The sequence below is a fragment of the Zhongshania aliphaticivorans genome (assembly GCF_902705855.1).
GTDB classification, from domain to species: Bacteria; Pseudomonadota; Gammaproteobacteria; order Pseudomonadales; family Spongiibacteraceae; genus Spongiibacter; species Spongiibacter aliphaticivorans_B.
Genome location: NZ_CACSIJ010000011.1, coordinates 461,372 through 519,042, shown reverse-complemented (window position 1 = coordinate 519,042; position 57,671 = coordinate 461,372). Strand labels below are relative to the sequence as shown.

Genomic DNA, 57,671 nt, shown 5'->3' with positions numbered 1-57,671 from the left:
AGTGCTGCCGCGCGACGCAAGAATCTGCACCACGCCTTTGCCTTTTTGGCGAATGCCGACATCAAAGGCAAGCACCTCGCGGTCATCGACGATGTTGTTACAACAACCGCGACAGCCAATACCATGGCCGCTATACTGGCGCGCAATGGCGCTACACGCATCGATATCTGGTGTCTGGCACGCACACCATAAAGCCACATCACTACTGGAGGAGTGTTCAATGCATAATGTCTACGCCTCCTCAATACAGCGAGTAATAGCGTGAGTCAAAATGACTGGCTCGCTATAGTCTTGACCCTCAAGTTAGCTGGTCTAACTACTGTCATTTTATTAGTTATCGGCACCCCCCTCGCGTGGTGGTTAGCCAATACCCGTGTTCGCTTCAAGCCCATCTTAGAGGCGATCATCGCCCTGCCATTGGTGCTGCCGCCAACGGTTCTTGGCTTTTATCTACTTATCGCCTTTGCGCCAAACTCAGCCGTCGCCCAGTTCTGGCAATATTTAACTGGCGACACTTTAGCCTTTAGTTTCAGTGCACTGGTCATCGCCTCGGTGCTTTATTCACTACCCTTTGTGGTACAGCCCTTACAAAGTGGCTTTCAGCAGCTCTCTAAACCACTAATCGAAACCGCCGCCAGTCTTGGTGCCGGCCCTGCCGACCGTTTTTTTAGCGTTATTTTGCCGCTATGCCGCAGCAATTTTTTAGTCGCCAGCACCCTCGGCTTTGCCCACACCGTCGGTGAATTTGGTGTGGTTTTAATGATTGGCGGCAATATTCCAGGGCAAACTCAGGTACTTTCTATCGCCCTTTATGAGCGCGTAGAATCGCTGCAATACGACACCGCTCACTGGTTGGCCGGTGGTCTTATTGCCTTTTCTTTGCTGGTACTCAGCTTTGTATACCTAGTCAATGGCTATCGCGGGCTCACTTCGCTGCCAAATAATAGCGAAGCGCCTAAATGAGCCTACTGCTATCTCTGCACATGCAACGCGGTGAATTCTGCCTTGATATTGACACCGCACTGCCCTCAACTGGCATCACTGCCATCTGCGGCCCTAGCGGCAGCGGCAAAACCAGCTTGCTCCGCTGTATTGCCGGCCTAGATATTGTTCCCTCCGGCATGGTGCAATTTGCGGGGCACGATTGGCAAACCGAGCGCAACCTACTTAAAACCGAGCAGCGTGGCATCGGTCTCGTTTTTCAAGACGCCCAGCTCTTCCCACATCTTACGGTGATGGGCAATCTCAACTACGCCCGCAAACGCCAATTCAAGAAAGAAGGGCCGTCCAGTGATGAAGTGTGTGACTGGCTGCAAATCACACCATTGCTAAACCGCCGTGTGGACAAACTTTCTGGCGGTGAGCACAAACGCGTTGCCATCGCCCGCGCATTGCTTCGGCACCCACAATTATTGCTAATGGACGAGCCACTTTCCGGTCTACACGACAGTGCCCGAGAGCACATGCTAGACGTGTTACAAACCTTACCCAAGCACCTCGATATTCCGGTTTTGTATGTCAGCCATAGTTTTCATGAAATCAGCCGGCTAGCCGATCACGTTATTTTGATGGATAAAGGCCAGCTCGTTGCAGAAGGTGATCTGATCAGTCTAAGCACCCGTCTCGATCTGCCCCTCAGCCATCAACAAGGCGCTGGCGCAGTTCTTACCGCGAAACTACATGAACACGACATAAATTACGGACTCAGCATCTTAAATGTGGACGCAGACCATAAGCTCACCGTCAACCTCCTTCAGACAGAGCCGGGGCAAGCTTTACGCTTATTCGTGGCTGCGCGGGACGTCAGTATCAGCTTAGATGCGCCACAGCAAAGCAGCATCATGAATATCTTGCCCTGTACTATCGACACTATAGAAACTCATTCACCGAGGCCAACAAACGCGCAACTCACCATTCGCCTACGCCTAAATGAGCAATTTTTACTGGCGCACATCACTCACAAATCCTGCGACCGACTACAACTTCACAAAGGCCAACAGGTCTTTGCGCAGATTAAAACGGTCGCCTTAATCAACGAATACGGACTGGCGCAATGACGACAACTGAACAAACTGATTTCGCCAACCTTAATCCAGACCGCGTCATTGATGCAGTGGAAAGCCTAGGCTATGTGAGCGATCTTAGGGTATTTGCCCTAAACAGCTACGAAAATCGAGTTTATCAATTTGGCCTAGAAGACAAAGAACCCGTGGTGGTGAAATTCTATCGCCCCGAGCGCTGGAGCGACGAGCAAATACTAGAAGAACACCGCTTTACTCAACAACTTGCCGACACCGATATTGCCGTTATTCCACCTTGGCAAAACGACGCTGGTAACAGCCTTTTCCACTTTGAGGGCTACCGATTTTCAATATATCCCCGTCGTGGCGGGCACGCGCCAGCACTAGACGACATGGACAATCTCTTTCAACTCGGCCGTCTTTTTGGCCGTCTACACCTCGTCGGCGCCAGCACCAAATACCAGTTTCGCCCCAAACTAGATGTTGTGAGCTTTGGCGACGACAGCCGCCGCGACATATTAGCTGATGTAATTCCAAGTAGCCTCCGGGAGTCCTACGCCAGTCTCAGCGAAGATCTCCTGCGGCTTGTTAGGCAGCGCTTCGAAGACATCGCCCCGACCTATATCCGCACCCACGGCGACGGTCATGTGGGCAATATACTGTCTCGTAATGACGAAACTTGGCTAGTGGATTTTGACGACAGCCGCATGGCCCCCGCTATTCAAGATGTATGGATGTTTCTGTCCGGCGAGCAAGATAACCAGCAGCGCGCGATAATGGAGCTCATCGAAGGCTACCAAGAATTCTATGAATTCAACCCTCGCGAACTGGGGCTCATTGAAGCCCTACGCAGCTTGCGCATCATGCACCACGCAGCGTGGCTTGCACGGCGCTGGCAAGATCCAGCCTTTCCCAAAGCATTCCCGTGGTTTAATACCGAGCGCTACTGGGGAGAGCATATTTTGCAATTGCGCGAGCAACTCGCGCTTATTCAAGAACCCACCCTACGCATGCCCTATTAGCGCGGCGACAATTGCCAAGATATGATCCATAAGCAGTGTTTACACGTATTACATCAACTGCTATTTTGCGAGCATTATACGTAAAGAGACCTTTGCACGAGCCGGTAGTTTGTTTTCTGGTGAGGAAAAAACGCACGGAAAGAGGGAGTTTATATGCCATAAATGACCGATTGAGTACGTTTTTGCCAAAAGTAGACGCTCTTAGGCGACGCTGCCAGAGGGCAAAATAACTATCGTGCAAAGGTCTCGTAAAGCAATGCCTTAGATTAGCGTGTATATCAACTAGACTCTTTCAATACCCGCTCTTTCCAAGGGCTGGTAGCCTGCTTTTAGTGAATAGGCCGTGATTGAGAATACAAAATAATATCGTGTAAACCTCAACAAGGCTCACACAGCATCAAAGTAAATAATAAGCTGCTCGCACCAGAGCACAGGAGAAAATATGTTCACCATCCGTGTAAACGGTATTGCCCACACTGTCGATGTCAGCGAGGACAAACCGCTATTATGGGTTTTGCGTGAAAACCTAAAACTTACCGGATCAAAATACGGCTGCGGCCAAGCCTTATGCGGAGCCTGTACCGTACATATAGACGGCCAACCCACACGCTCCTGCGTCATGCCTATCAGCGCGGTTGGCGATAAACAGGTTCGCACCATTGAAGATATCGGCAACGAACACATTGGTGGTTTAGTCCAAGCCACATGGCAGGAGCTAAATGTCCCCCAGTGCGGCTACTGCCAATCAGGCCAAATTATGGCGGCGACCGCCTTACTAAAAGATAACTCCTCGCCAAGTGACCAAGATATTGATAAGGCGCTCTCTGGCAACATCTGTCGCTGCGGCACTTACCCCCGAATACGCAAGGCCATTCACAAAATTGCCACTGAACAATTATAAGGGCCGCCGTTATGTCAAAGTTAACAAAACTATCTCGCCGTCATTTCATTCGCGTCAGCGTCATGGCCGGTGGCGGCTTACTGGTCGCCTGTGGCGGTGGATCAAGTTCATCTAAAAACAACAATACCAGCACACCACCCACCGACAACGGTGGCGAGCCGACAAACCCCGCCGAGGCGTTTCAGGTTGGTGAATTTATGCGCATCAGTACCGACAACAAAATCACTATTCTTGTTGGCGCAGCAGAAATTGGCCAAGGTGCGCTGACCGCAATACCCATGATTGTTGCTGAAGAATTAGACGCCGACTGGAGCCAAGTTAGCTCAGAATCCTCCCCTGTTGCCGCGCGTTTTAATAACCCCTATTTTGCAAACCTACTCCAATTCACCGTTGCGAGTTCAGCTACCCGTGGCTACTTTGAGGGACAACGCAGTGTAGGCGCTGCAGTCCGGCAAATGCTGGTGAACGCCGCAGCAAAACGCTGGGAGGTGCCTGCATCATCCCTGCGCACCGAATCCAGCTATGTTATAGATGACATCGGCGGGCGCCGTGCCAGTTACGGAGAGCTATCTAGCGAAGCAGCACAAGAGCGCGTGCCCACAAATCCCAGCTTAAAAAATCCGGCTAACTACAGAATTATTGGCTCTTCGCCACAGCGGCTAGATGCAGCAGATAAAACCGATGGCAGCTTCCAATACGGTATCGATGTTGATATTCCGAATATGCTCACCGCCGTTATTGCACGCCCGCCAAGGTTTAACGGCCAAGCACTAAATGTTGACGACAATGCCGCACTGGCTGTTCCTGGCGTACGCGGTGTCTACACCATACTCGGCGGCGTCGCCGTTGTTGCCGATGATTTTTGGGCCGCCGAAAAAGGTCGCAAGGCACTACAAGTACAATGGAACGAATTACTGGCTGGGCGCACCGATTCTGATACCCAGCGCAATGCCTACAACTTGCGATTAAATCTACCCGGCCTGCCCATTAGAATCGACGGCCTAGTTTTAACCGCCCAGCTATTCGCCAGCGAAACGGTTAGCGCAGACTATTACTTCCCCTTCATGGCGCACGCGGCCATGGAGCCACTAAACGTGGTAGTCGACTACGACGGCAGCAGCGCAGAAATATGGACGGGCACGCAATCCGCTACCTTGGATAAAGTGTTCGCAGGACTCGTGCTCGGTTTATTACCCGATCAAATTAACTTCCACGTAATGCCGTCTGGCGGTGGTTTTGGTCGCCGAGGCAATCCCCTCGCAGATTACGTGCGTGACGCCTGCGCCGTTGCTAAACAAATACGCCAACCCGTCAAGGTTATTTGGACCAGAGAAGACGACATGAAAGGCGGATACTATCGCCCCGCCGCCGCAGTCAGGGTCTCAGCGTCAATCGATAGCGCAAATAATATCACCGCATGGACTCATCGCTCAGTCACTCAAGATGTTACGGCGCTACTTTATGCCGAAAACCTTTTGGACAGTCTCGCAGACTTCACCCTGCCTCCACTAAAAGAGCTGACGGACTTTGAAACCGGCATGCCCTATAAAATCGACAACGTTTTGATGGACGCGCACCTCACGGTCAATCTCAATATGCCGGCCCTGTGGATGCGCTCAGTAAATAAATTCTCTGACGTATTCGCGCAAGAAACGTTTATCGACGAACTCGCCCTCAAGGTGAATAAAAACCCCTACAACTTTCGTCGTGACCTACTCTCTGAAAAACCGCGCCACCGAGCGGTATTAGACGCAGTAGCCGACGCCGCCAACTGGGGATTCCCAGCTAGTGGCAGAAGCCAAGGGATTGCCGTTATGGGCCACTGGAATAGCTTCGTTGCACAAGTCGTAGAAGTCTCTGTGTCAGCTAATCGCGAGCTCACCGTACATCGCGTAGTCAGCGCTGTAGATTGTGGCACCGCTGTAAACCCAGACCTCGTTATCGCACAAGTCGAGTCCGCCGTTATCTTCGCACTTTCCAGTATTTTATTCGGTGAAATCCTGCTCGAAGATGGTGTTGTTCAGCAAAGTAATTTTGACGATTATCCAGTACTTCGCATGTACCAAACCCCCGCTATTGAAACCATTATCGTTAACAGCGGTAACCCCGTGGGCGGAGTAGGTGAGCTGGGTGTTCCCTGCGTAGGACCTGCCCTAGCCAACGCCATATTCGGCGCCATTGGCGAGCGTATTCGCGAACTGCCGCTGACCCGCAGCAATTTCAAAATTGCATAATCAGGGAGTTACCATGACAACAACAATTACACGCACAGCTCGCCTGATGGTCACGCTCACATTTGTGGGGTTTTCCAGTCTGCTTGCCCATAACGCATTCGCACAGTCACCGCTATTCCAGCCGCTTTACGAAGTGTTAACACATCCACGGTGCATGAACTGCCATACCATCACCGACTTCCCACGCCAGGGCGATGAACGCCGCCGTCACGCACAGTTAGTCGTTAGGGGGACAGACAATCACGGTGCACCAACACTGCAATGTTCAGCCTGTCATCAAGACGAAAATGTTGCTGACGACGCCGTCCCCGGCGCACCCCATTGGGGGCTGGCGCCATTAAGCATGGGCTGGGAGGGCTTAAATGCCAGCCAACTTTGCCAGGCGCTAAAAGACAGCAGCAAAAACGGCAATCGCAGTTTGGCAGACTTATTAAAACACATGAGCGAAGACAGCTTAGTACTGTGGGCTTGGACACCCGGTGGCAACCGTAGCACACCACCACTTAGCCAGCCTGCTTTTGTGGAGGCAGTACAGGCGTGGGTTAATGCTGGAGGGCCGTGCTAAGGACGATTAGCAAACCACCTAGGGTAGGTGGTTTGAATTTTGTGGCGAGCGTTACAGTGGCTTGTCTTTCATGTCACGCAGATTGCTAATGACTGACTCTAAGGCCCGATCAAATAATCGGTCGTCATCAATCAGCATGACTTTCTGTTCTGCCAGCGCTGCTTGCAGCTCTTCTTTATTAAGCTCGGCAACCTTAATTCCAGAGCGATTGACGAAAATATATTTGCCTATACCGTTAATCACCGCCGCAAGACGGCATCTTAACATCCGCCCATCTTCCTGACGAAAATCAACCCAGTTACCCACCCGCAACGTTTGAATACCGCTGCTTTCTAGCTCAGGCTGCGAATCCTCACCCTGTAGCCGCGACGTCAAAGGCACAGAATGTATCTCTGATTCAGACCATTCGCCGTCGTCACCGAGGCTTTCTGCCAAAGATGCGTCCAAACTAGCAAGCTCGGCACCTGCGTCTAACTTTGTAGGCTCCAAACTAACGGCATCATCAGTCACCGCACTAACGGGAGTGGCCAAATCTGTATGACGAGATTCTACTTTAGTGTCGGTTAAGGAATCTGTAGACGACGCCAAGCTCGCTTCTTGCTCATTGTCGCTCTTGGGATCCAGTGCTTGCACCCGCACAGCCGTCTCTTTGCGGCTAAGTTTTGCTAAATGCAAACGCTCTAATTGTTCAAACCAACGATCAGTTTCAAAGGAGTTTAATGAGACCCGCGTAAAGCCTAAGCGGAGGGTTTCAACCAACATCGGCAATGCGGCAATCAACTCGTTTCTATGCCCCAACTCATCTGATGGAAGTACACTCCAAAGCAAACGTTCGATCAAGCCGGCGTCTTCAGTAAAACGCTCACTGTCTTTTCCATGCTGGATGTAGCTTAAGAACAGCACTTTACTCCAGCCTAACTGCAACATTTTCGTGACCACCGGAGGGCAATCAACGCCGCCCAGCTTGCTTTCTAAAATAGCGGCAATATACATCCGCGCATTTTCAGCCGCAGCCTTGCCGTCTTCGGCATCTACCGTTCTACGCGCTACTAGCTCTGCTCGACGCTTGGCCTTTTCATTGAAGTCCGAAAAATCTTCATAAGCATCGATAAACACTTGGGTATCGACGCCAAAGTCCCGCAGGATACGCATAACCACTTCTTCGGTCTTTTTGTACAGCGGATCTCGGTCTACGCCTGCCACCGGTGACCAGCCAATACCAGCACTCACCAAGGCACTCAATAATTTACGTGCGGGATGTTCGTCGTGACCAAAAAAGCCCTTGTCGAGCATCGCCATTTTCAAGACTGGAATTTGTAAACGTGCGATAAGCCCTTTTAAGGACTCAGCCAATCCATCGCCGTCTAAAATAAATTGGAACAAGGCACCAACAAAGTTGATGGTGTCTTGATCGCGCTGATAAGAAAGCGCTGAAACGTCAGTATTCGCCACTAAATTCACTTGCTGTAAGCGCGCGACTAATTTGTGCGCCATAGCGTTGAAGTCAGTACCGCCGTCTCCACCCATAGAGACTTTCACGTTAAATTGAGCAAATTGTTCGTTCTGCATTTCCTGCAATGCCACCATAAACGATGGCTTAGACAGCGCCGTTTTGGGTGCACCGCCATCCTGAGTTGCATTGCTAAGCAGATTTTCTAAAGCGTCAAATAGATGGCTAACTAACTCCGTAGACTGCCTGTGATCTAAATTTTGCTGCTGTTCTTGAGGCGAAGACAACTCGACAGAACTTTCGGTTTTTGAATACGATTTTGTTGATTTTTTCTCGAGCTTTTGTAACGGCAAGCCCTGAGCATCAAGTACGGGAATGAGTAGCTGATAAAGATCTGTATATTCAGCGATAACTGTCGTATCAAAAAGCTTATAGAGAATCAGCTTTGCTTTTATGTCGATATTTAACGATTCGCACGCAAGACCTAAGGCCGCGGCAATTTTCGCTGGCCCCATCGGCAATTCTTTTGCGGCCACCACAGGACCACTAACCACATGCTGCCAAGCAGTACACAAAATCCAAATTTCATGAAGAAAACGCCGCTCAGCCTTATTCGCCATACCTTCGAGCGCAACCAGCTCTTCAAGCGCCTCTGATTCCAGCAATTTTAGCTTGGCTTGCCCCCGCTCTAACGACGAGCTGGCATGTTTAGACCCAGTACTAGCAAAGTTATTGATAAACGTTTCAGAAAAACGCTTTTCAATACTCTCGCGATGAACTCTAATCTCTCGCATGGCATCAAAATACACATGCTGCTCTCGAGCATTACTTGCCTCATCAGCCAATTCAAACAAGGCATCGTCGGCCTCATCGAGAAATACCGTCATGCGTCCCTGTAAAAACCCGCATGCCTTGTCACGAATCGCGCGCAATGCATCAGGTAACGAAACGGCAGACACGTCCAGCTCACGCCGCGCGTTCAATTCCACTACCTTAGAGGGCTTATCAGTCATAACTACCTATTGTTTTTTCCAATTGTTTCAAAGACAAAGCATTTAATTATTAACTAGGCGAGCATAACTTATCGCAAGTTGCAGCAAACGCCAAGCATCATATAGTTATACTTTAAAAAGTCTCTCCGAAACCATTGCTAAAACTACTTACGTCCCACTTTATAACCACACAAAAGGCGCACATTTCCATATGTGCTGGTAGAATATCGAACTACTATATTTTTCGACTCATTCGCTTGGAAAATCACCATGCAATTTTCAGACGCCTTGCAGCGTGACATCACAGAGACCGTGCGTTTCGCACTTGCTGAAGACATTGGTAGCGGCGACATTACCGCCCAACTTATTCCTGCAGATCACACTGCGACTGCACGCATTATTACCCGTGAAAATGCCGTCATTTGTGGGGTAAACTGGGTCAATGAAGTTTTTCAACAAATTGATAACTCAATCACAGTTACATGGCATATTGCCGACGGTGACTATGTAACAGCCAACAGCGTGTTGTTTGAACTGTCGGGCCCCGCCCGTGCACTACTCACCGGCGAACGCACCGCTCTCAATTTCCTGCAACTGCTTTCAGGCACGGCAACCATCTGCAAACACTATTCAGATTTAGTTACCCATACCAACGTTCGCCTACTCGACACCCGTAAAACAATACCAGGGCTACGGACCGCGCAAAAATACGCTGTCACCTGCGGCGGTTGTCACAATCATCGAATTGGTTTGTATGATGCCTTTCTCATTAAAGAAAATCACATCGCTGCCTGCGGTGGCATCGCTGCTGCCATTATTGCGGCGCGCGATATTGCGCCGCTCAAACCAGTTGAAGTAGAAGTAGAGAACCTAGCGGAGCTCAATATCGCACTGGAGGGCAATGCCGATATTATTATGCTCGACAATTTCAGTCTTGAAGATATGCGTGAAGGTGTTGCCCTTACCGCTGGCCGTGCAAAGCTTGAAGCCTCAGGCAATGTCAGCACACAAACTATAGCGGCCATAGCGGAAACGGGCGTAGACTTTATTTCGATTGGCGCCTTAACCAAACACGCGCAAGCCGTCGATTTATCTATGCGTTTTATCTAAGCCAAATCGTAGTTACACCACCGATGCTGGAAATAAGCTAATTTTTAGCACATACAATATTGAGGCCGCCAGTGCAAAATAATGTGCTTACAAACAAAGCTACTCGGCTTTTTATTGTGCTCGGCGGTTTCTTTGTTGCCAATGCCATACTTGCAGAGCTAATTGGCGTAAAAATATTTTCTCTTGAGCACAGCCTTGACGTTGCCCCACTAAATTTCAGTCTATTTGGCATAAATGATTTGTCATTTAATTTAACAACAGGGGTTCTACTCTGGCCCTTCGTTTTTATTTTGACCGACTTAATTAACGAATACTACGGCAAACGCGGCGTTCGTCTGCTCTCCTATTTAACCGCGGGGCTCATCGTATATGCCTTTGCGATGGTCTTTGTTGGCATACACCTCGCTCCCGCAGACTTCTGGCCGCAATCTCATATCAGTCCCGATCTTACGCCAGACGAGCAAGCTTTGCTTCGCAGCCAAGTTGGCGACTACGACGCCGCCTTTAGATTGGTTTTTGGCCAGGGGCTATGGATTATTTTAGGCTCACTAGTTGCATTTCTAGTGGGTCAAATTATCGACATCACTATTTTCCAACGTATTAAGCAAATTACCGGCGAAGGCATGATCTGGCTGCGTGCAACTGGCTCCACCCTCATCAGTCAATTTATAGACAGTTTTGTGGTGCTGTTTATCGCCTTTTACATCGGCGCAGACTGGAGCTTGCAACTCGTACTTGCCATAGGTGTCGTTAATTATATCTACAAATTTCTGATGGCTGTTTTGCTGACGCCGTTGTTATACGTAGTGCATTACGTAATTGAGCGCTATCTAGGATCCGACACAGCGACGGAAATGAAGCAGGCGGCCTTGCAAAACTAACTGCTAATATGTCCCGCTTGGGGCCGCAAAATAATATCCTCAACAACAACGTTGCGATCCATACGGTATATGTCTAAAAATGCTCGGGCGACATCCTTAGCTGGCATGAACTGCTCCTGAGGAATACCCGACGAATGCCATGAGGGTGAATACGTCGGCCCCGGAGAAATACATGAAACTCGAATACCTTTGCCCCGTACCTCCTCCCGCAGCGCTTTGGTAAACCCACTCACCGCATGCTTGGCCGCACAATATGCCGACACTCCGGCATAGCCCTCCAAACCCGCTGTAGAAGACATATTAAAAATATCGCCAAATTGACGCTGTAACATGCTCGGCAATACCATACGGCTCATAAGAAATGTGCTGCGCAAATTAACCGTAATAATGCGATCAAAATCTGTCGCAGACATATCCTGTACCGCTGCGCCGTGCCAGCTTCCCGCATTGTTTATTAAGACGCTGGCATCACCCATATCCTGTTGCAAGGTCAGCGAAAAATCCAACACTTGCTGTTCGTCACTTACATCAACGGCATAACAAGCAAGTTCTTCCGCCCCAGTGCACATTAAAGCCACCTGTTCGAGCGCGGCTTTGTTTCGCGCCACTAATGCCAAACGCACTGGGAATTTAGCACTCGCAAAACATTGCGCAATAGCCGCGCCAATACCCTGCGATGCACCAGTGATAATAATTAAAGGAGCTTGCGATTTTTCAGACATTTTGCCTCACCGCGTAAGTAACACACCAAATAAGCGTTTGAATTAGTGCCGTATTAATCGAAATAATAGTATTTTTAGCGAGGGGTTTTGGCACCTGTACCCAGCTGGATATCAGGTGCCTCAATCAAACTAATGAAACACGCATTACATTGATTTAAGTAGGCTTAAATCAACTTGTTTATCTGCATGGTAGGAGGACCGAACTAAGGGGCCACTGGCGACGCTTTTAAAGCCAAGCTCAGTTGCAATACGGCCAAACTCGTCAAACTCCTCTGGAGTAACAAAACGCTCAACCGCCAAATGATCACGACTAGGCTGTAAATATTGCCCCATGGTAATCATATCAATGTCGTGGGCACGCATATCTTTCATTACTTGAATCAGTTCTTCCGCAGTTTCACCCAACCCTAACATTAAGCCGGATTTGGTCAATACATCGGGGCGGCGCTCTTTGTACTTTTTAAGCAAGTCTAAGGACCACTGGTAATCTGAACCTGGACGTATTTTTTTATACAAACTCGGCACCGATTCAAGATTATGATTAAACACATCTGGTGCGTCTTTTTCTAAAATATCTAAGGCGATATCCATCCGGCCGCGAAAATCTGGCACTAAGACTTCGATGCGAATTTCTGGACTACGAGCACGAGTTTCACGGATACAATCAGCAAAATGCTGGGCACCACCGTCACGTAAATCATCACGATCCACCGACGTCACTACNACGTATTTTAATTTCATTTCGGCAATCGCTTCTGCCAATTCACGCGGCTCATTCTCATCCAGCGCATTGGGCCGCCCGTGGGCGACATCGCAGAACGGGCAACGACGGGTACAAATTTCACCCATAATCATAAAGGTCGCGGTTCCGCCACTAAAGCATTCACCCAAGTTGGGACACGCCGCTTCTTCGCATACCGACGCCAATTTATGTTTACGCAAAATACTCTTGATCCGGCTCACTTCTGGGCCAGTAGACATTTTGACTCGTATCCAGGATGGCTTGGTTGGCAACTCAACTGTGGGAATAACCTTGATCGGAATGCGGGCAACTTTTTCGGCCCCGCGCAACTTCTCGCCCTGAACAACTTTTTTTGCGGCGGCTTTTGGGATCATTCCCACTGCGCCTTCTTGCTCTGACTTCATAATACCCCCGATGTATCGGGTAAACAGTGTTCGCTCACCTCCCGACAATGTAAATAGCCCAGCAAGTTAGCTAATTCGGCACTTAACATACTGGTAAGCTCATTTTGAGATGGCAGTTTAGCACTTCGTTGGCGACGAATATCCGTCACCGCCATACCCTGATGCCCACAGGGATTAATACGCTGAAACACGCTAAGATCCATATCTATATTCAAGCTCAACCCGTGAAACGTGCTTCCACGCCGTACACGTAATCCAAGCTGAGCTATTTTAGCACCACTATCAACATAGACTCCGGGCGCATCAGCTCGCGGATGGGCAGGAATATCTAACTCTGCCAATACCGCCACAATACTGTTTTCTATCGCTGTAACTAAATCTCGTATTCCCATGCCTAAGCGCCGCAAATCAACTAGCACGTAACCAACTAATTGCCCTGGACCGTGATAGGTAACTTGGCCGCCTCGATCAACTTGTACAACGGGAATATCACCCGGCATTAAAATATGCTCGGCTTTACCTGCCTGTCCTTGGGTAAATACGGCGTCGTGTTCTAAAAACCAAAGCTCATCAGGACTATCAACATCACGGGTGTCGGTATAGTGCTGCATGGCACGCCACACAGGCTCATAGCTTTGACGCCCTAATTTACGCAGCCAAAGCGTGTCCGGCCTACTCATTAAAGCACCATTTTAACAATGCCAGTTGCTTTCAACTCTGCAAATATTGTATCGAGCTGGGGCTTGCCAGTAGCGGTAATAACGACGGTCACGGAAACAAAGCGACCTTCGCTACTTTCACGTTCGGTTATCTGCGACTCGTCAATATCGCCTGCATTAGCACGCATAATATCAATAACGCACTGCCGAAGGTTTTGGTCTGCAATACCGATAACTTTAATGGGATATTCACAAGGAAATTCCAGCTGAGGATTGCCAGTTTTGGCTTCAGTGGATTCAGTCTTAGTAAATCTATTCATAATATACTCGCGCGGGATTTCCCCGCGCACAATCTAGCTATCAGGAGATCAAGCTCACAAAGAACAGGACTACGCTATCCCAAAGACGCTTAAGGATACCGCCTTCTTCAACAGCCTCTAAGGCCACCAGCGGTACTCGCAGCTTTTCAGCGCCATCCATATTAACCACTAACTCACCATGTTCCTGATCAGCGGCGATCGGTGCGATCAATACTTCGTCTACATTTAATTGAGCATCTAAAGTATCGCTTTTACCCCTTGGAATAGTGATAAAAACGTCTTTCTGCACACCTAAACTTACTTCTTCGCTACCACCTTTCCAAACTTTAGCGCGAATAAGCTCAGTACCACCGGCATAGAGCTGGTGAGTTTCAAAATAACGGAAGCCGTATGATAGTAACTTTTGAGTTTCGCGCTCACGGGCCTGCGTGCTGCTGGTTCCCATCACTACCGCGATTAAACGCATACCCTCACGCTTTGCGGAAGTAACCAAACAGTAACCTGCGGTTGTTGTGTGTCCCGTTTTTAAACCATCTACTGTTGGATCACTCCACAGCAAACCATTGCGATTACTTTGGCGGATATTATTGAAAATAAAATCACGTTCACTATAAAGCGCATACTCATTTTTATAAGAAATAATCGCCTTAGATAGAATCGCTAAATCCCGCGCAGAGGTATAGTGATCAGGGTCAGGCAGTCCGTGCGAATTAACAAAATGACTATTCGTCATACCCAACATTGCCGCATGCTGATTCATCATACTGGCAAAAGCGTCTTCGCTGCCCGCAACATGCTCTGCAACAGCAACACTGGCATCATTGCCAGAAGATATCACCACGCCCTTATGCAATTCACCCAGCGACACCTGCTTGCCAACCTCAATCCACATTAATGACGAACCATTAAAAATAGGATTTTGCGCCCACGCATTTTGACTAATAGTCACTAGATCGTCATTGCTGACTTGGCCACGCTCAAGCTCATACGACAGCACGTAGCTCGTCATTAACTTGGTCAGGCTGGCTGGCGGTAAACGCTCATCAGCATTGTGTTCGATCAACACCTTGCCGCTATTGGCGTCCATCAAAAAATAAGCCGATGCCGCAACACTCGGCGCCGCTGGAACTAGATCTGGCTGCGCCAAACTTGCTGACGACATAATCACTGTTGCCGCAACGGCTGCAAACATTTGCTTAAACATAAGACCCTTATCTGCTCTCATTAACTTCTGGAATCACCGGCTTCGACCACTAAGTGGGATTCACCGGACCATTGTTTTTGTAATACTTTTTTTGCAGCCTGAGCGGACGAATAATTTACAAACGGTCCAACTCTAACTCTATGCATTGCAGATTCATTATTACCACTAGAGGCGACCATCACTGGATAGCCCAAATCTACACTTAATTGCTGTTGCAACGCCGCTGCCGACGCCAGCTTAGTAAACGCTGCTACTTGCAAATAATACCGTGCATTATTCGCGTCTGCTGCTACGCTGCCATTATCCGTGTCAATGACCTCAATTTCTACCCGCGCGGTTCCCTTATCGGCATAACCGAGCTTCACCGCAGCAGCGTAGGAAAGATCAATTATGCGATCTGAATGAAACGGTCCGCGATCATTCACCCGCACAACCGCCGTCCGACCATTATCTAAATTGGTGACTTTGACATAAATCGGAATCGGTAATCGTGTGTGAGCCGCGCTCATTTCATAGAGGCTATAAATTTCGCCGTTAGACGTTGCATGACCATGAAACTTGGTTCCATACCACGACGCAATACCTCGCTCTTTATAACCACGATACTGGTCAATGAGCTGATACTCTTTGCCACGAACCACATAGGGATTCATATTCCCGGCAGCCAATATAAGCTCATGACGGGGCTTAGCATCAACGATAGTACTTGGATCTAACTTCGTAAGTGGAGCACCGTCTTGATCAAACTTATAACGCGATTTACCTTGGGTATTCGCTGGCGTTTTAGCGGCGGTACCGGCCGGAAGTGTATCCTCTTCAACCGGTGACAACGGCGCACAGGCCGCCGCCACAAGTAGAGCAGCCATCGCGAGAACACGATATATCAAGATTCCGTCGCCTCATGCATTTCCGCCGCAATTAACTGACTAAGCTGATACGCCGCCATTGCATACATTGCGCTGTGGTTATAGCGTGTAATCACATAAAAGTTCTGCAAGCCGATCCAGTACTCGTCGCCCTTCTCACCATCTAATTTCATAGCGGTGGCTTTTTGCTCAGGCGCCAACTTGTGATCACTACCTATACCTGCCTGACTAAGCTGAGCAACTGTTTTAACAGGCTTAAGGCCTGCATTGAAGAGGCTCTGGTCAGCACCCTCTTTTAACACTGCGCTAGCTACCACCGGCTGGCCACTGCGCCAGCCGTGGCGTTTGAAGTAATTTGCCACGCTGCCAATAGCATCGACTGTATTATTTACGATATCGATTTTGCCGTCGCCATCAAAATCAACTGCATAGGCGCGATAGCTACTGGGAATAAACTGACCATAGCCCATCGCGCCAGCATAAGAACCTTTTAAGCTAAAAGGTTCAATATCTTGCTCACGCACCATCAGCATGTATTCTTCTAACTGACCAAGAAAGAATGTGCTGCGACGCGGAAAATCAAAACCCAAGGTTGCCAAAGCATCAACCACACGGTAGCTACCCATATTGCGACCAAAACGAGTTTCGACACCAATAATGCCGACAATCATCGAAGCCGGAACGCCAGACACTTTCTCAGCCCGCGCTAGCTCCTCTCTATGCTCCTTCCAAAACTGCACACCTTGGGTAATGCGAGAGTCTTGAATGAAAATATTGCGGTAGCGGCCCCAGGTCATTACTGACTCTGCTGGTCGCGACATTGCATCTAAGATGGACTGTTTAGGTTCGGCTTGCTTCAAAATAGCCAACACCCAATCGCGATCAAAATTATGCTTTTCGACCATCGTTTTAATAAAGGCTTCTGCGCCGGGATTACTACTGTAATCCGCCTGTGCAGTCGTAGAAATCAGCAATGCAGCAAGCGCACCACCAAGTAATTTTTTAACTGTGTGTCTTTGCTTATTTTGTATTTTCACGTTGTGTCCTATCATTATTGGTGTACTAAACGCTCGTCTGCGCAAATACCCATCAAAACTCCAAACCCCACTAACAAGGTGACCAGCGAGGTACCGCCTTGGCTTACCAGTGGCAAGGGAACACCCACCACCGGCAGTAAACCTGACACCATGCCCATGTTTACGAATACATAGACAAAGAAAGTGAGAATAATACTCCCGCCTAATAGGCGACCGAAGCAATGTTTTGCCTGCGATGCAATCCAAAGGCCTCGACTAATAATCAAGCCATAGAGCAACAATAACAGCAATACCCCTCTCAGACCGAATTCTTCTGCCAACACGGCGATGATGAAATCTGTGTGGCTTTCTGGCAAAAAGTCTAAATGTGACTGCGTGCCCTGAAGCCAGCCCTTGCCCTCAAAGCCACCAGAACCAATCGCTGTTTTTGACTGAATGATATTCCAACCCGCACCCAATTTATCAAGTTCAGGGTTCAGCAGTGTCAAAATTCGCTGACGCTGGTAGTCGTGGAGTACATATTCCCACATTGGATAGGCCATCAACCCGACTAGACCAAAGCACGAGGCGATAAATGCCCAACTGATTCCCGCTAAAAACAGCACAAAGATACCCGAGGTGGCGATCAATATAGAGGTACCCAAATCCGGCTGCATTACAATCAACACCGTGGGAAACAATATTAACAGCAGGCTAATTACGGTATGGCGAAAACTAGGCGGTAAAGGGTGGGTCGACAAATACCATGCCACCGCCATTGGCAGTACTAACTTGGCTAATTCCGAAGGCTGAAACCGAAAGCCACCAACACCCAGCCAGCGCTGCGCGCCCTTTGCCCCCACACCGACAAAGTCTACCGCCAATAGCAAAAGCAGCACACCAATGTAGGCAAAAGGTGCCCAGCGCTGCAACTGCTCCGGATGAAACTGAGCCACGACAATCATGACCACAAAAGCGACCGACAGAAAACGCCCTTGGCGTAACACCGTCGCCATACTGCCATCGCTTGCGCTGTATAACACCGACAAACCCACCCCAGCCAAAATTAACAATAAGACCAGTAGAGGAATATCAATATGTAAACGCTGGCTGATACTGCGCGGATTACTCATACTCCGGCTATCACCGGGCATTTGCCGCAAAAAATCAGAATTACTCATTCGTTTCAGCTCCGACGGAAACAGTCACGACTGGACCAACGGTGCCCGCTGGAACAAGATCCGACTTAGGCTTACCTAACAAGTACGCGTCCATTACCTTACGCGCTGCGGGCCCAGCCACACTGCCACCATGCTCACCATTTTCAATAACCACGGCCACCGCAATCTTAGGATCGTCCGCCGGCGCAAAAGCAATAAACAAGGCGTGATCCCTGTTGCGCGCATGTATGGCGTTAGAATCATACTTTGCACCGGCTGCAATGCCGACCACCTGCGCAGTACCACTCTTACCTGCCATACGGTAAGTCAAACCGGCCTTCAAACCGCGACCCGTACCGCGCGCGCCATTCACCACTTCTTCCATTGATCGAGTAATGGCGTCCCAATGCGCACTCGAGACATCTTCCATCTTACCCAGCAGAGGTGCTACCACGGCCTCCTCGCCCACTGATGCTAGCAAGCGCGGCGCCCGCAGCTCACCCCTAGACGCGACAACAGACGTCGCTACCGCCAATTGCAGGGGCGTCGCCAGCATAAACCCTTGACCGATACCAACATTAATCGTTTCACCTGGGTACCAATGCCCGCCTCGGCTTTTCTCCTTCCACTCTCGTGATGGCATTAAACCCGCTCGCTCATTGGTATTATCAATACCGGTAACATCACCCAAGCCAAAGCGAGTGCCAAAACTATGTAAGCGATCAATCCCCAATTTGTAGGCTAACTCATAAAAATACACATCACAGGATTGCACAACTGCCTGCTCTAAATTCACGCTAGCACCGTGTCCACCGCGTTTCCAGTCACGATAGCGACGACTATCGTCCGGTAAGCTAAACCAACCTGGATCAGCAATACGGGTTGCTGGCGTCACCACACCGTAGTGTAAGCCGGCCAAACCCCACATCGGTTTTATCGTCGAGGCCGGTGGGTACTGCCCCTGTAATGCTCGGTTATACAAAGGAAGGTCAGGGTTATTTTGCAGAGCGTTGTAATCGACAGAACTGATACCGTTCACGAATAAATTAGTGTCGTAGCCTGGCGCACTCACCATGGCGATAATACCGCCGGTGTGAGGATCCATCGCGACAATTGCTCCGCGCTGATCTTTTAAGGCTTCATAGGCGACCTGCTGAACGTAGGCATCTACATTTAAGGTAATGTCGCCACCCGGCAGGGGATCATGGCGCTCCAATACCCGCAAAATACGACCGTGAGCATTACTTTCTACGTTTTGATAGCCGACAGTGCCGTGCAATAGCTCTTCGTAATATTTTTCTAAACCGATTTTGCCAATATAGTGGGTACCGCTGTAATTAACTGGATCAATAACATCTACTTCGCGCTCACTAATTCGTCCTACATAACCCAGCATATGGGCAAATAACTCACCCTGCGGATAGTGCCTCACCAGCTGTGCATCAATCTCCACCCCCGGTACGCGATGACGATTTACCGCTAACTTAGCAATATCCTCATCGCTGACACGAAACTTCAGTGGTACGGCTTCATAGGGCCGGCGTCGACTTAAACGCTTACGGAATTGCTCAATATCGTCTTCACTAAGGGGAATGATTTCGTTGATGATCGCCAGTGTATCGTCCAGTGACCGAACCCGCTCCTTTACCACAGTAAGCGTATAGCTCGGAATATTCTCAGCAAGCAGAAGACCGTTGCGATCAAAAACTAAGCCGCGCTTAGGAGCTATAGGTAAAAGCTGAATACGATTTCGATCAGATTGCGTTTTATATATATCGTAGTCAGAGATTTGCAGCTGAGAGTAACGCCCCACCAAAATCATGGTCATGGTTAGCACAATCAGAATTGAGACAGTGACCCGATGGCGATAAACGCGGCGTTCGTAAAATGTATTTTTAAGCTGCTGGCGTCGTCTCATTTTACTCAGCCATTAGCGATGATAGGGATGATTATTGAGAATAGTCCAAGCGCGGTAAAGCTGCTCGGCAAATATCACCCTCACCAGCGGGTGTGGCAAGGTCATCGCAGACAGCGACCATTTCTGCTTTGCCAAAGCCAAACACGATGCACTTAAGCCATCGGGGCCGCCAACCAAAATACTGACATTGTCACCGTCCATCTGCCAACTTCGCAGCGCCTCTGACAAACCTTCAGTACTCACAGCCTTACCCAATACATCAAGGGCAATCACTTTATCACCAGTGGGAATCGCCGCCGTCATCGCTTCGCCTTCTTGGGCGATCGCACGACGAATATCGGTATTTTTGCCCCGTTTAGGCAGGGGCAATTCTTTAATCTCAAAATTAATTTCCGCCGGAAGACGCTTGCGATATTCCGCTACGCCGTCCTCAACCCACGCCGGCATTTTAGTGCCGATGCAAATTAGGCTAACTCTCATCGCTTCCCGGCACAGGAACTTGCCACAAGCGCTCTAGATCGTAGAATAAGCGCGCTTCTGGCAACATCACATGCACCACAACATCGCCCAAGTCTACCAAGACCCAATCGCCGGTATTCTCACCTTCCATACCCAGCGGCACGATTCCGCGCTTTTTCACTTCAACCCAAACATTATCTGCCAGGGATTTTACGTGACGATTAGAGGTGCCACTGCACACCACCATAAAGTCGGTTACGCCGCTCATGTCACGCACATCTAAGGCCACAATATCGCGACCTTTTACATCTTCAAGCGAGTCGATAACCAGCTTTTTTAGTTGTTCAGCATCCATCAAACAGGAATTCCTATGTCTTACACTGTGTATATAAACCGTGTTCAGCGATATAGTCCGCGACAACGTCGGGAACAAGGTAACTAATCGACCTGCCGGAGGCCAGCCGTTGTCTAATATCGGTTGCCGAAATGGGCAGCTGAATCAGACCTAACTCATAAAAACCACCGGCGCTCACCGCCGTTAACACACTGGCCTCGGCGACCCGCCGCGCCTCAACAAACTCTGTTACCGCAGCATCAGCCGCAAGGGGGTAATCCGCCCGATGCAGCAACAGCACATTAGCCAAACTAAACAGCGACTGCCAATCCTGCCAGCGATGTAATTGATTAAAGGCATCACTGCCCATCACCACAGTTAAGGAAACCGCCGCCCCCAGCTCCGCTCGCAAATCCCGCAGAGTATCAACCGTATACGATGGCCCATCGCGGAATAACTCACGATCATCAACTCGCAAGCCAGACTGGCCGTTTACAGCCGCTGCCACCATCGCCAAACGCTGGCGACTTTCTGCACCGGGCTCACCACGTAAAGGTGGGCGATGACTGGGCATTAAGCGCAATTCGTCCACGCCAAGCGCTTCTTTAATTTCAATGGCCGAACGCAAATGACCATTGTGTATAGGGTCAAAGGTACCGCCAAAAATGGCGACTGAATTCACCGACGCTTGCTGCGAAAAATCTGTCATTTAGCCACGAATATGGCCATCACCTAACACAATATATTTCTGTGAGGTAAGGCCTTCTAGGCCCACAGGCCCGCGAGCATGAATTTTGTCGGTAGAGATACCAATCTCAGCGCCAAGGCCATATTCAAAGCCATCGGCAAAGCGAGTGGACGCATTAATCATCACCGAGCTTGAGTCCACCTCACGCAAAAAACGACGACCAGTGGTGTAATTCTCGGTAACGATAGATTCCGTGTGACCCGAGCTGTATTGGGCTATATGGTCCATTGCCTCTTCAAGCCCCGCGACCACCCGAATAGACAATATTGGCGCCAAATATTCTGTCGCCCAATCTTCATCCGTTGCGTCAGCGGCACCCATTAAAACCTGACGGGTGCGCGGGCAACCCCGCAACTCCACGCCTTTCTCAATCATTGCATCGGCAATTCTAGGCAACAACTCTTCTGCGCGGCTCTCGGCGACAAGCAAAGTTTCCATAGTATTGCAGGTACCGTAACGGTGGGTTTTCGCATTTAAAGCAATATTAAACGCTTTATCAGCATCGGCTGCGTCATCAATATAAACATGGCAAATACCGTCTAGATGCTTAATCACTGTGACGGTAGCGTCGCGTGCAATACGCTCAATAAGCCCTTTACCGCCGCGTGGCACCACCACATCGACAAATTCTGGCATGGTGATTAATTCACCGACTGCGGCGCGATCGGTGGTTTCCAGCACTTGAACCGCAGTTTCGGGTAAACCCGCCGCGACCAAGCCTTCACGAATACACAGCGCCAACGCTTGGTTTGAGTGAATCGCTTCAGAACCGCCGCGCAAAATCGCCGCGTTACCGGATTTCAAACACAGGCTGGCGGCCTCTAAGGTCACATTGGGACGCGACTCATAAATAATGCCGATAACGCCGAGTGGCACCCGCATTTTACCCACTTGAATACCGCTGGGCCGATAATTCATATCACTAATAGCACCAACAGGATCAGCCAATGCTGCCACTTGCTGCAGACCTTCGATAATACCGTCGATGCCCTTGGTATCTAGTGCCAAGCGATCCATCAAGGCAGGTTCTAAGCCGCTTGCTTCGCCCGCGGCGAGATCTTTGGCATTGGCTGCCAATATGTCTTGCCGACGCGTATTTACTGCCGCAGCCATCGCCAGCAAAGCGCGATTTTTCATACCGCTGTCAGCGGCAGCAACTGCCCGTGACGCTTGCCGAGCCTGTCGGCCTAGCTGCGCCATATATTGTTTAATATCCATTGACTCTATTTTCCCCGCACCCTGTGCCATCAATACACAAGATTTTGCACTGAATTCGTTCTGCAGAACGAAAATCCTCAGCGAAGTGGCACTGCTGAGGATAAAAAATGACGGCTAGTATAACGGATTGGAAATGGTCTCACTATCGACAATTACTAGGGAAGCTAGCTGGCAAGACCATCGAGAACATCATGAAGGGTATTTAAACGCTGCAACGGCTCATCAATACTCAATAATTGATAGGCCTGCTCTTCTGGCAAAGGTAAAAGCTGGGCAAGACGATTTGCTAAGGCTCCCGCCTCTTCAACATCCACAGCCATGCCTAGGCGCTGAATATGGGGATGCTCACCAAGCTGGCGCAGTAAATCGTGCAACTCCTCACTGCGAGGAGGTAAGGGCTGATCAGACTGCTCCGCAAGCCAATCCACATCCCCCATATATAAACCGCTATCGGCCTGCCGAGCATGATTAATTTTAAAGCGACGCCCACCCTCGACAACAATACCAAGGAGGCCATCGGGTAACTGGTTCCAATCTGCAATCCGCGCCTCAGTGCCAATCAGCGCTAGACTTGCAGGCCGCTCACCTGGCGACATCACTTCCTTGCCGCCCTCTGGCATCCACACAATGCCAAAGCTAGCTTGTTCACGAAGCGTGTCGCGCACCATATCCAAATAGCGACGCTCAAATATCCGCAGGCCCATTCGGCCACCAGGAAATAAGACCGTACGCAAAGGAAACAGCGCTAGCTCCGTGGCGACAGTAGACATCAAGCCTTCTCTCCCGCCTCTGGCCCCAGCGGTTTGATCAACAAAATGAGCTTAGGCAATAACAACATCGCACCCAGTAAGGCCGCTAGCATCGCAAGGCCCGTCAATAGGCCAAAATAAATACTTGGCGTGAAATTAGACAAGGCCAAAATTGAGAAACCAAAGACGATAATGATCGAGGTGTAATACATAGCCTTACCGATACTGGCATGACTGCGATACATCGCAGCCAAATAATTCCGATCCTTGGCAAACTCTTCTTTAAAACGGTGAACATAGTGGATGGTGTCGTCCACACCAATACCCACAGTAATCGCCGCAATGGTGATCGTCATCATATCGAGCGGAATGCCTACCAAGCCCATTCCACCCAATACCGCACCGGCTGCCAATAAATTAGGGGTCAGTGCAATAAAGGCTAAACTCAAGGAGCGGAATAGCACCACGAACATGGCTAAAATCGCCACAAACACCGCGCTTAAAGTCATAATTTGCGAGGTAAACAGGCTTTGCAGCATATTGTTGTACAGCACTAACATACCGGTTAGGTGAACCTGTTCGGGCTCAAAGCCCAGCTCATCAATTAAGTGAGCGCGAACATTTGTCAATAATTGCTGACGATGTAAAGTTCGGCTCGTTTCCTTCACCCGCACACTGATACGCACCTGATCTACATCGGTCGACAGATAAGGATCAACCAGTATCGAGGTAATCGACTCTGGCAATGAGCGCTGCGCCAATGCCAGTTGCAGATCATCGACATTCCCCATAACGATTTGCATCACGTCGTAGAAGGTTGCGAGCGACAACACCTTGCCGGTCTCTGGCAGACTGTCAACGTAGTCATGCACAGATTGAACGCGCTTCATACCCGCCACGGTGAACCATTCACTTTGCGACGCACTACTGCCACCACCAAAGTCATCACCGCCAAAATCATCACCAAAGTCGTCACTGAAGTCATCAGCAAAATCGCTGCTGAAATCATCAGCCGCCGCTGCAGGTTTAGCCGCCACTGGCTTAGCCTTCGGCAGGTCTAAAATAATATCCAGCGGGATAGTGCCACCCAGTTCAGAATCGATGGTTTCCATACCCTGATAAATTTCGGTGGTGTCATGGAAATAATCGATAAAGCGATTTTCTACTTTAAGCTGTGAAATGCCCCACACACTCAGTGCTAGCAAGCCCGCAGAAACAAATAAAATTGTTTTGCCGTAATGCTCGGTAGCGACAGCAAAATAACGCGTAAAGGTTGCTGACTCATCATTGCCACCCTTTTCCGCGCGGGACTTCAGTAACATCAGCACACAAGGCAATACGATAAACGTCATTGCCAAGGCCGCTAATACACCAATGGTCATCATCCAGCCAAAATCAATAACAGGACGAATACCGCTTACCACCAGCGACGCAAAAGCCACCAAGGTTGTTAAGGCGGTATAAATACAGGGGCGCAGCATGACGCCAACCGTTTCGGAAACCAGAGTAAATTGGTCGGCATTGGGTTGCGCGGCAGCGTATTCCCTAAAGCGCACCACCAAATGAATGGTGATCGACAACGTAATTATTAGCAGTAAAGCCACAAAGTTCGCGGAAATCACCGTTAAATGCCAGTCTAAAAAGCTCAGTAAACCTAGCATAAAGACCACGGTGAGCACGCAGGTCGACAAGGGTAATAAAGTCCAGCGCCAGCTGCGGAAAATAGCCACTAAGAGCACGACAATAAAGATCAAAATACCCGTACCGAACACCCGCAAATCGCTTTTTACAAAGTCGACCATATCCACGGCGATCATTGGTACACCACCGAGGAATACTGTAGCGTCGCCGCGGTAATCCTTAACAATATCTCTCGCCTGTGCGACTAATTCAGCCTGCCGCTCATGTATTTCGCCGGTGTAATCGGCAAAAGTTTTTTCTAACACGCTCAGCTCGCTGCGCTCTGCCGAACTTAATTCTTGCGTTGCCGCTTTTGCACGCAGCGCATCGCGCTCATTCAGCAGTTCAAAATAGCGCTCATCACGCTTTAAATTAACCTGAATCGCTGTGGTGCTGCCGTCAACGCTAGTGAGCAAAGATTTATAAATTGGGCTATTAGCTAACTCCCTTTTTACTTGCTCGATATCAATATCGGGGCTACGCAGAGTGGGAATTTCACCGCCAGTAACTTGACTCAGTGAAACGCGGGGACTTTGTAGTAGTGGGATATCGAGAATGGAATTAACGGACGACACATTTGGCAGCAAGGCCATACGCCCACGCAACTCGTCCAAGGTCTGTAATTGCTCGGGAGCAAAAAGATCACCCTTGGGTTGATAGGTTACGAGTAAAAAATCTTCCGACCCGTAGCGCTTGCTGATTTCCCTATAATATTCCAGCGAGGTATCACCCTCTAGCACCAAGGCATCCGCAGACGCATCTAGCTTCATTACGGGAATATAGGTCGACAACCAACCCACCCCCGCCAATAGCAGTACCATGACCCAGAATGCATTTCTTAAAATTATGCGTTGATATAATGAAAACAGCGCCGCAGCCATGCTAGTCCCTCAATAAGCCGTTTTTTGCCGGATTGTGTACATCCGGTACGTATTCTTAAATTGCTCACCACCCGCGTGACCAGCAATAATATCGATTACTCACCCCAACGTGGCAGCAAGGTTTGCTCAACACCCAAATGATCTAAAATCCGCGCCACCACAAAATCAACTAGATCGGCCACGCTTTGTGGCTGTCGATAAAACCCCGGTGACGCCGGCATAATGGTCGCGCCCATTTGCGTCAAACTGAGCATGTGTTGCAAATGAATAGCCGACAAGGGCATTTCCCGTGGCACCAATATCAGTTGACGGCGCTCTTTGAGCGCAACATCCGCCGCCCGTTCAATTAAATTATTACTGGCACCACAAGCTATTGCAGACAAGGTGCCGGTACTCGCCGGACACACTACCATTGACGACGGCGCGCCACTACCAGATGCAACAGCGGCCATCCAATCCTCCGGCCCATGTACTTTAAGCTGCTCTGGCGTACAAGAAAATCGTTCGCACAAGTGGGCTAACAATGCATTTGGCCGCGCTGGCAAGGGCTGATCGGTCTCAGTTGCAACGACCAACAGCGCAGCCTTAGAGATCATAAAATGCACCTGACAACCCGCCGCAAGCAAACATTCCAACAAGCGCAAACCGTACTGAGCACCAGATGCGCCGGTCATCGCCAGCGTTACCGACTTCATTCGGCTGCCTCCCAACGACTTCGCAGGGCCTTCAATACACGCTGATGCACACCGCCAAATCCGCCGTTACTCATAATGACTAGGTGATCTCCCGCTTTCAGCGAAGCCGCCAATTCACTCACGCTGCGATCAAGATCAGTACTTAATCGCGCCGGCGTAGGGCTATGTGCAATAACTGAATCCAAAGACCAATCCAAACCTGGAGGTTGATACCAAATCACCTCATCGGCACTGGCTGTGGCAGGCGCGAGACGGTCTTTATACACACCCATACGCATAGTATTCGAACGCGGTTCAATCAACGCCACAATTCGTCCCTCGCCTACACGACCACGCAGACCTTCCAAGGTCGTCGCTATTGCCGTCGGGTGGTGAGCAAAATCATCGTATACCGCAATACCACCAACGGTAGCCAGCAGCTCCATACGACGTTTTACACCTTTAAATTCACACAGCGCAGCAATACCGTCTTTAGGCTGCACGCCAATATGATGAGCAGCAGCTAGCGCCGCCAAGGCATTATTTACATTGTGCTCACCGGTATGCGCCCAGGACACCCGGCCCTGTACAACACCGCAATAAAGCACATCAAATGTAGAGAAATCATCGCTTTGTATTTCAGCCTGCCATTGCGCGACTTGATCACGGTGCGGACTCACTCGCTCGACCTCGCTCCAGCACCCCATATCGAGCACAGCATCTAATGCCGGTTCCGCCGCCGGTATAACAATGCGCCCAATAGCCGGCACAGTACGCACCAAATGATGGAACTGGCGTTGAATTGCAGCCAGATCATCAAAAATATCAGCGTGATCAAATTCTAGATTATTAAGAATAGCGGTATAGGGACGGTAATGGACAAACTTAGACCGCTTATCAAAAAAAGCGCTGTCGTACTCATCAGCTTCAATAACAAAAAAATCTGACCCGCCCAAGCGCGCTGACAAACCAAAATCCGCCGGCACGCCACCAATCAAAAACCCCGGCTGAAAACCGCAATCCTCTAATACCCAGGCCAACATACTGCTGGTGGTGGTTTTACCGTGGGTGCCCGCACAGGCCAATACCCAGCGACTTTGCAATACATGATCGCTAAGCCACTGAGGGCCAGAGGTGTAGGGAATGCCACGATTCAAAACATGCTCAACCGCCGGATTGCCCCGCGACATGGCATTGCCAATAATCACCAGATCAGGCTCGGGTGACAAATGGGCGGGGTCATAGCCTTCCATCAAGGTAATACCCTGAGCTTCTAGCTGTGTGCTCATTGGCGGATACACATTGGCATCCGAGCCCGTAACGGTGTGTCCTAACTCTCTTGCGAGAATAGCCAAACCGCCCATAAACGTACCGCAAATACCTAAAATATGTAGGTGCATATACAAAAACGCCACGCAGAAAATTCTGTGTGGCATGGTATCACCGCTATCGCGCCAGCTCTATGCTATGGCGACAGCCTTGTACTGACATTTTAAGCTAGTAACAAATTTTGACGAAGCGCGGCGCCTCCTGCCACCGCCGTCAAATGAATAAAACACACCTGCTAAATCTATACCCCTAATCATCCCGTATTAATTGCCACGATTGAGCACCGCATCCCAAAAAGNCAGCCGCGGAATTGCTCGATCAAAACCATCCAGATACTATCTTTGCACACAATAATCACACACAGCCTATGATGGCTGAGCCTTTAGGAACTGCAATGAAACCTTTAAATATAATACTGCTTTGCACCGCGCTCTCTGTGACTAGCCACGCGCACTCGCAAATGGGATCGGCGGGAATACTCGGGGGCTTACTTTCTTCCGGCACCGGCCTCGCAAGTCAATCAGCACTTCCAGTTGTAAGTAGCCTACTTGCTAGCAATGAACTGGTTGGCAGCTTAACGGGCCTAAGCAGCGAACTACTCAACACAACACTCAACACCGCACTCCCATTTCCGGTAGACGGATTAGACGTCGTCATCACCGCAATTGATGGACTGACAGCGTCTGGAACAGCACTCGAACTAGGTGGACTGACACCGCTGCTCCTCAATATTACCGATATGGCTGCGATCCCCCTTCTCGGTGGCGCGACTGAAGGCGCCATTTTTTAATCTTCACTCCCTGTACACCTAACGGAGTTAGCGGCCCTCTATCTATACAAAAGGCCAACTGTGCTAATGCTAACTCCGTATTCACACGACTCCTCCGCAATGCAAAGCCGTCACTATAAGCTAGAAATTTGCCGTAAAGGTGAGCCACACTTTTTGGGTATCAATCAGCGTCAAGCCACCGCCATTAAATGGCGATGAATCACCCGCGCTGTAGCTGGCGTAGCGTAGCTCCGCGGAATAAGGCCCCCAAGCTTTGCCTACAACAGCTCCCAGCTCGGAACCCAAATCACTGCCACCAGCGACGCTATCCTGGTCGGAACTAAAGTCATGATAGGCCAGCTGCCAATTCATACCATAAGCAGCACCTGATACCGTTAAATAAGCGTCTTTAACACCTTCGCTTATATTACCTAAACCCCTGTTTACAAAATTATCTGTCCAGCCTTGGAATTTAAACAATGTCGCCAATGGCGTAATAAAAAAACCATCGTCATCAGCACTTAGGACTTCGTAACCTAAGCCAAGCACGACGGGGGCAATATCAATATTTGCCTCCGCTAACATATAGTCGGCAGTATAATCCGCAGGGTTGTCACCACTACTTTTCTGGGTGGCATACTCAAGGTTATACGCGACAAGGCCGGCCTTCCCCTGCCAGCGCACACCGTAGGTATCGGTATCCACACGCTTAAAACCGGCAAAATTGTCATCACTTTCCAACAAATAGGCATAGCCAGATAGAATACCGGCTGCAAAGCTATAATTCGCATTAATTAAATGGGTATCCATTTCCATATCGCCAACCGTACTGTCCTCACCAAAAATACGGTTCACATTCGATATATGCGTATAACTCAACTTAAGTTTATCGACACTAGAATTCGCCACCGACAGAGCATCATATGTCTGCTCATTTTGACGCCACGCAACATGACCAACGAAACGTAAATTATCCAAGGTGATTCGCTGCCGACCGTATTTAAACTCGGTACTCCAGTTTTTATACGCAAGAAAGGCCTGATTCAACTCTGTACCAACCGGATCTGCAATTAACGGCTCAGAAATCTCACCATTTACGCCATCGTTTGAACTCCCCGCAAAATTGCTCACGTCGTCCATTTCTACAAAAGCAGTCAGACCATGATAAGCCTCTGTTTTNAAATTCAGACGACTCTTCAGCGTCAGGGCGCTGCCGGTATTTTCGCCAGCACTTTGATCCTCAGTTACCGACTCATAGCGCAGACGTAAATTTAAATGCGCCTCACCTTTAGTAAAGGCCTCGCTAATTGACTCAGCGGCAACGGACGATTGAGTGGCACAAGCCGCACCTAGAACAAGCACTGCTCGCGAAAAATTCATTTTCTTCAATATACACCTCTAGACTTAACGGACTTAAGCGCCAATAGGTCGCAAAATATCACAACCACTTATAAATAATCAGACGATCTCGTCGATGCTTAAGCAAATATAGAGCCAGCATTAAAAATAAATGAAAAAATAATATTTATATATTAAAAATCAACAAGTTAAAACAACACAATACTCACAAATATTAAGGCTTTCTAAAAAATGCATCATAATCGAACATATAAGAAAAACCACAAATCCCACCTAATGTGCAGAAATGCACCAAATAAATACAAATTAAAACCCAAGATTACAAAAGGTGCATTGTGTGCACTTTTATAACTGATCCATAATTAAATGGGCCGCCAGGAATACGGGGACACCCCCGATGAACGCCCGCCTCGCCCTGTTTTTTAGCAAAGCCCCCTCCCAACCCGTCTGCTAAAACGGAATTTCGATATCCTGTAACAAATACACTATGATGTGACATTGAAAACGTTAACGACCCCACTCAAACAATAAACAAGGGGAAGATAGTCATGGTCAAAATCCTGCGCATAGCCCGCCTATACGCCAAGCGGCTTGGCGCCTCTCTTTATTTGGCACTACTTTGCTCTCCCCCCCTGCAAGCTGAAGTTAGCGGTTTTCAAGACAGGTACTTTGCCGACGTTGACGGCAATACGTGGGTACTGCAGCTAGAAGCCAATAAAACCTTTCAGTCTATGGTCACTGCAAAATTACAAATGGGTGATACACGCAACCGCTACCTACTTATGGGCGGCGTAAACAAAATGCAGATAACAGGAAGCTATAAACCCCTGTTTGGGAGTAGCGATAATGTCGGCGGCGAACGCAGCTTTGAAATACAACGGATCGACGACTCTCGCCTGCGGCTGACCTTAAATGACGATAATGGCAAAACCAAAGAGCGGCTTATCTTCACTGCAAATACCCAGCAAGCTCCGATAGACACTGCCATTTTAGGGACATGGTTCACCATCGCCGAACCCGACGGAAAATTAGACCAGCCTTACCTAGGAGAGCAGTGGGCGATTAGCTTTAAAGATGACGGCACACTCTGCGAGGCAAGCTATGGCGTAGACACTCGCAAAGCTCAAACACCAAAAGACCCCTGCGGGGGCGGCATCGAGCGGCGCTGGAAAGCCGTGGATGGCAAAGTATATACAATCGATAAAAATGAAGAATGGGCCATGCAATTTAACTACCGCCTAATGGGCGGCCGCATGGTAGTGAGCTACCCCGGGGGGAAACGTCGGGTGGCTAACATGGCGCAGAATTTAAAACTAAGTGCGGATAATCGCTAGTAGCTCATCCCCACTATAATCCCTGCGACCGCCCTGCTCAGCAAGCTGAATTAAGGCGCGAACCTGCTCGTTCACCGGCGTAGTAAGGCCGTTTGCGGCGGCTAGCCGTATTACTTCGCCATTTAGCCATTCCACTTCGGTTTTACGCCCGCGCTCTAAATCCTCCCACATTGACGACCGCGCCAGCGGATCAATTGCCAGCATGGGCTGCGCAAGGCGTTTAAATATAAAATCGGGCAAACTTAAGACCGCCGGCAGCCAATCAGCCGGCACCGCCGTCAACTTTTGCAGGGGGATATTTGCCGCCTTAATCGCCGTCAAGGCCTCGCGCTGTAGCGCAGCCAAGCAGCAGCGATAAGCACGTTGCGATAACTCGTCTTTTAATCCGATACCCGACAAAGCATTAATTGGGTTGTTTAAATTCAATAATAATTTAGACCACAGCACTGAACGCATATCAATATTGGCGGCAAAGGGCGTCGCACTCGCCCTAAAAAAACCTGCCAGCTCTTCAGTCATCGGCGCATCTTGAATTATGACCTCGCCATCGGTTCCGGCATGAAAACAGCCTTTGCCACTCTGCAGCACATTAAAGGCGATCATACCCGGCAAAATCGTGTTTTGTGGCATCGCTCGCTGTAGCAATGCGGCGTTGCCGACTCCATTTTGCAAACTAATAATCGTAGCCCGTGAATCCAAGATCGTGGCTAATTCCGCCGCAATAGCGTCAGTGTCACCGGATTTCACCGTCACTATCACGCAATCGCGATCCGCCATTGCCGCTATATCAGTGTAAAACCGCAGCTGGGCGGCGGGAATATGGTGATTTAATCCACGGTAGTCACTAATTCGCAAACCATGCTCGGCCAATTCCGCAGCTATACGTTCACGACCGAGAAAACTCACCTCAGCGCCGCCCATCATCAGCGCGGCGCCAACATAGCAACCGATGCTACCCGCGCCAATTATGCCAACCCGTAAGGCCATGTATTACTCCGTCTTCGCAGTTATTCCTAAAACTCACTCAAGGAGAGTGACAGGGTTAATACCGGTAAGTAAGGTCAAGTCCATAGCTCAGAGGATCACCCCATAACACTGCGCGATCAGCATGGGGCAAATTATCGATGGCGTAAGTTTCATATTCTTCGTCCAATAGATTTTTACCCCACAAGGCCACATTCAGTGAACCCTTGGCAATCGCAATGCCATCCAAGCTCAAACGCGCATTCCACAGCTGATAGTCGCGTAATATAGTATAGGCGTTTTGAACATCGCCACCGCCCAAGCGAATGTCCATATAGCTGGTGTTGACGTTAAAATTTAATACCGCATTTTCGCCACGCCATACCATCCAATCTGCTGAAGCGGTAAAACTATTCACCGGCGCAGCAGAAAACGCATAACGCTGGGTGACGTTGCTGCCAAAGCTATCGATGACCTCAGTAATCTCAGCATCTAAGTAGGCGTATTCCAGCGTGACAATCAGGCCTTCGCCTAGTAAGGCCGTGGCATCAAACTCAAAACCCATCATGCTGGCCTTGCCCGCATTCAATACCTTAGTATCTGCGACGGTGCCATTGAGCAAAAAGTTCATCTGCATATCGTCAAATTCGGTGCGATAGACGTCGGCATTCACCCGCAAACGACCATTCAACCATTCGCTTTTTATACCCAACTCGGCGGAAAGTGCCTTTTCCTCACCAAAGCCATCGGCAAAACCAACGCCGTAATCGATACCATCAGACGCAGCGCCCTGGCTGCCGTCCAATTGGGGGTCACGGGTATTAAAGCCACCGCTTTTATACGCCTCAATCGCCTTGCCGTAGACATTAATCGTATCTGAGATTTCATATTCCACGAGCGCGCTAAATGAATCGTCTTTAAAACGGCGTTCACCAGTAACATTGTCAAAACGGCGATCCCCAGGCAGGCCCACCTGCGCCAAAACTGGGCTGAGAATGGGCCCCAAAATAGGGTTTTGCACTACCTCCGCCAACGGTAGAACCAAGGGCAAACCACTCACTGGAGAGTATTCAATGAACACCTCATCACGCTGATTTTTTAAGGCGTAGCGATGGTCCCGAGAATGCCGAGCACCGAGGGTAATATGTAAGGTTTTATCGAGAATATCCGGCGTCCAAGTCACCTGCCCAAACGCCGCCAAAGCTTGATTTTCTATTAGATATTTCTGGCTAAGCAAATTCACAATATGCGCATCTTCGAAGCCATCAACCGGTGCCGTTAGCTGCAAATGAAATGGGCTATTGTCCTCGACTGCAGACTCTTCAAAATAATAAGCACCAACAATGTACTCAATACCAAGGTCTTCAAAGGCACTGCTAAATTGTAGCTCGTGGGAACTTTGATGCTGCCGAATTTCAGGCCGCACCAAAGGCGTTGGCCCGCCATTGGCAAACTCCGCTGCTGGGCCGTCATAACGATTGGTATCGAGCCGATAATCCGCGGCACCAAGACCGCCACCCAAGTCCGTGTAAGCCGCATCTTTTAATTCGCGATAAGCGCCAATGTATTTAAAATCACCAAGCTCAGTGGCGGCATTAAAGATAATAGCGTGACCTTCAACATCGCTATTCGATGCCTCTAAGGGCGAGCTAGTCGCCATTGAGCTCAACATATTTGAAGCAAAACGGCTGCGGGCCTGCGCACTGTTTTTTACCGCGTTCGACTGCCCCTTATTACCGTCTGGGTCGGGGGGCGTCACCGCTTGAAACATATAATTGTAAAACTCTAACTCTGAGCGATCATAGCTGTAATCCAAACGTATCTGGTCGCTAATATCCCAACCTAAATCAAAACGCACGCCCTGAATATCGCGATCGCCAAAATCACCACCCGGGCCTACGTTTTCCACAAAGCCATCGCGGCTTTCGCTTAAATAGGCAAACTTCAGTGCCAAGCTATCCGCGATGGGCAAATTCACACTGGTTTTTGAGCGCAACAACGCGCGATTCCCCACCGACAAAACCTGACTAAACTCCACCGCATCGGGATTCGGGCGACGCGTGATCAAGTTAATCGCACCGCCCGTCGTATTGCGACCGTAAAGAGTGCCCTGAGGACCACGTAAAATTTCTATCCGCGCCAGCTCAGCAACATCCATTGATGTACCGCTAGACCTAGCGATATACACGCCATCTAAATACAGCGCCACAGGTGTGTCTTGCGTCACCTGAATATCACCAATTCCGATGCCGCGAATGTAAATCCGTAAACTTCCGCCATTAATCGGAAACGGCTCAATGGTAAGCCCCGGCACTTTACTGGCAATGTCTTTTAGACCGCTAATACCCTCAACGGTCAAGCGTTCCTCATTAAATACCGTTAGTGAAATAGGCGTGTCTTGCAGCGACTCGGTTTTCTTGCGCGCGCTTACCAACACCTCCTCTAAACGGCTCTGCTCGGCAGCGCTTGCGATATTGGTATTTACTGCAGCGCCCGCCATCAACGCTGCCAGCAAAGATCTAAATAGAACGAGCTTGTATGCGCTTGGCAGTCGTCGCGCCTCGGGATTAACCATCGCTTGTGTAAACGTCATCGTATTCCGTTTCAGAGTCATTGTTCTAATTGTTTAACGGCGCGCGCACTTCGCAATTTTTGCCGCCTGAGCAATAGTAAATCTGCCTTATTAGGGCGGGATAACCATACCACATGGGACCTAAACAGAAACCTCGTTTACGTACCTTCCGCCTTAGGGAAATTGCGCATATCAAGTGACCGCATTCTGCTATAGGCTCAAAGTCAGCATGACTAAACATCCACCAACAACAGAACGGCACATTGTCATAAAGTGGTAACTGTTCTTACTAGAACGCTTTCTATAAAATGTGCACTACTGTAATTATTAGCCACCCGAGGCCAGATCCCATGCCCGAGCAGACACAGCCTGGAAACATCGCTGCCGATGCCAAGCCACAACTTCTATGGATGCAAACTATTTTGTTCTCCAGCACCTTACTGATCGCACTGATCGGTGTCCCTTGGTACGGCATTAGCCATGGCTTTACTTGGAGCGGCTGGCTCGGTTTTGTCCTCGTTCTCGGCGCTAACGGCATGTCCATCACCGCTGGCTATCACCGTCTGTGGGCTCACAATAGCTACAAAGCTCATCCGCTATTAAAGGTTCTCTTTGCCTTATTCGGTGCCGCGGCAACCCAAAACAGCATTCTTATTTGGGCGTCTGGCCATCGTCGCCACCATCGCCATGTAGACCACGTCGAACACGACCCCTATTCAGCTAAGAAAGGCCTATGGTACTCCCATATTGGCTGGATGCTGCGCGACTACCCCGCCAGCGCCGAAGACTTTTCTAACGCCAAAGATTTACAGCGCGACAAAATTGTTATGTGGCAGCACCGCTACTATCTACCCTTGGTGTTGTTTATGAATATTGCACCCGCGGTTGCCCTCGGTTTTATCACCGGCCATATGCTAGAAAATATTCTACTTGCTGGTGTGCTGCGCTTAGTTGTTAGTCACCACACCACCTTCTTCATTAATTCTTTAGCTCATTATTGGGGGCGCCGTCCTTATACCGACGAAAACACCGCCCGCGACAACGACTTTTTGGCTCTGCTAACCTACGGCGAGGGCTACCACAACTACCACCATATTTTTCAGAATGATTACCGCAACGGTATTCGTTGGTGGCACTACGACCCCACCAAATGGCTGATCAAATCTGCTTCGTGGATGGGCTTAACCTGGGACCTCCGCAAAATTCCCGACTTCAAAATTCAACGTGCCGTCATGACGATGCAATTCAAAAAGGCAGAGCAGGCTTTACGTAATCGCAAGGGCAGTGACACAAATCAGTTCACCGCCTTTTTAGAACAGGAATACCAGCAGTTTTGTGATCATCTGAATGACTGGAACGCCGTCAGCCAACGCTGGATGGAAGCCAAGCGTGAACACCTCGCCACGCAAAAAGACGCGCTGCAGCTAAACTTGGCTGGCAAAAAAGAAACCTTACAACAGAACCTGCACGAAGCGTGGGAGCACGCCACCTTACGCACTCGTTTAAAGGAACTGGAATACGCGCTAAAAATGCAACGCAAACGCCTGCAAATGCTAACAATGGAAATGGCGTAATTTTCTACCCTCTCAAAACAGCTTCACCCTGCCGGTTACTGCCGTCAGAGTGAAGCCGAATGTTCTCCCTTTGCTAAATCCCAGCGACTACATCGATACACCCTCAGCACCACACTGGGGCTGCACTTGAATATATCGTATAGTCTAAAACCGTGTAGCGGTGCTTAACCCCGATAAAAGCCAAAACGGAAAATCATTATGGCCATCACCGGCGAATGTTTTTGTGGAAGTATCAAATATCAAATTGACGGTAAATTAAAAGACGCCAGATCCTGCCACTGCTCCCGTTGTCGCAAAGTGTTTAGCTCTGCGGCCTCTGCATACGCGCTGGTCGAGGCTGCGGAATTTACATGGCTAGAAGGTGCAGATTTACTAAGCAGCTATCAATCAATGCCAGATTTTGGTTTTCAGTTTTGCAGTAAATGCGGATCAACCCTGTGTGGCACTCACAAGGGCGCACCGCATGGGGTGACTTTGGGCTGTATCAACGGCGACCCTGATATTGAAATTGGCTATCACCTCTATATTGGCTCCAAGGCCAAATGGGAAGTTCTGCCAACGGGAGTTAAGGCATTTAACGAAGGCCCGCCGCCACAAAATTAATCGATTCGCCCTCGCACATTAAAGGCCGGCGATGCCAACTCACCCTGCCACAACATAGCTGCGGCACCATCCGTATCCGACGTTACCAGAGGCGGCCGATATATCATACGGAAGCGTTCATTGGGCGCCGCCGCTGCGAGAGAGGCTGACCCCGCCGCACCGTCTGGCAATACATACCAGCGGGGCAAAGCCGTATCTAACTCCACACGATACTCCTCGTTTGGCGCCAAGGTAAACACATCGCTAGCTTGCAATGCATAGGTACTGCAACGCGTGTCGGTCATCGCATAACGACGCCCAGTATCGCCCTCTGCCTGTAAAGAAAAGCCGCAATGTAATTCGTTGTCAACGATCTGCAAAGGCGCATCCGAGACATTTTTAAGCGTCACAATTAACAAAGGGCTGCGTGGCGGCGCACCCTCACCGCGCTCCTCTGTTGCTAGCTCGGTATTCTGCTCTAAACGAATACCAATGCGGCTCCAACGGTAATCCACCAATACAGCTTGGCCACGACCACCTACGGCAAGCTCGACTTCCATCGGGATTTGCAAGGCATTGCCGGCGCCGCGCTTATCTTCTATCTCTACACCGCGCCCCTGCTGAACAAAATACTGTTCGATACCGTAGCGCAGCTGTATTTGACCACCACTGACATCACGATTCACTCGGCCCAGTAAAAACACGCCCGAGCTAGGTTTGCGATCCGTGAGGTAATCTAGCTGATACACGTCCGTCGCGCTTGGCGCCAATACGGCATAAACCTTATCATCGCGCTTTAGTGAATTCGCCGACGTAGATGAGCGAAAACGACTAACATCAACGCTGTTTAAGGAATAACTTAAACGTACAAAATCGCCTCGAAATGGGTCCCGAGGATCAATCGGCGCAGTGCGTAAATACACTCGCTCGCCGTTGTGCCTAATCCACTCACGCTCGCCAGCCATAAACGCCAAAATCACAAATTGGCCCAGCACCAACAGTACAATAAATAGTTTACGCACGGGGCTTCTCCAATTTACGACGGGTATTTTGCTTGGAATACCGCACACCAATCACAAACAGCAACAAACCCAGTAGTAGGAAAATAGCTGACCTCGCCAGTAAACTTTCGAATAAATCTGTAAAGCGCGCCACCGCCAATAACACGAGCATCACACAGCCAAGCGACAATAATTTTGACCTTAAATGCTCAGTGCCGCGGTACACATACAATAAGGCGTATGCTAAAAATGCGAGGTTAAAGACCACCCGACTCCAGCCACTGAGATCGCCTCCCGACAAGCTAGGCAGCACCGCAAGCAATAGCACAAACAACACCAAGCCACTTTCTAGCCACTGCACCAAGCTCGTTGGACGCGTGCCTTTACGCACAAGTGCAACAAGCCATGTGACCAAAACCAGTAATAAGGGCAGCAGAATGTATAAAAGCCCAAATCCCGGCAATTCAGACATACCAGACAGGGAAGGAAGTCCCGTAAACGTACCCACGTAAATCAAGGGCAGCCATAGCAGGCTACCGCACAGTGAAAATACGCCACTACTTTCTGGGTAAGCACTCGCAGAAACAATACGCGCAAGCGCGAAGTAGCTCCCTAATAACAGCAGGCCAAGTGCAAACAAATATCTATCACCAAGACCGACTACCGTGAATGCATACGACAGCGGCAACGCTAGCAACAAGACAGCCAATAGAGATGAGGCGCGCTGCATCCATGCCAGCGGCAACAAGCCTAATAATAAAATCCACGTCGCAAGCGGCAAATGACGACCAAACTCAAAGGTTTCCAAACCGCTCCACAACAGCAATAAAATAGTCGCCAATACTGCATGAGCAATCGATGGTAAGGCCCAGGCCAAACTCAGTGCGGCAAAACACCACAGAAAAAAACCATCAGGGTAATGCGCATCAAAATGATAAATTTGTGCAATCAACCAAATCCCAGTACCGAATAACATGGTGCCAAGCAGGTGGAAACTTTCTATCATTCGCGGGTTGGATTTCTCATTCTTGGCCATCAACAAAGCCGCGCCGTGAGCACCAAGAATACCAAGCCCAATTGCCGCTAATTTCATGTAGCGGTGCATTCCCTCCCAGTTATAGGCGAACAGCAGAATAATCCCCAGACCAAAAACGCCAACACCTAGCAGGGCAAAAATTACCTTCCCCCACGCACCATCACCTTTTGGCCGATACGCCACAAACGCAGGGTAGCGGGCATACAGAGTTTGCGCCTGTTGATCGGTGATAATGCCCTCCCGCAGCCATTGCGCAATCTCTGCACGTAACCAAGGGTTATTGTTTTCCATAGTGCTCCCGCAGAATTCAGCTTGCCGGACAAGCGTCCCAGCTTCTCGCCGATATTATGGACATTTGCCTGAAACATCGAAAGGGGCAACCCCTCAGATCAGAATATTTATCTTAACGCTGTTTTAGTAAGCAAATGCTACAAAATAAAAAAAGTCCGCAGTCAAAAAGACTGCGGACTTGAGCTTTATACTACTATTAAATTGATACTAGAACTTACGCATCAATACTATCGACTCTGGGTTCACCGTCGCCACGGAGCTACTAGGGGCAACACTGCCAGTGAGGCTGGTGTCTGTCAGAAAGTTACGCCAGACTTGAATCGCGCCACCAGCATTGGCTTTTTCTGCCACATACAAATCAGCGCCATCAAACGCGATATCAACAGGATTGCCAAGACCAGTCAGCGGTCCGGCAACGCGTTTAATTACTGCAGTAGCTCCGCTGGCCGTGGAGGCAAACTCCAGTGCCAATAGCGCTCCATCGGCGGCATCAGCAGCCAAACCCACATCGCTCAAAATAAGCGTGTCTGAACGCTGGTCGTAGCGAACAGCGTGTAAATTGGTCGCAGCTGGGATGAGCGTAATCGTCCTTGATACGCCATTGCTACCAAGATCAACGGAGAAGTTATCATAAGCGTCGACACTGCCGTTGGTTTGAGCCACATACAGAGTATCGTTTAGTGGGTCATAGTCACTATCCCACGGCGTACCGGTACCCGGCAGCGTTGCCAACGGCGCCACATCACCTGCCGCGCAGCTGCTAAAAATAACCACTCCACTTACACCGGTGTCAGACACTAAAATTAGACCGAGGTCGTCAGCAATTTCAACGCCCTTAGGAGTCACCAATGTGGTGTTGGCGCCAGAGATGGTGCGATCACGGGACACGTCAAAACCACCCCCACTACGACCATTCAAGGCACTTACTACAGCAATTCCCGGGGTTGCGCCGGCGTTATAAGCAATGTAAGCATCGCCATTGCGGTCTAACACTACATTTTCAATACCTGTTAAACCAGTAGCTGCGCTGGCGGCATTAAAGGTTTGCACCGGAGTACCTACGTTACGAGAGGTCTTAAAAAGCAGACCTGCTGGGCCAGCACCGGGATTACTGGTGGTAAGTAAGCTATAAGCCGTCGTTGAGTCTGTAATATCTGTTGCACCCGAAACAGGTTCAGAATTTAGCAGAACCGCGATAGATTCCGGCTTAGTTGTTGCAAAGGCCACATCAGCGGGTAAATCTCCGCCTGCACTTTCAAAAATATTCCGATAAACCAAAATCGCGTCATTAGATTTTTCGGCAATACGAACGTCGCTGCCATCCAACTCAAGATCAACAGGATTACCCAAACGAGTATTAGAACCAAAAATAGTCACACTCGGGGTGACACTACCGGTGGCAGTACTCGCATTGGCAAATACATACAGACGACCATCAGTCGCATCGGTAGCCGAACCGACATCGCTAACAACTAAGCGATCACCTGCTGGGTCATAGTCTATACCGTGAAGATTGGTGGTGGCACCAGCAGTTGATGAAGTGAATATCCGCGGCGTCATCGCGCCAAGATCGGTTGAAAAATCGTCAAACACCGCAACAGAACCATTCGTTTGGGCGACAAACAAACGGTCTTTAGTATCGTCATAAACAATATCCCAAGCGTTTGCGCCTAAACTAACCGTCGCCAAAGGAGCTTGATCACCAACTGCTGCCGCGCCAAATATCAACAGGTTATTGCCACCAACATTAGCCACAACCACCAAACCCGCGCTATCTATTTTAGCAATGCCCTTGGGATTTACTAAACCAGTGCTGGCGCCACTAAGCGCTCGACTTGCATCACCACTATTTCTACTGACCGCGTTACACGCAGTCACAATACTAGCCGGCATCACCGCATCTTGTGCCTGCACCAAATGCCCCGCCTGATCGACCAGCAAGCCTTCATTAGCACCACTACTATAGGTATTTAATAACCCCAATGACTCATTTCGTACCCTTACATTGGTATCACCCCCACCATTGCTGGCCACTAAAATCGTCGCCGGCGCAAAAGCTGGGGTGCCGTTTTGACCGTCTAAACCATTACTACCATTAGTGCCGGGAGCCCCCGCTGCACCTGAAGCACCATCTCGTCCATCGTCTCCGTCACAAGCGGCTAGGCCCATAGCAGCTATCAGTACAGCTCCAGCCAGAGCCGTGCGATGAAACGAAGTATAGCCAAAACGGCTTTGTGAATTATTATCTAAAATTTCCATACGCTAAGTACCTTTAAGTGAGGCAGCAACAAATCCTATGCACTGAAAAGCTAAACGGCAGAACCGCTTAACTGACTTTGACTAGCTACTGCACTAACTCATTTATATAGACAGTGCTATCCACTCAGCGTACGAAAAGGCTCGCTTTTTGGATTTAACAATAGGGAAATTTACTTAGACCAACTCTTCCATTACCCGCTCTGCAAAACCATGACCGGCTTCTGCGTAAAGATTAAAGGTAATACAGCCCATGCGGGTCAGCTCTTCATGTTGATCAGGGAATCGCGATACCACGGCGATCCGTCCTTGGTAATTAAGCTGTTGAAGCAGTTTAACAACATCCACATTCTCAGCATGGTTGGTTAAGCTAACCAGCACCGTTTTACGTCTATGTAAGTCTGCGCGCTCTAAAAAATCCCGGTCGCTGGCATCCCCAGGTACACACAGCCTGCCGGCCAATCTCAGTTTTAAGGCTTTATCTGCACTTTCCTCTACACCAATAATTTTATTGGGGTAATGCTGACTCAAATAATCGTAGGCGCCGCTGCCGATACGACCCATACCAAAAATAAGAATCTCGGCATCACCTAAGTCCACTGGGCGCTCTTGCAGCAGCAATTCACTGCGCTCCATTTTTTGCAAACGTGTGGCCAAACGCGCATATAAAGAATGCACATGGGTATTAAATGGCACCGCAATAAACAGGGACAAGGCCATTGCCACCGCTAATGTCGTTAGCCACTCCGCAGGAAGCTGTCCACCTTTAACCGCCATCGCCGCCACTATTAGCCCGAATTCGCTGTAATTAAATAGTGACAAACCGACTAACAGCGAGGTTCGAGCCCGCAGGCGGAACATCACCAAAAGGGCAAAATAAATTAAGGGCCTCAATAAAATTAGACCGCCGATGGCAAGAGCTACCAAGAGCATTTCGCCGCTGGGTAAGCCGGCGTAGCCAATACTGAGAAAAAACGCGGTTAGAAAAATATCTTTAAAATTAATAAGGCCTTTATACAGCTCAACGCTCTTAGAAATGTTCGACAACAGCACACCAAATAACAGTGCGCCCAAGCCTCCTTCCAAATGCACCATTTCAAATAGTTCAGCACTACCAAGGGCCACTGCAATACCAAATAAAACCAATAGTTCTCCGTGCCCTGCCTGTTTTAGCAGAAAAACTAATAGCGGCCTAAGCAGGGGCAGGCCTAATAAAGCAAAAGCCCAAGGCGACGGTGCCTCCTCGGCGGAAAACACCAAGTATGTAACGGCAAAAATATCCTGCACCACCAAAATACCGATCGCAATTTTTGCGTGCAGGGCAGCGCCCTCACCGCGCTCATCGAAAATTTTGACCGCAAATACCGTACTAGAAAATGACAGTGCAAAGGCCAGCATCCAAGCCACGGAGGTATCTATCGCCTCTACACTGGGCATTAACCACACTAGGCACAACAACATGCCCGCCGTTAACGGCACCACAATAGCGGTGTGTAAAGACGCCGTTGCCCAAATTTGTGGCGCCAACAATTCCCTGATATTCAATTTTAGTCCGATGGTAAATAACAGAAGGATAATACCGACTTCAGACAGAGTGTGGATAATTTCAGCATCGCCAATCTGTAAACCGCCCGCTAAAAATCCCGCCGACAAATACCCCAGCAACGGCGGCATACCCGCACGCCGAAAAGCCAATCCCGCAACAAAGGCGAGCCCCACTAAAATGGGTTCAATCATAACGACTAATCCGTCCTAATATTTATTCCAATATAAATTCGGCAAATGATCAACGCAGCTTAAGAATCAACACCGGCGTGGTATTTTTATAATGCAGATAATCAGCATCGCCATCCCACCGCTTGTCTGCCCGAGCCTCTAGCAGAGGAATACCACTAACACGCGTTAATAGAAAAACAACAAAACAAGGCGACAGCAAACCGAAATACATCCAGCCACTTAAGGCCGGCAATGCCACTATTGCAATACCGATCCAAAGCACAATCTCGCCGAAATAATTCGGATGGCGCGATCTTGCCCACAAACCTGTGCTAATAAATTGGCCCTTATTTTGGAGCTGCGATCTAAACCTGCGCTTTTGCCAATCCGCTGCGGTTTCAATGGCCATACCGAGCAGCCAAATAATACCGCCAACAATAGCAAACACATCTAAGGGCTGAGTGCTTTGAGCACTAATCGCCAAGATGGCACAAAGCTGAATAAAAAATACCCAGACACCCTGCAATGTCCATGTTAATAAAAAACGAAAGAAATTCGTTTTAATATCATCGAAGCGACCATCACCACCGTCCTTTAAAATACGTACAAACAAAAAGCCACCAAGTCGCACCGCCCATAAAGTAATTAGCGTGGCTAACAGTAATGCACGAAGATCTCGATGCTCTGCAAAACTCAGAACGAAAACAACGACGGCAATATTAGCAATGGCACCGACTAAATCGTAATACCGTTCAGTTTGATAAAAATAGGCATGAACAAAACCAAGCCACTGACACCCTAACGCAATAATCAGCGCCCACATCGACACGGTGAGCCCGAATTGCATCGACATACCTAGGGAAGACAACGCAGCGATTGTCGCAGTTATTGCCAGCATAACAAGTAGTGTTACTATGCTAATTAACGCTGACTTAATTTGCGATACTGCTGCGCTACTTGACGGCTTTTCACTCATTAAAATTTAATTTATTCCTTGGCCGGCAAGCTAAAACGCAACACAGCATAGCCCAAACCACCCGACAATAAAGAGCCCAAAATAATACCTAGGCGCTCGTCAAACATTCTACTCACACCTGTTTCTTCAAAGGCCAAAGACCCTACAAACAAACTCATGGTAAAACCAATACCGCACAATAAAGCCGTGCCATACAAGGACGCCCACGACATATCATCAGGTAAACGGGTGAGATTTAACTTTATGCCTAACCAACAAAACACAAACACACCGAGTTGTTTACCCACAAACAATCCCAGCGTAATACCCAGCGGGACACCGTGCATAATATTCTCTATACCAACCCCGCTAAAACTGATACCCGAATTGCAGAAAGCAAAAATTGGTAAAATAAAGAAGGCCACCGCACTGTGCAAATCATGCTCTAACGATTTAGCCGGCGAACTTTGCGAGGGATCTTTTGCCTGCATAGGAATAAACAGTGCAAGAACAACCCCCGCCAAGGTAGCGTGCACACCGGACTTGACCAGTGCGATCCACATCACCAAGCCTACAATCATATAGGGGCTTTTTTCATCGATGCCACGACGATTCAAACACCACAACACCGCAATACAAGCGGCGGCTATCAGCAAGGCGGTCAGCGAAATTTTGCTGGTATAAAAGAACGCGATGATCAAAATCGCGCCAATATCGTCAAAAATTGCCAGTGAGGTTAAAAATACCTTTAGACTTAGCGGCACCCGAGAACCCAACAAACTCAAAACACCAAGAGCAAAGGCGATATCTGTTGCGGTGGGAATTGCCCAGCCCTGCATTGCCACTGGGTCACTCGGATTTAAAAGAACATAAATCAACGCCGGTACGACCATACCACCAATAGCGCCCAAACCTGGCAGAATAATTTTACGCAGGTCAGAGAGCTCACCCTCTAAAAACTCGCGCTTGAGTTCAAGGCCAACCAACAGGAAAAACACCGCCATAAAGCCATCGTTAACCCACATCAACAAGGGTTTCGCAAGTGCTAGTGCGCCAACCTGCACCACTACGGGGGTGTCTATCAATAAATTATAAACACTGACGAGAGGGCTATTTGCCAGCACCATAGCAATGGCACTCGCCATAACCAATAAAATTCCGCCAGCGGACTCTTGCTTTAAAAAATGACTGATAAATGAATCGTCTGATTGCGTCATAAAAACCTGTGTGAATTGCCACGCCACTCATTATTTGGGCTTTGCAGTCTGTAAACGCCAGCAGCATCACCCGCCTTGTTATTACGGCTTTTCAAAGATCATACCGCCTAGACAGTCCAACACAAGCTATTCCACTTCTTTATCGTCTGGGCGCAATAAACAATCTGTGATAGAAAGCAGACAGGCCTTGCCCCTATCCCCAACTTGACGCAGCATAGAAGGCAGTCATTCGTAAGGAAATAATAAATGCCGAATAAATCAGAACTGCGCGGCGCCAACTTCCCATCCGCTCGCGAAGAAATGCCCAGCAACCAACAAGACATTCCCGCCGCGTATCGACTAGCCTATACCGACCAAGACTTTTTACTCCGAGAGGAATTACGCGGCCTGCGCTTCCATCTGGAATTGCAAAAGCCTGAAATGATATTAAAAGAACACGGCGTAGAATCCACCATTGTCATTTTTGGGAGTGCGCGTTTTCTGTCCCCAGAGGACGCCGATGCGGCCCTCAAAGCCGCCGAGACCGACGGTGACCCCGCCAAAATACGCGCCGCAAAACGCGAACAGCGCAATAGCCACCACTACCAACAGGCGCAAAAATTGGGGGAGCTCATTGCCTCTCACTCTGCAAATTGCGATGAGAACGAACAGCTCTACGTGGTGACCGGCGGTGGCCCAGGGATTATGGAAGCGGCAAATCGCGGCGCAATGGAAGCAGGTGGCCGCTCCATCGGTTTAAATATCGTACTACCCCACGAACAAGAGCCCAATCCCTATATCAGCCCTGAATTTTGTTTCCGTTTCCACTACTTCGGCATTCGCAAAATGCACTTTATGCTGCGAGCGAAGGCGCTCATCGTTTGTCCCGGCGGCTTTGGTACCTTCGACGAACTCTTCGAGGCCCTGACCCTTATTCAAACCGGCAAATCAAAACGGGTGCCCATCATCCTCATCGGCCATGAGTTTTGGCGTCAAGCGATCAATTTAGAATTTTTACGCGACGAAGGCGTAATCAGCCCCGACGATGTAAATATGATTTCCATTGTCGATACCGCAGAGCAAGCCTGGCAGCAAATTGTTGATTTCTATCAACTCAGCCCAGGGCAATGCATACGTTGTTAAGCATTGTCAGCAAGAGTATCAAGCTCCCTATTGATACTCTTGCTTATGGTACAATACGCGCCTATTTTTCTGCGTAACGGTTTCACATGTCAGCCCCTATTGTCCGCCTTGAACATATTCGCTTTGCCTACCAACTCGACCCCATCCTCGACGACTTTAATTGGCAGTGGCCACAGGGCCAGCACATTGCCATTCTTGGTGGCAATGGTGCCGGCAAAACCACCCTCGCCAAGCTGATCACAGACTCCCTGCGCCCCAATAGTGGCGAGGTGAGTTATGCTGACGATGCTGGGCCGGCGAATATTGCACATATATCCTTTGACCTACACCGCGAATTAATCGAGCGCGATCGCCGTTTTGACGACAGTGAAACCCGCGAAGATGCCTTCGATGTTGGTACGACTGTGCAGAACATTATTCTGCAGGGCCACGAAGCAAATGCCGAATTTAGCCAACTCTGTGAGCGTCTCGGTATCGGCCATATTCTTGAACAGGGCATTCGCTATATATCGACAGGCGAAAGTCGCAAGACCCTATTAGCCCGCGCGCTATTTGCCAAACCCGCAGCCTTAATTCTAGACAACCCCTTTGAAGGCTTAGACGTAAAAGCCCAAGCAGAAATGCACAGCCTGCTCGCAGAATTAGTTAGCTCGCCTACACCGCTAGTGTTGCTCACCAAAGACGCCAACGATATACCCGACGCCATCGACACCGTATTCAAAATAGCCCAAGGTAAAATACTGGGAGAGTGCAGCGCCAAAGATGCCAAGCAACAAGCGAAGGCCGTTCACCACTACGCGAAGCCTTTACCCATTGCAGAGGCGCCCGCCCACCCCTCAGGCGCAGCGTTGTTAGAGCTGCGCGACATCAACGTAAACTTCCGTGGTAAACAGGTACTCAGCGATATTAATTGGACGCTCATGCCCCATCAGCACTGCTGTATCAGCGGACCAAACGGCGCGGGCAAATCCACCCTGCTAGGTCTGCTCTGTGGAGAAAATGATAAAGCTTACGGCCAGCAAGTATTTCTATTTGGCCGTCAGCGCGGTAGCGGCGAAAGTATATGGGAGGTGAAATCTCAATTTGGCCTGCTCAATACCAGCATGCAAATGAGTAATTTAAAGCGCACCAAGGTGATAGATGTTGTCGCGTCTGGGCTGTTCGACTCGGTGGGTTTGTATACTGACTACAGCGAAGGCCAGCGCCAGTTATTAATTGCCTGGCTCGATGCTCTAGAGTTACTGCCACTCAAAGATCAACGCTTCGATCGTCTATCCTTTGGCGAGCAACGCATGATTTTGCTGGCGCGGGCAATGGTGAAATCACCCCGTATTCTGATTTTAGACGAACCCTGCATTGGCCTAGACAACGAGCAAAAATCCAAGCTGCTGGGCGCCGTCGATCAAATTGCCGCCCATGGTCAAACCCGTATTTTATTCGTTAGCCACCGCAGTGAAGAAGTACCGGATTGCATCAACCAATTTATGGATTTAGTCCCCTCGGATAAAGGTGGCTACACCGCCCATATTCGCGAACGTTAGTTAAAAGCGTGTTTGATCAATCGAACACGCCTTTAAACCACTTCCACATTTTCTCGCCATCTGGTGCGCAGCCACCGCTTTCAGTCGGTGCGCTGCCACTCATAAACGGCATATACCGCGCACCTTCGCACCAGGACTGAGTTAATTTACCAGACCCGCCATCAACCCACTGATACTCAACTCCCGCCGTTTGCGAGAACGGCATTTGCTCGGTACTGGCCTCTGCCATAAACTGCCGCCACACGGTGAGCGCACCACTTGCGCCGGTTAAGCCAGTTGATGCGTTATTATCTAAACCCATCCACACCACCGCCATATAATCCCCAGCAAATCCGGCAAACCATGAATCGCGGGTATCGTTACTAGTACCGGTCTTACCCGCCACGCGATAGTCTTTAGGCAAAACGTTATACACCCCTTTGCCTGTGCCTTCGCGCACGGTTTCTAACATCGCATATTGCAATACATGCACCGCTGCAGGGTTAACAACTTGCTTAGGCTTTTGCGGGTAGCGCGCCAGAAGCTTGCCTTTACTATCCGAAATTGCATAAATCGTTCGCAAGGGGGTATAGCGACCTTCTGCCGCAATCGTCTGATACATAGACGCCACTTCAATCGGCGCCAATTGTGCCGCCCCCAGCAACATCGACGGCACCTCCAGCAAAGGCCGCTGAATACCCAAGCGCTGGAACATATCCATGACATTACTTAAGCCCACCTCCATTCCCAAGCGAGCGGTAGCAATGTTATAAGAATGCGCTAGCGCGGTATGCAAAGGCACATTACCGTGGGATTTGCGGTCGTAATTAGACGGTTTCCAGAGCGAGCCATTGGCATTCGGAATAGTGATCGGTTCGTCAGATACCCGCGTTAATAAATTGTAGTACCGCGGCTGATTAAGCGCCGCCAAAAATACCGCTGGCTTCGCTAAAGAACCAATAGGTCGCAATGCATCTAAGGCGCGGTTAAAACCAGCATATCGCGGCCGTTTACCGCCAATCACCGCTACCACATCGCCGCTGTTAACCCGCGTAACCACCATGGCAACTTGTAGATCTTTTTGACGGCTTTCCAAACGTGCCAAGGATTTTACCGTCGCCTTCTCTGCACGCCGTTGAAGAACCGGATCAAAGGGCGTGAAAATTCTCAGGCCACTATTTTGTAACTCCTTGCTTTGGTAATCACGACTAAGTTGACGGCGGACTAAATCCACATAGGCGGGATAAACGCCATCTAATGCCGAGGATTTCGCCAATTCCAGCGGCTCTTTTTGCCACGCCGCCAATTGTGCGGGGGTCAACCAACCCTGCTCAGCCAACTCACCCATCACTATATTACGACGATTTTTAGCCCGCTCAGGATGACGCCAAGGATCGTAGTAAGAAGGGCCTTTCACCAAGCCGACCAGCATGGAGATTTGCGCAAGATTTAATTCGTCCAGCGGTCTATTAAAATAGTGACGCGCAGCCAAACCAAAACCGTGAATGGCGCGGTTGCCCTCCTGCCCCAAATACACTTCATTTATATACGCTTCAAGAATACGATCTTTGCTGTAGTGCATTTCGGTGAGAATCGACATCACCGCTTCTTTGGCCTTACGCCACAGGCTGCGCTCGCTGCTTAAAATGGTGTTTTTCACTAGCTGCTGGGTTAGCGTGCTGCCACCCTGTACGGTACGACCTGCTTTAATATTTGCTAGAAACGCGCGGGCGATACTACGTGGTGAAATACCAAAATGGCTGTAAAAATGCTGATCTTCTACCTGCACCAAGGTTTCAATCAACATTTGCGGTACTTCTGGCAAGCTCAACATCAAGCGATCTTCATGTCGCCCTGGATATACACCACCAATGACCATGGGGTCTAATTGCTCTTCGGCAATCCGTTCACCTAGGCTATTGCGTAACACGCCAACCGTGGTCACCCCCATATCTAACTCAATTTTGCGCGCCGGCCGATCGCCGTCGGCAAAATTAAAGGGCCGTATAAATATTGAAAAATGATCGCCTTGACGATGGTATGTACCCGGCTCATTCACTAATTTTCGAGAGCGATAGCCCAATTCGCCAAGCTCAGACTCTAATTCATAGGCCGTCAAAATCGCACCGGATGCCAAAACCAGAGGCCGCGCATACACCTTTGCCGGCTGTTCATAACGCTTAGCGTCAAATGCACCACGCACCTTCGCATCGCTATAAGCAAACAAGATAAGCAATAACACCAGACCAACCAGCGAGAGTTTCAAAAACAAACCCAACCAGGAAATATTTCGAAATTTAAATTTACGAAACCTGCCGCTACCGCGCTTGGGGGATTTTTTAGCCATTCATCACAACCAAATAATTTTCATTAATACACATAAGACTTCATTCAAAGCATTAATACGCTGGTGTTAACGCTATTACAGCGCCAGCGCATTGCAAATCGACATTCAAACCGGATAATAGCGGCACTTTACCGCAAGTAACTGGCAAATAAGATGAAAAAATACCACCTCTATGGCATTGGCGCTGCGCTGGTCGACACCGAAATTGAAATTAATGACCAAGAGCTCACGTCTCTTGGCGTTGAAAAAGGCCTAATGACCCTCGTTGACGCAGCCCGTCAACAGGAACTCTTGGACAAGCTAAGCAGCCATATGGTTCATGCTAGTTTAGCCAGCGGTGGCTCTGCCTGTAACTCCATTATTGCCGCTGCCTATTTTGGTGCCAAAAACTACTATTCTTGCAAAGTCGCTAACGATCAACACGGCGATTTTTTCATGAATGATATCAAAGCCGCTGGGGTAGATGCCGACTTTGACGGCGAAAAATCTACAGGTGTTACCGGTAAATGCCTGGTGCTCATTAGCCCAGATGCCGAACGCAGCATGAATACCAACTTAGGTATTAGCGAAACACTGTCGGTTAACGAACTAAATGAAACCGCCCTCGCGGATTCAGAATATTTTTACGCCGAAGGCTATTTAGTCACATCTGATACTGGCCGCGCTGCTGCCATTGCCGGCCGTAAAATAGCCGAGCAAAATGGCGTTAAAACCGCCCTGAGTTTTTCAGACCCAGGCATGGTCAGCTTTTTTCGCGACGGCTTAGTGGAAATGCTAGGCGACGGCGTGGATCTCATATTCTGCAATGAGGCAGAGGCTCTAGGTTGGGCGCAAAGCGATTCTTTAGATGATGCGGTTACAGCCCTAAAAGACATCAGCAAAACCTTCGCTATTACCTTAGGCGCCGAAGGCGCATTGGTATTTGATGGCAAGGAGCTGCACAAGGTCAGCGGACATAAGGTCAAGGCCATCGACACCAACGGTGCCGGCGACATGTTTGCAGGGGCGTTTTTGTACGCCATCACCCACGGCTACGACTTTAAACAAGCCGGCGACTTAGCGAGCCGCGCCGCAGCTGAAGTGGTGTCGCAATACGGGCCCCGCCTTGCTGGGCCAAAGCACAGCGAGTTACTCGCAGGTCTTGTTTAAGCACATTCAAGCGCCGTAAAAAAAGCAGAGCCCCGCAAAGAGCTCTGCCTTTTTATTTTTCGAGTAGTAAACCGTTTAATTTTTCTGCAAAAACGCCACTAACTTCGGATCTGAAAGCATACTTTCTAGCACTTCAGCCACCAGCTCATTCACCAGTTTGGTATTTTGAGCGTCGCTTGGGGTTTTAAAGAATTTTTGATTCCGCTTTATACGATACCGGCCCTGATAATGCTCATTGCCCCGTCGCACCTCAACCTCTACCGTCGCCGACATATCCATATCATAACCAACACCATCTTCTTTTGGGTGGTTATAAACTAAGGACGTGAAAATAACGTGCAAATCAGCCGTCGCTGGGCTTAAGCTATCTACGTCATAGCCCATTGCCGCCATATGCGAAGATAGCGCCTTCTCTACTGGTAACGACAAGTTATTCGCTAAGGTGATCACTGACGTTTCACGATAAGCACCACCACGACTGCCCAAGACTTTGTTTGCACGCTGATCACTTACTCGCACGTGCACTGGACTCTGCCCGCCATCCATTTGTGTTGGTGCCGCAAATGTTGGCTCAACCCTAATCGCTTGTGGACTCTGCGCACACGCTGTTATCAGCAGCGCAGCCGTTAAGACAATTCCTTTCATCATTGTTGTGTAGCTCATCACTTATCCTTGGGACAATAAATCACGTAAATCAGTAATCGCAGCATTGGCCCGAGTTATATACGAGGCCATAACTAACGAATGATTGGCGAGCAAGCCGAAACCGCCACCGTTCAACACCATTGGGCTGTACATTGCCTGCTGGGTTCCCTCTAGCTCGCGGATAATTTGCCGCAAGCTTACCGCTGCATTTTTATTGGCAAGTACGTCGGCGAAATCAACCTCAACGGCACGCAGAAAACAAATCAAGGCCCAAGCTGTGCCCCGCGACTCGTAAAACACATTGTCTAGCTTTAACCACGGCGTTTTTACCCGCTGCTCACTCTCTGCTGGGGTTGATTGCCGCGCATTGGCGTCGTTCGCCAAATCAGTATTCAGTCGCGGCCGTCCAACACTGGCGCTCAAGCGCTGCGACAAACTCCCTAAACGCGACTCCACCCCCGCCAACCAATAACGCAAATTGTCTGCTCGCGCATAAAATTGCGCCTGCGGGTCGTCTACATCACTAAGCCGTTTGCGATAGGCTTTTAAATATTTAATCCCCTGCCCGTACTCTGACTCAGAGGCTGGCACTGCCCAACTATTATTTGAAAAATTAAATCGAGGCTCGGCCTTTGCTAAATCTGTATCTTCTTGGGACTGCGACTGCGAGCGACTGAAGCTTTCGCGCATAGCTCTACTTAGATCCCGCACCTGAATAAGTACACCGTACTCCCACGCTGGCATATCATCCATAAAAATGCCGGGTGGGGTAATATCATTACCGATAAAACCGCCAGGCTTGTTCAATAACACTTCGCTCACATCGATTAAAGCTGATGTTGTCGCCGTGCCCACCACCGCCTTTTTTGCATCTTGTTGTAAATACCGGGTTCCTGGTATTTCAGGGGTAAAGCTCCAATACACCCCAAGCACCATCACCAAAAGCAAATACAAGGGTACCGCAACGGCCGCAATGCGCCACGCTACGCCATTTCCCAGCCAGTCCTGCATCGCTTCTTTCGCAGCGCCAAAGGCGTCTGTTATTCTCTGCTTTATCATGGCTGTTTTCCTATTATGTCATTTAGTGCAGACGCTTCATTTAGCACACTAATCACTGGCGCCGTCACGCTTAGCTCCTCACCACCTACAGTTCTCAAACTAAAGCTAACTGAGTCGCCTTCTATTAAGGGCTGCTTAAGATCAATCAACATAAGATGATAACCACCGGGCACAAAGCGAATGCGCTGCCCCGCCTCAATACGCACTGACGGCTGCATCTGCATCGACATCATGCCGTTTTGGTGTTGATGAGCGTGAATTTCAAGACGTGCCGCAGCATCGCTGCTACCCGCTTGCAGCTCTACGACTTCAGTACCAGAATTTTCCACACTAAAAAATGCAGCGGTATTCCGCTGATTTGGCGGTAAACCACGAACATAGGCACTTTTAATCTCAAGCGCCTGCGTCACAACTGGCATCGCAAGACATATAAACAGGGCGCAAGCCCTAAACTTCACCACAATTTTCCCCCAGAATAGCCGCACCAACATACACAGCACATATTAAAATACCTGCATGTTGGCACCAAAGTTATACTCAAACGTCCAAGCTATCGAATTTAACGTATCATACCGCTACAGCGTAAGTGATTGTATTTATGAAGCCGTTTTTATTATTGGTAATTCTGCTATTAGCCGGCCCGGCTTACAGCGCAGATGATTTTTTTTCCGCCCCCAAACCTGTGGCATTTGGCGACAGTGCGCCGACATTTCTACCGGTTGAAGAGGCATACCAGTCACAGCTGCTGTGGAATGAACAGAACTTACTGCTAAATTGGACCGCAGCGGAAGGCTATTATCTATACAAAGAGCGATTCGCGATTAAAGCGAGCCTCAATGGCAAACCCGTCGATATCGCAACAGACTTCGACGCCGGCAAACTAAAACAAGACCCAAATTTTGGCGAAACAGAAGTCTATTACCACGGTACAAGTATCACCCTAAGCGAACTACCCCCAAACCCCTTTACACTCTCGGTCACCTCACAGGGCTGCGCCGATGCCGGACTTTGCTACCCGCCGCAAACTCAGTATTACCACGTTGATCCCCAGCAACGCCTTGTCAATCAAACCGACTCGACAAGTACCACTACCCGCTCGGTTACGCTGTCAGGCGAAACCGAGGGCAATCACGCCCTGTGGCTTATTTTACTTTTCGCCGCGCTCGGTGGCGCCATCCTAAATCTCATGCCCTGCGTGTTCCCCGTACTCGGCCTAAAAGTGCTGAGCTTTACTAATACAAATGAAGGCAGTCCGCTAAAACACGGCTTCATTTATAGTGCCGGCGTAGTCAGCAGCTTTGTATTGGTAGCGGGTGTGTTAATTGCCTTGCAACAGGCTGGCCAAGCCATTGGCTGGGGCTTTCAACTGCAAACACCATGGTTTGTTGCACTGCTGGCCAGCTTATTTTTTGTGCTGGCACTCAACCTCTTTGGCTTGTTTGAGATTGGCGGCAGCTGGATGAATGTCGGCAGCGATTTAAGTCGCGACAAAGGCTATCGCGGTAGTTTTTTCACCGGTGTCCTCGCCACCGTCGTCGCCAGCCCCTGCACCGCACCCTTTATGGGCACCGCCGTCGGCTTCGCCGCCAGCCAACCCGCGTTTATTGCACTATTAGTATTTGCCTTTATCGGCATGGGCATGGCGCTGCCCGTACTGCTGCTGACCCTGTTTCCCACTGGCTTGCGCAAACTACCCAAGCCCGGCAACTGGATGATTACACTGCGCCAACTTCTCGGCTTTCCGCTACTGGCAACGGCCATTTGGCTAGCGTGGGTCATTGGTCGCCAAACTGGCGCCAACGGTATGGCTATCACGCACTTAACATGGCTACTAATTGGTTTCGGATTATGGCTACATGGCCACGGCAAAAAAATATTAGCGGCACTCACCATCATTGCTAGCCTCGCAGGCCTCGTCATCAGCTTAAACTCACCGTCGAGTGAGTCAAAACTGGCAAGTGATCAGTTTAACAAAAGTGAAATTCAACGACTGCGGGAAAATGGCCAGAACGTCTTTCTTGATGTCACCGCCGACTGGTGTATCACCTGCGCGGCCAACGAAACGCTGGTTCTCAATACCAAAACGATTCGCGATGCATTTATTAAGCACAATGTGCACTATTTAATCGCCGACTGGACCCGCTACGATCCCGCTATCACTGCGCTATTAGCCGAATATCAGCGCAATGGTATTCCTCTATACGTATACTACCCTGCCGATCTCAGCGCGACGGCAATTATGCTGCCCCAAGTACTGACCAAACCAATGATCATTGAGCTACTAAACAGATAAGATTAGCCGCTTACAGTGTTAACACCGAAAACACTGCTGCTTACAAAACTCCAGCTAACTTCTGGAAACTTGCAGGCAACTGGACGCTATCTTAAAAAATTCACGCTATGCGTTGGACTCATAAATCCAAATAAGGCACAATCGCGCTATACTCTGATTGGCTCATTCAAGCAGTAACTTATGGCATCGATACTCGTTCTTCACGGCCCTAATCTAAATCTACTCGGCACCCGTGAACCCGGCGTTTACGGCAGCGACACGCTGGCGGATATTGATGCGCGACTACAGCTCAGCGCCAAAGAGCGGGGTCACCACCTGCAAGCTATGCAAAGCAATGCTGAATACGAGCTAATAGACCGCATTCATCTGGCCCGACCAGAAGGCATTAATTTTATTATTTTTAATCCGGCAGCGTTTACCCACACTAGCATTGCCCTGCGCGACGCTCTGCTTGCGGTCGACATTCCCTTTATTGAAGTACATCTGTCCAATGTGCATGCACGGGACAGTTTTCGTCACCACTCCTATTTTTCGGACATTGCCCGCGGTGTCATCTGCGGTCTGGGCGCCCAAGGCTACCAGTTCGCGCTACACGCAGCGATGGACCAATTAAACCAATAATTTCATTAAACTTAGCCCATTCAAGAGAGCGACTATGGATATTAGAAAAGTAAAAAAATTGATCGAGCTACTCGAAGAGTCAAACATCGATGAACTAGAAATTAAAGAAGGCGAAGAATCTGTACGCATCAGTCGTAACAGCGCCGCCAAAGGCATGCCAGCACCACAGTATATTGGCCAACCCATGATGCAAGCACCTATGGCTGCGCCCGCACCAGCCGCTGCACCGGCAGAAGCTCCAAAAGCTGCCGGACCAACTGGTCATGTGATCAAATCGCCCATGGTTGGCACCTTCTATCGCTCACCCTCGCCATCATCACCTGCCTTTATCGAGGTTGGCCAACACGTGAAAGTCGGCGATGTGATTTGTATCGTTGAAGCAATGAAAATGATGAACCAGATCGAATCCGACAAAGCTGGCGTGATCGAGGCCATTCTTGTAGATGACGCAGAGCCTGTAGAATTCGATCAATCCCTGATCACTATTGTGTAAAACCGGCCTAGCCGGAACAAACAATTGTCCGATCAACGCACCCAAAAGGGATTGATTACAGATGCTTAAAAAAGTTGTCATTGCCAACCGCGGCGAGATTGCACTGCGTATTCTTCGCGCCTGCAAAGAGCTTGGCATTAAGACCGTCGCAGTCCACTCCACTGCAGACCGCGAGCTAATGCATGTTCGCCTTGCAGATGAGTCAGTCTGCATCGGCCCCGCTCCGTCGCCTGCCAGCTACCTAAATATTCCGGCTATTATTAGCGCTGCTGAAGTCACCGATGCCGTGGGTATTCACCCCGGCTACGGCTTCTTAGCTGAAAATGCCGACTTTGCAGAACAAGTCGAGAAAAGTGGCTTCGTCTTCATTGGCCCCACCCCCGACCTTATCCGCATGATGGGTGACAAGGTCTCTGCCATTAAGGCAATGAAGAAAGCTGGCGTACCTACCGTGCCCGGCTCAGACGGCCCAATTACTGACGATAATGACCACACCCTAGCGGTGGCCAAGCGTATCGGTTACCCCGTTATTATTAAA

At 49.4% G+C, this 57,671-nt stretch carries 51 protein-coding genes (2 of these 51 running past the window's edge); 20 read left to right on the top strand and 31 right to left on the bottom strand.

Annotation, left to right across the window (positions count from 1 at the left end):
• The 7 genes from GVJ32_RS06835 to GVJ32_RS06805 all read left to right on the top strand — a co-directional run.
• Positions 1 to 192, top strand: partial view of a ComF family protein gene (locus GVJ32_RS06835; RefSeq protein WP_159239281.1) — the 3' portion only. 321 nt of this gene lie to the left of the window's left edge; 192 of the gene's 513 nt are visible here — the last part of the coding sequence; the start codon falls outside the window, past its left edge; its stop codon occupies positions 190 to 192.
• Positions 193 to 261: 69 nt separating this feature from the next.
• Complete coding sequence (gene modB, locus GVJ32_RS06830) at positions 262 to 963, top strand: molybdate ABC transporter permease subunit (RefSeq protein WP_159239280.1); 702 nt, start codon at positions 262 to 264, stop codon at positions 961 to 963.
• Positions 960 to 2,057: a molybdenum ABC transporter ATP-binding protein gene (gene modC, locus GVJ32_RS06825; protein WP_159239279.1), complete on the top strand. Its 1,098-nt coding sequence runs from the start codon at positions 960 to 962 to the stop codon at positions 2,055 to 2,057. The genes modB and modC overlap by 4 nt, the downstream gene beginning before the upstream one ends.
• Complete coding sequence (locus GVJ32_RS06820) at positions 2,054 to 3,043, top strand: serine/threonine protein kinase (RefSeq protein WP_159239278.1); 990 nt, start codon at positions 2,054 to 2,056, stop codon at positions 3,041 to 3,043. Before modC ends, GVJ32_RS06820 begins: the two co-directional genes overlap by 4 nt.
• 442 nt (positions 3,044 to 3,485) lie before the next feature.
• Positions 3,486 to 3,944 carry a (2Fe-2S)-binding protein gene (locus GVJ32_RS06815; RefSeq protein ID WP_103686023.1) on the top strand — a complete coding sequence of 153 codons (459 nt, stop codon included), beginning with the start codon at positions 3,486 to 3,488 and terminating at the stop codon, positions 3,942 to 3,944.
• Between the two features lie 11 nt (positions 3,945 to 3,955).
• Complete coding sequence (locus tag GVJ32_RS06810) at positions 3,956 to 6,178, top strand: xanthine dehydrogenase family protein molybdopterin-binding subunit (protein WP_159239277.1); 2,223 nt, start codon at positions 3,956 to 3,958, stop codon at positions 6,176 to 6,178.
• 13 nt (positions 6,179 to 6,191) lie between these two features.
• Positions 6,192 to 6,743, top strand: a complete 552-nt coding sequence (locus GVJ32_RS06805) for a hypothetical protein (protein ID WP_159239276.1) — start codon at positions 6,192 to 6,194, stop codon at positions 6,741 to 6,743.
• Between the two features lie 51 nt (positions 6,744 to 6,794).
• Here the strand turns inward: GVJ32_RS06805 and GVJ32_RS06800 are convergent, their stop codons facing one another.
• The gene (locus GVJ32_RS06800) at positions 6,795 to 9,206 is read right to left on the bottom strand and encodes a DUF1631 domain-containing protein (protein ID WP_159239275.1); all 2,412 of its coding nucleotides are present in this window, start codon (positions 9,204 to 9,206) and stop codon (positions 6,795 to 6,797) included.
• Positions 9,207 to 9,455: 249 nt separating this feature from the next.
• Between GVJ32_RS06800 and nadC the strand changes: the two genes are divergently transcribed.
• Positions 9,456 to 10,295 carry a carboxylating nicotinate-nucleotide diphosphorylase gene (gene nadC / locus GVJ32_RS06795; RefSeq protein WP_159239274.1) on the top strand — a complete coding sequence of 280 codons (840 nt, stop codon included), beginning with the start codon at positions 9,456 to 9,458 and terminating at the stop codon, positions 10,293 to 10,295.
• Positions 10,296 to 10,378: 83 nt separating this feature from the next.
• The gene (locus GVJ32_RS06790) at positions 10,379 to 11,176 is read left to right on the top strand and encodes a queuosine precursor transporter (protein ID WP_235035071.1); all 798 of its coding nucleotides are present in this window, start codon (positions 10,379 to 10,381) and stop codon (positions 11,174 to 11,176) included.
• On the opposite strand, the gene GVJ32_RS06785 is transcribed toward GVJ32_RS06790, so the two are convergent.
• From GVJ32_RS06785 to mpl, 17 genes are all read right to left on the bottom strand, one after another.
• Positions 11,173 to 11,898: an SDR family oxidoreductase gene (locus GVJ32_RS06785; protein WP_159239272.1), complete on the bottom strand. Its 726-nt coding sequence runs from the start codon at positions 11,896 to 11,898 to the stop codon at positions 11,173 to 11,175. The two genes, GVJ32_RS06790 and GVJ32_RS06785, sit on opposite strands and share 4 nt — an antisense overlap.
• Positions 11,899 to 12,042: 144 nt before the next feature.
• Entirely contained in the window at positions 12,043 to 13,014 is a 972-nt protein-coding gene (gene lipA / locus GVJ32_RS06780) for a lipoyl synthase (RefSeq protein ID WP_159239358.1), read from the bottom strand.
• A 26-nt stretch (positions 13,015 to 13,040) separates the two neighbouring features.
• Complete coding sequence (lipB, locus tag GVJ32_RS06775) at positions 13,041 to 13,724, bottom strand: lipoyl(octanoyl) transferase LipB (RefSeq protein WP_159239271.1); 684 nt, start codon at positions 13,722 to 13,724, stop codon at positions 13,041 to 13,043.
• A complete protein-coding gene (locus tag GVJ32_RS06770; protein ID WP_159239270.1) occupies positions 13,724 to 14,023 on the bottom strand; it encodes an HP0495 family protein in 300 nt (99 codons plus the stop codon). The genes lipB and GVJ32_RS06770 overlap by 1 nt, the downstream gene beginning before the upstream one ends.
• 40 nt (positions 14,024 to 14,063) lie before the next feature.
• Positions 14,064 to 15,227 (bottom strand): D-alanyl-D-alanine carboxypeptidase family protein, encoded by a 1,164-nt coding sequence (locus GVJ32_RS06765; protein WP_159239269.1) that lies wholly within the window; start codon positions 15,225 to 15,227, stop codon positions 14,064 to 14,066.
• A gap of 20 nt (positions 15,228 to 15,247) precedes the next feature.
• Complete coding sequence (locus tag GVJ32_RS06760) at positions 15,248 to 16,114, bottom strand: septal ring lytic transglycosylase RlpA family protein (RefSeq protein ID WP_159239268.1); 867 nt, start codon at positions 16,112 to 16,114, stop codon at positions 15,248 to 15,250.
• Complete coding sequence (gene mltB, locus GVJ32_RS06755; RefSeq protein ID WP_235035070.1) at positions 16,111 to 17,130, bottom strand: lytic murein transglycosylase B; 1,020 nt, start codon at positions 17,128 to 17,130, stop codon at positions 16,111 to 16,113. Before mltB ends, GVJ32_RS06760 begins: the two co-directional genes overlap by 4 nt.
• A gap of 14 nt (positions 17,131 to 17,144) precedes the next feature.
• On the bottom strand, positions 17,145 to 18,290 hold the full coding sequence (gene rodA / locus GVJ32_RS06750; RefSeq protein ID WP_159239266.1) for a rod shape-determining protein RodA: 1,146 nt from the start codon (positions 18,288 to 18,290) through the stop codon (positions 17,145 to 17,147).
• Positions 18,283 to 20,187, bottom strand: a complete 1,905-nt coding sequence (mrdA, locus tag GVJ32_RS06745; RefSeq protein WP_159239265.1) for a penicillin-binding protein 2 — start codon at positions 20,185 to 20,187, stop codon at positions 18,283 to 18,285. The genes rodA and mrdA overlap by 8 nt, the downstream gene beginning before the upstream one ends.
• Positions 20,188 to 20,199: 12 nt before the next feature.
• Entirely contained in the window at positions 20,200 to 20,667 is a 468-nt protein-coding gene (gene rlmH / locus GVJ32_RS06740) for a 23S rRNA (pseudouridine(1915)-N(3))-methyltransferase RlmH (protein ID WP_159239264.1), read from the bottom strand.
• Positions 20,657 to 21,001 carry a ribosome silencing factor gene (gene rsfS, locus GVJ32_RS06735; protein ID WP_159239263.1) on the bottom strand — a complete coding sequence of 115 codons (345 nt, stop codon included), beginning with the start codon at positions 20,999 to 21,001 and terminating at the stop codon, positions 20,657 to 20,659. Before rsfS ends, rlmH begins: the two co-directional genes overlap by 11 nt.
• Before the next feature lie 13 nt (positions 21,002 to 21,014).
• The gene (gene nadD, locus GVJ32_RS06730) at positions 21,015 to 21,689 is read right to left on the bottom strand and encodes a nicotinate-nucleotide adenylyltransferase (protein ID WP_159239262.1); all 675 of its coding nucleotides are present in this window, start codon (positions 21,687 to 21,689) and stop codon (positions 21,015 to 21,017) included.
• Positions 21,690 to 22,946, bottom strand: a complete 1,257-nt coding sequence (locus GVJ32_RS06725; protein ID WP_159239261.1) for a glutamate-5-semialdehyde dehydrogenase — start codon at positions 22,944 to 22,946, stop codon at positions 21,690 to 21,692.
• A gap of 164 nt (positions 22,947 to 23,110) precedes the next feature.
• The gene (locus tag GVJ32_RS06720; RefSeq protein WP_159239260.1) at positions 23,111 to 23,716 is read right to left on the bottom strand and encodes an LON peptidase substrate-binding domain-containing protein; all 606 of its coding nucleotides are present in this window, start codon (positions 23,714 to 23,716) and stop codon (positions 23,111 to 23,113) included.
• Positions 23,716 to 26,256, bottom strand: coding sequence for an efflux RND transporter permease subunit (locus GVJ32_RS06715; RefSeq protein WP_159239259.1), 2,541 nt, complete (start codon positions 26,254 to 26,256; stop codon positions 23,716 to 23,718). The genes GVJ32_RS06720 and GVJ32_RS06715 overlap by 1 nt, the downstream gene beginning before the upstream one ends.
• A 95-nt stretch (positions 26,257 to 26,351) precedes the next feature.
• Positions 26,352 to 26,951: a flavin prenyltransferase UbiX gene (locus GVJ32_RS06710; RefSeq protein ID WP_200841352.1), complete on the bottom strand. Its 600-nt coding sequence runs from the start codon at positions 26,949 to 26,951 to the stop codon at positions 26,352 to 26,354.
• Entirely contained in the window at positions 26,948 to 28,330 is a 1,383-nt protein-coding gene (mpl, locus tag GVJ32_RS06705) for a UDP-N-acetylmuramate:L-alanyl-gamma-D-glutamyl-meso-diaminopimelate ligase (RefSeq protein WP_159239357.1), read from the bottom strand. Before mpl ends, GVJ32_RS06710 begins: the two co-directional genes overlap by 4 nt.
• 323 nt (positions 28,331 to 28,653) lie before the next feature.
• On the opposite strand from mpl, the gene GVJ32_RS06700 reads away from it, so the two are divergent.
• Positions 28,654 to 29,049: a hypothetical protein gene (locus GVJ32_RS06700; RefSeq protein ID WP_159239257.1), complete on the top strand. Its 396-nt coding sequence runs from the start codon at positions 28,654 to 28,656 to the stop codon at positions 29,047 to 29,049.
• Positions 29,050 to 29,169: 120 nt separating this feature from the next.
• On the opposite strand, the gene GVJ32_RS06695 is transcribed toward GVJ32_RS06700, so the two are convergent.
• Entirely contained in the window at positions 29,170 to 30,408 is a 1,239-nt protein-coding gene (locus tag GVJ32_RS06695) for an alginate export family protein (protein ID WP_159239256.1), read from the bottom strand.
• Positions 30,409 to 30,935: 527 nt separating this feature from the next.
• Here GVJ32_RS06695 and GVJ32_RS06690 point away from each other — a divergent pair.
• Positions 30,936 to 31,721, top strand: a complete 786-nt coding sequence (locus GVJ32_RS06690) for a hypothetical protein (RefSeq protein WP_159239255.1) — start codon at positions 30,936 to 30,938, stop codon at positions 31,719 to 31,721.
• Here the strand turns inward: GVJ32_RS06690 and GVJ32_RS06685 are convergent.
• A complete protein-coding gene (locus GVJ32_RS06685) occupies positions 31,701 to 32,708 on the bottom strand; it encodes a 2-dehydropantoate 2-reductase (RefSeq protein ID WP_159239254.1) in 1,008 nt (335 codons plus the stop codon). The two genes, GVJ32_RS06690 and GVJ32_RS06685, sit on opposite strands and share 21 nt — an antisense overlap.
• 55 nt (positions 32,709 to 32,763) lie before the next feature.
• On the bottom strand, positions 32,764 to 35,277 hold the full coding sequence (locus GVJ32_RS06680; RefSeq protein WP_159239253.1) for a TonB-dependent receptor: 2,514 nt from the start codon (positions 35,275 to 35,277) through the stop codon (positions 32,764 to 32,766).
• Between the two features lie 329 nt (positions 35,278 to 35,606).
• Here GVJ32_RS06680 and GVJ32_RS06675 point away from each other — a divergent pair, with 329 nt between their 5' ends.
• Positions 35,607 to 36,830, top strand: coding sequence for an acyl-CoA desaturase (locus GVJ32_RS06675; protein WP_159239252.1), 1,224 nt, complete (start codon positions 35,607 to 35,609; stop codon positions 36,828 to 36,830).
• Between the two features lie 198 nt (positions 36,831 to 37,028).
• Positions 37,029 to 37,433, top strand: coding sequence for a GFA family protein (locus tag GVJ32_RS06670; RefSeq protein ID WP_159239251.1), 405 nt, complete (start codon positions 37,029 to 37,031; stop codon positions 37,431 to 37,433).
• Here GVJ32_RS06670 and GVJ32_RS06665 read toward each other — a convergent pair.
• From GVJ32_RS06665 to nhaA, 6 genes are all read right to left on the bottom strand, one after another.
• Positions 37,430 to 38,434, bottom strand: a complete 1,005-nt coding sequence (locus tag GVJ32_RS06665) for a GDYXXLXY domain-containing protein (protein ID WP_159239250.1) — start codon at positions 38,432 to 38,434, stop codon at positions 37,430 to 37,432. The two genes, GVJ32_RS06670 and GVJ32_RS06665, sit on opposite strands and share 4 nt — an antisense overlap.
• Positions 38,427 to 39,740, bottom strand: a complete 1,314-nt coding sequence (locus GVJ32_RS06660) for a DUF2157 domain-containing protein (RefSeq protein WP_159239249.1) — start codon at positions 39,738 to 39,740, stop codon at positions 38,427 to 38,429. Before GVJ32_RS06660 ends, GVJ32_RS06665 begins: the two co-directional genes overlap by 8 nt.
• A gap of 207 nt (positions 39,741 to 39,947) precedes the next feature.
• Positions 39,948 to 41,999, bottom strand: coding sequence for a hypothetical protein (locus GVJ32_RS06655; protein ID WP_159239248.1), 2,052 nt, complete (start codon positions 41,997 to 41,999; stop codon positions 39,948 to 39,950).
• A gap of 174 nt (positions 42,000 to 42,173) precedes the next feature.
• Positions 42,174 to 43,733, bottom strand: coding sequence for a cation:proton antiporter family protein (locus tag GVJ32_RS06650; protein ID WP_159239247.1), 1,560 nt, complete (start codon positions 43,731 to 43,733; stop codon positions 42,174 to 42,176).
• A 49-nt stretch (positions 43,734 to 43,782) separates the two neighbouring features.
• On the bottom strand, positions 43,783 to 44,688 hold the full coding sequence (locus tag GVJ32_RS06645) for a DUF1295 domain-containing protein (protein WP_159239246.1): 906 nt from the start codon (positions 44,686 to 44,688) through the stop codon (positions 43,783 to 43,785).
• An 11-nt stretch (positions 44,689 to 44,699) separates the two neighbouring features.
• Positions 44,700 to 45,884, bottom strand: a complete 1,185-nt coding sequence (gene nhaA, locus GVJ32_RS06640) for a Na+/H+ antiporter NhaA (RefSeq protein WP_159239245.1) — start codon at positions 45,882 to 45,884, stop codon at positions 44,700 to 44,702.
• Between the two features lie 246 nt (positions 45,885 to 46,130).
• On the opposite strand from nhaA, the gene GVJ32_RS06635 reads away from it, so the two are divergent.
• Together GVJ32_RS06635 and GVJ32_RS06630 are read left to right on the top strand one after the other, a co-directional pair.
• On the top strand, positions 46,131 to 47,006 hold the full coding sequence (locus GVJ32_RS06635) for a TIGR00730 family Rossman fold protein (RefSeq protein ID WP_159239244.1): 876 nt from the start codon (positions 46,131 to 46,133) through the stop codon (positions 47,004 to 47,006).
• Positions 47,007 to 47,092: 86 nt separating this feature from the next.
• Positions 47,093 to 48,547 carry an ATP-binding cassette domain-containing protein gene (locus GVJ32_RS06630; protein ID WP_159239243.1) on the top strand — a complete coding sequence of 485 codons (1,455 nt, stop codon included), beginning with the start codon at positions 47,093 to 47,095 and terminating at the stop codon, positions 48,545 to 48,547.
• 16 nt (positions 48,548 to 48,563) lie between these two features.
• Here the strand turns inward: GVJ32_RS06630 and mrcB are convergent, their stop codons facing one another.
• Complete coding sequence (gene mrcB / locus GVJ32_RS06625; RefSeq protein WP_235035069.1) at positions 48,564 to 50,873, bottom strand: penicillin-binding protein 1B; 2,310 nt, start codon at positions 50,871 to 50,873, stop codon at positions 48,564 to 48,566.
• A 153-nt stretch (positions 50,874 to 51,026) separates the two neighbouring features.
• On the opposite strand from mrcB, the gene GVJ32_RS06620 reads away from it, so the two are divergent.
• The gene (locus GVJ32_RS06620) at positions 51,027 to 52,022 is read left to right on the top strand and encodes an adenosine kinase (RefSeq protein ID WP_159239242.1); all 996 of its coding nucleotides are present in this window, start codon (positions 51,027 to 51,029) and stop codon (positions 52,020 to 52,022) included.
• A 75-nt stretch (positions 52,023 to 52,097) separates the two neighbouring features.
• Here the strand turns inward: GVJ32_RS06620 and GVJ32_RS06615 are convergent, their stop codons facing one another.
• Genes GVJ32_RS06615 through GVJ32_RS06605 form a run of 3 tightly spaced genes read right to left on the bottom strand, consistent with a single transcriptional unit; the run spans position 52,098 to position 54,217 of the window.
• Positions 52,098 to 52,685, bottom strand: a complete 588-nt coding sequence (locus GVJ32_RS06615) for a YajG family lipoprotein (protein WP_159239241.1) — start codon at positions 52,683 to 52,685, stop codon at positions 52,098 to 52,100.
• 3 nt (positions 52,686 to 52,688) lie between these two features.
• Positions 52,689 to 53,678 (bottom strand): DUF2333 family protein, encoded by a 990-nt coding sequence (locus GVJ32_RS06610; RefSeq protein ID WP_235035079.1) that lies wholly within the window; start codon positions 53,676 to 53,678, stop codon positions 52,689 to 52,691.
• Between the two features lie 44 nt (positions 53,679 to 53,722).
• Positions 53,723 to 54,217 (bottom strand): copper chaperone PCu(A)C, encoded by a 495-nt coding sequence (locus GVJ32_RS06605; protein WP_235035068.1) that lies wholly within the window; start codon positions 54,215 to 54,217, stop codon positions 53,723 to 53,725.
• Between the two features lie 107 nt (positions 54,218 to 54,324).
• On the opposite strand from GVJ32_RS06605, the gene GVJ32_RS06600 reads away from it, so the two are divergent.
• From GVJ32_RS06600 to accC, 4 genes are all read left to right on the top strand, one after another.
• Positions 54,325 to 56,019: a protein-disulfide reductase DsbD family protein gene (locus tag GVJ32_RS06600; protein WP_159239239.1), complete on the top strand. Its 1,695-nt coding sequence runs from the start codon at positions 54,325 to 54,327 to the stop codon at positions 56,017 to 56,019.
• A 180-nt stretch (positions 56,020 to 56,199) separates the two neighbouring features.
• Positions 56,200 to 56,640, top strand: a complete 441-nt coding sequence (aroQ, locus tag GVJ32_RS06595; RefSeq protein ID WP_159239238.1) for a type II 3-dehydroquinate dehydratase — start codon at positions 56,200 to 56,202, stop codon at positions 56,638 to 56,640.
• Positions 56,641 to 56,674: 34 nt separating this feature from the next.
• The gene (gene accB, locus GVJ32_RS06590) at positions 56,675 to 57,133 is read left to right on the top strand and encodes an acetyl-CoA carboxylase biotin carboxyl carrier protein (protein WP_159239237.1); all 459 of its coding nucleotides are present in this window, start codon (positions 56,675 to 56,677) and stop codon (positions 57,131 to 57,133) included.
• 61 nt (positions 57,134 to 57,194) lie between these two features.
• A protein-coding gene (accC, locus tag GVJ32_RS06585) for an acetyl-CoA carboxylase biotin carboxylase subunit (protein ID WP_159239236.1) crosses the window boundary here: on the top strand, positions 57,195 to 57,671 show its 5' portion. The gene runs 864 nt beyond the window's last position; 477 of the gene's 1,341 nt are visible here — the first part of the coding sequence; it begins with the start codon at positions 57,195 to 57,197; the stop codon falls past the right edge of the window.

Excerpts from the sequence above, each read along its gene's own strand:
- modC (WP_159239279.1), top strand. The coding sequence starts at position 960 with ATGAGCCTACTGCTATCTCTGCACATGCAACGCGGTGAATTCTGCCTT.
- GVJ32_RS06820 (WP_159239278.1), top strand. The coding sequence starts at position 2,054 with ATGACGACAACTGAACAAACTGATTTCGCCAACCTTAATCCAGACCGC.
- GVJ32_RS06815 (WP_103686023.1), top strand. The coding sequence starts at position 3,486 with ATGTTCACCATCCGTGTAAACGGTATTGCCCACACTGTCGATGTCAGC.
- GVJ32_RS06810 (WP_159239277.1), top strand. The coding sequence starts at position 3,956 with ATGTCAAAGTTAACAAAACTATCTCGCCGTCATTTCATTCGCGTCAGC.
- GVJ32_RS06805 (WP_159239276.1), top strand. The coding sequence starts at position 6,192 with ATGACAACAACAATTACACGCACAGCTCGCCTGATGGTCACGCTCACA.
- GVJ32_RS06800 (WP_159239275.1), bottom strand. The coding sequence starts at position 9,206 with ATGACTGATAAGCCCTCTAAGGTAGTGGAATTGAACGCGCGGCGTGAG.
- nadC (WP_159239274.1), top strand. The coding sequence starts at position 9,456 with ATGCAATTTTCAGACGCCTTGCAGCGTGACATCACAGAGACCGTGCGT.
- GVJ32_RS06785 (WP_159239272.1), bottom strand. The coding sequence starts at position 11,898 with ATGTCTGAAAAATCGCAAGCTCCTTTAATTATTATCACTGGTGCATCG.
- lipB (WP_159239271.1), bottom strand. The coding sequence starts at position 13,724 with ATGAGTAGGCCGGACACGCTTTGGCTGCGTAAATTAGGGCGTCAAAGC.
- GVJ32_RS06770 (WP_159239270.1), bottom strand. The coding sequence starts at position 14,023 with ATGAATAGATTTACTAAGACTGAATCCACTGAAGCCAAAACTGGCAAT.
- GVJ32_RS06765 (WP_159239269.1), bottom strand. The coding sequence starts at position 15,227 with ATGTTTAAGCAAATGTTTGCAGCCGTTGCGGCAACAGTGATTATGTCG.
- rodA (WP_159239266.1), bottom strand. The coding sequence starts at position 18,290 with ATGAGTAATTCTGATTTTTTGCGGCAAATGCCCGGTGATAGCCGGAGT.
- mrdA (WP_159239265.1), bottom strand. The coding sequence starts at position 20,187 with ATGAGACGACGCCAGCAGCTTAAAAATACATTTTACGAACGCCGCGTT.
- rlmH (WP_159239264.1), bottom strand. The coding sequence starts at position 20,667 with ATGAGAGTTAGCCTAATTTGCATCGGCACTAAAATGCCGGCGTGGGTT.
- rsfS (WP_159239263.1), bottom strand. The coding sequence starts at position 21,001 with ATGGATGCTGAACAACTAAAAAAGCTGGTTATCGACTCGCTTGAAGAT.
- nadD (WP_159239262.1), bottom strand. The coding sequence starts at position 21,689 with ATGACAGATTTTTCGCAGCAAGCGTCGGTGAATTCAGTCGCCATTTTT.
- GVJ32_RS06725 (WP_159239261.1), bottom strand. The coding sequence starts at position 22,946 with ATGGATATTAAACAATATATGGCGCAGCTAGGCCGACAGGCTCGGCAA.
- GVJ32_RS06720 (WP_159239260.1), bottom strand. The coding sequence starts at position 23,716 with ATGTCTACTGTCGCCACGGAGCTAGCGCTGTTTCCTTTGCGTACGGTC.
- GVJ32_RS06715 (WP_159239259.1), bottom strand. The coding sequence starts at position 26,256 with ATGGCTGCGGCGCTGTTTTCATTATATCAACGCATAATTTTAAGAAAT.
- GVJ32_RS06710 (WP_200841352.1), bottom strand. The coding sequence starts at position 26,951 with ATGAAGTCGGTAACGCTGGCGATGACCGGCGCATCTGGTGCTCAGTAC.
- mpl (WP_159239357.1), bottom strand. The coding sequence starts at position 28,330 with ATGCACCTACATATTTTAGGTATTTGCGGTACGTTTATGGGCGGTTTG.
- GVJ32_RS06700 (WP_159239257.1), top strand. The coding sequence starts at position 28,654 with ATGAAACCTTTAAATATAATACTGCTTTGCACCGCGCTCTCTGTGACT.
- GVJ32_RS06690 (WP_159239255.1), top strand. The coding sequence starts at position 30,936 with ATGGTCAAAATCCTGCGCATAGCCCGCCTATACGCCAAGCGGCTTGGC.
- GVJ32_RS06685 (WP_159239254.1), bottom strand. The coding sequence starts at position 32,708 with ATGGCCTTACGGGTTGGCATAATTGGCGCGGGTAGCATCGGTTGCTAT.
- GVJ32_RS06680 (WP_159239253.1), bottom strand. The coding sequence starts at position 35,277 with ATGACGTTTACACAAGCGATGGTTAATCCCGAGGCGCGACGACTGCCA.
- GVJ32_RS06675 (WP_159239252.1), top strand. The coding sequence starts at position 35,607 with ATGCCCGAGCAGACACAGCCTGGAAACATCGCTGCCGATGCCAAGCCA.
- GVJ32_RS06670 (WP_159239251.1), top strand. The coding sequence starts at position 37,029 with ATGGCCATCACCGGCGAATGTTTTTGTGGAAGTATCAAATATCAAATT.
- GVJ32_RS06660 (WP_159239249.1), bottom strand. The coding sequence starts at position 39,740 with ATGGAAAACAATAACCCTTGGTTACGTGCAGAGATTGCGCAATGGCTG.
- GVJ32_RS06655 (WP_159239248.1), bottom strand. The coding sequence starts at position 41,999 with ATGGAAATTTTAGATAATAATTCACAAAGCCGTTTTGGCTATACTTCG.
- GVJ32_RS06650 (WP_159239247.1), bottom strand. The coding sequence starts at position 43,733 with ATGATTGAACCCATTTTAGTGGGGCTCGCCTTTGTTGCGGGATTGGCT.
- GVJ32_RS06645 (WP_159239246.1), bottom strand. The coding sequence starts at position 44,688 with ATGAGTGAAAAGCCGTCAAGTAGCGCAGCAGTATCGCAAATTAAGTCA.
- nhaA (WP_159239245.1), bottom strand. The coding sequence starts at position 45,884 with ATGACGCAATCAGACGATTCATTTATCAGTCATTTTTTAAAGCAAGAG.
- GVJ32_RS06635 (WP_159239244.1), top strand. The coding sequence starts at position 46,131 with ATGCCGAATAAATCAGAACTGCGCGGCGCCAACTTCCCATCCGCTCGC.
- GVJ32_RS06630 (WP_159239243.1), top strand. The coding sequence starts at position 47,093 with ATGTCAGCCCCTATTGTCCGCCTTGAACATATTCGCTTTGCCTACCAA.
- mrcB (WP_235035069.1), bottom strand. The coding sequence starts at position 50,873 with ATGGCTAAAAAATCCCCCAAGCGCGGTAGCGGCAGGTTTCGTAAATTT.
- GVJ32_RS06620 (WP_159239242.1), top strand. The coding sequence starts at position 51,027 with ATGAAAAAATACCACCTCTATGGCATTGGCGCTGCGCTGGTCGACACC.
- GVJ32_RS06615 (WP_159239241.1), bottom strand. The coding sequence starts at position 52,685 with ATGAGCTACACAACAATGATGAAAGGAATTGTCTTAACGGCTGCGCTG.
- GVJ32_RS06610 (WP_235035079.1), bottom strand. The coding sequence starts at position 53,678 with ATGCAGGACTGGCTGGGAAATGGCGTAGCGTGGCGCATTGCGGCCGTT.
- GVJ32_RS06605 (WP_235035068.1), bottom strand. The coding sequence starts at position 54,217 with ATGTTGGTGCGGCTATTCTGGGGGAAAATTGTGGTGAAGTTTAGGGCT.
- GVJ32_RS06600 (WP_159239239.1), top strand. The coding sequence starts at position 54,325 with ATGAAGCCGTTTTTATTATTGGTAATTCTGCTATTAGCCGGCCCGGCT.
- aroQ (WP_159239238.1), top strand. The coding sequence starts at position 56,200 with ATGGCATCGATACTCGTTCTTCACGGCCCTAATCTAAATCTACTCGGC.
- accB (WP_159239237.1), top strand. The coding sequence starts at position 56,675 with ATGGATATTAGAAAAGTAAAAAAATTGATCGAGCTACTCGAAGAGTCA.